Origin of the sequence: Desulfosporosinus shakirovi (genome assembly GCF_020595055.1) — a bacterium.
In the GTDB taxonomy this organism is placed as follows: domain Bacteria; phylum Bacillota; class Desulfitobacteriia; order Desulfitobacteriales; family Desulfitobacteriaceae; genus Desulfosporosinus; species Desulfosporosinus shakirovi.
Window position 1 is genome coordinate 1 of record NZ_JAJDOO010000012.1, and the last position, 57,671, is coordinate 57,671.

55 protein-coding genes (1 of these 55 running past the window's edge) are annotated in these 57,671 nt (G+C 41.0%); 15 read left to right on the plus strand and 40 right to left on the minus strand.

The features are described 5' to 3' along the window. On the plus strand, window positions 1-204 hold a 204-nt coding region (locus LJE72_RS12085; protein ID WP_248286342.1), incomplete at its 5' end, for an ATP-binding protein. 689 nt (window positions 205-893) lie between these two features. Continuing rightward, complete coding sequence (locus LJE72_RS12090) at window positions 894-1,391, plus strand: hypothetical protein (protein ID WP_229247822.1); 498 nt, start codon at window positions 894-896, stop codon at window positions 1,389-1,391. 329 nt (window positions 1,392-1,720) lie between these two features. On the opposite strand, the gene LJE72_RS12095 is transcribed toward LJE72_RS12090, so the two are convergent. Both LJE72_RS12095 and sigI read right to left on the minus strand, forming a co-directional pair. Then, window positions 1,721-2,854: an anti-sigma-I factor RsgI family protein gene (locus tag LJE72_RS12095; RefSeq protein ID WP_229247823.1), complete on the minus strand. Its 1,134-nt coding sequence runs from the start codon at window positions 2,852-2,854 to the stop codon at window positions 1,721-1,723. Between the two features lie 2 nt (window positions 2,855-2,856). Further along, window positions 2,857-3,585 carry an RNA polymerase sigma-I factor gene (gene sigI, locus LJE72_RS12100; protein ID WP_229247824.1) on the minus strand — a complete coding sequence of 243 codons (729 nt, stop codon included), beginning with the start codon at window positions 3,583-3,585 and terminating at the stop codon, window positions 2,857-2,859. Window positions 3,586-3,857: 272 nt separating this feature from the next. Here sigI and LJE72_RS12105 point away from each other — a divergent pair, with 272 nt between their 5' ends. The 7 genes from LJE72_RS12105 to LJE72_RS12135 all read left to right on the plus strand — a co-directional run bounded on the left by LJE72_RS12105 (window position 3,858) and on the right by LJE72_RS12135 (window position 8,277). Further along, a complete protein-coding gene (locus LJE72_RS12105; RefSeq protein ID WP_229247825.1) occupies window positions 3,858-4,202 on the plus strand; it encodes a YckD family protein in 345 nt (114 codons plus the stop codon). A gap of 168 nt (window positions 4,203-4,370) precedes the next feature. Next, on the plus strand, window positions 4,371-5,369 hold the full coding sequence (locus LJE72_RS12110) for a hypothetical protein (protein WP_229247826.1): 999 nt from the start codon (window positions 4,371-4,373) through the stop codon (window positions 5,367-5,369). Window positions 5,370-5,383: 14 nt separating this feature from the next. After that, window positions 5,384-5,779, plus strand: coding sequence for a cytochrome c maturation protein CcmE (locus LJE72_RS12115; protein WP_229247827.1), 396 nt, complete (start codon window positions 5,384-5,386; stop codon window positions 5,777-5,779). A gap of 23 nt (window positions 5,780-5,802) precedes the next feature. Further along, window positions 5,803-6,849, plus strand: a complete 1,047-nt coding sequence (locus LJE72_RS12120) for a heme lyase CcmF/NrfE family subunit (RefSeq protein ID WP_229247828.1) — start codon at window positions 5,803-5,805, stop codon at window positions 6,847-6,849. Then, on the plus strand, window positions 6,846-7,508 hold the full coding sequence (locus LJE72_RS12125; RefSeq protein WP_229247829.1) for a cytochrome c-type biogenesis CcmF C-terminal domain-containing protein: 663 nt from the start codon (window positions 6,846-6,848) through the stop codon (window positions 7,506-7,508). The genes LJE72_RS12120 and LJE72_RS12125 overlap by 4 nt, the downstream gene beginning before the upstream one ends. Beyond that, window positions 7,505-7,684, plus strand: a complete 180-nt coding sequence (locus tag LJE72_RS12130) for a hypothetical protein (RefSeq protein ID WP_229247830.1) — start codon at window positions 7,505-7,507, stop codon at window positions 7,682-7,684. The genes LJE72_RS12125 and LJE72_RS12130 overlap by 4 nt, the downstream gene beginning before the upstream one ends. Window positions 7,685-8,115: 431 nt before the next feature. Next, a complete protein-coding gene (locus tag LJE72_RS12135; protein ID WP_229247831.1) occupies window positions 8,116-8,277 on the plus strand; it encodes an ATP-binding cassette domain-containing protein in 162 nt (53 codons plus the stop codon). Window positions 8,278-9,639: 1,362 nt separating this feature from the next. On the opposite strand, the gene LJE72_RS12140 is transcribed toward LJE72_RS12135, so the two are convergent. The 3 genes from LJE72_RS12140 to LJE72_RS12150 form a co-directional block, all read right to left on the minus strand. After that, entirely contained in the window at window positions 9,640-9,888 is a 249-nt protein-coding gene (locus tag LJE72_RS12140; protein ID WP_229247832.1) for a hypothetical protein, read from the minus strand. Window positions 9,889-9,936: 48 nt separating this feature from the next. Next, on the minus strand, window positions 9,937-10,959 hold the full coding sequence (locus tag LJE72_RS12145; RefSeq protein ID WP_229247833.1) for a D-alanyl-D-alanine carboxypeptidase family protein: 1,023 nt from the start codon (window positions 10,957-10,959) through the stop codon (window positions 9,937-9,939). A gap of 153 nt (window positions 10,960-11,112) precedes the next feature. Next, window positions 11,113-11,913 (minus strand): M23 family metallopeptidase, encoded by an 801-nt coding sequence (locus LJE72_RS12150; protein ID WP_229247834.1) that lies wholly within the window; start codon window positions 11,911-11,913, stop codon window positions 11,113-11,115. A 108-nt stretch (window positions 11,914-12,021) separates the two neighbouring features. Between LJE72_RS12150 and lexA the strand changes: the two genes are divergently transcribed. Both lexA and LJE72_RS12160 read left to right on the plus strand, forming a co-directional pair. Beyond that, entirely contained in the window at window positions 12,022-12,636 is a 615-nt protein-coding gene (lexA, locus tag LJE72_RS12155) for a transcriptional repressor LexA (protein WP_229247835.1), read from the plus strand. A 107-nt stretch (window positions 12,637-12,743) separates the two neighbouring features. Then, the gene (locus LJE72_RS12160; RefSeq protein ID WP_229247836.1) at window positions 12,744-12,890 is read left to right on the plus strand and encodes a DUF2281 domain-containing protein; all 147 of its coding nucleotides are present in this window, start codon (window positions 12,744-12,746) and stop codon (window positions 12,888-12,890) included. A gap of 150 nt (window positions 12,891-13,040) precedes the next feature. Here LJE72_RS12160 and LJE72_RS12165 read toward each other — a convergent pair whose 3' ends face one another. From LJE72_RS12165 to LJE72_RS12250, 19 genes are all read right to left on the minus strand, one after another. Then, on the minus strand, window positions 13,041-14,144 hold the full coding sequence (locus LJE72_RS12165; protein WP_229247837.1) for a D-alanine--D-alanine ligase family protein: 1,104 nt from the start codon (window positions 14,142-14,144) through the stop codon (window positions 13,041-13,043). A 144-nt stretch (window positions 14,145-14,288) separates the two neighbouring features. Next, window positions 14,289-14,834, minus strand: coding sequence for a signal peptidase I (gene lepB, locus LJE72_RS12170; protein WP_229247838.1), 546 nt, complete (start codon window positions 14,832-14,834; stop codon window positions 14,289-14,291). A gap of 62 nt (window positions 14,835-14,896) precedes the next feature. Then, window positions 14,897-16,162: a methionine gamma-lyase family protein gene (locus tag LJE72_RS12175; protein WP_229247839.1), complete on the minus strand. Its 1,266-nt coding sequence runs from the start codon at window positions 16,160-16,162 to the stop codon at window positions 14,897-14,899. 37 nt (window positions 16,163-16,199) lie between these two features. Further along, window positions 16,200-17,822 (minus strand): GTPase HflX, encoded by a 1,623-nt coding sequence (gene hflX, locus LJE72_RS12180; RefSeq protein WP_229247969.1) that lies wholly within the window; start codon window positions 17,820-17,822, stop codon window positions 16,200-16,202. Window positions 17,823-17,961: 139 nt separating this feature from the next. Continuing rightward, on the minus strand, window positions 17,962-18,948 hold the full coding sequence (locus LJE72_RS12185) for an AAA family ATPase (protein ID WP_229247840.1): 987 nt from the start codon (window positions 18,946-18,948) through the stop codon (window positions 17,962-17,964). A 73-nt stretch (window positions 18,949-19,021) separates the two neighbouring features. Beyond that, window positions 19,022-20,845, minus strand: a complete 1,824-nt coding sequence (gene typA, locus LJE72_RS12190) for a translational GTPase TypA (protein WP_229247841.1) — start codon at window positions 20,843-20,845, stop codon at window positions 19,022-19,024. 166 nt (window positions 20,846-21,011) lie between these two features. Then, complete coding sequence (hfq, locus tag LJE72_RS12195) at window positions 21,012-21,272, minus strand: RNA chaperone Hfq (protein WP_229247842.1); 261 nt, start codon at window positions 21,270-21,272, stop codon at window positions 21,012-21,014. Between the two features lie 37 nt (window positions 21,273-21,309). After that, window positions 21,310-22,251 carry a tRNA (adenosine(37)-N6)-dimethylallyltransferase MiaA gene (gene miaA / locus LJE72_RS12200; protein ID WP_229247843.1) on the minus strand — a complete coding sequence of 314 codons (942 nt, stop codon included), beginning with the start codon at window positions 22,249-22,251 and terminating at the stop codon, window positions 21,310-21,312. 13 nt (window positions 22,252-22,264) lie between these two features. Beyond that, window positions 22,265-23,065, minus strand: a complete 801-nt coding sequence (locus tag LJE72_RS12205) for a class I SAM-dependent methyltransferase (RefSeq protein ID WP_229247844.1) — start codon at window positions 23,063-23,065, stop codon at window positions 22,265-22,267. 184 nt (window positions 23,066-23,249) lie between these two features. Continuing rightward, window positions 23,250-25,223, minus strand: a complete 1,974-nt coding sequence (gene mutL, locus LJE72_RS12210; RefSeq protein ID WP_229247845.1) for a DNA mismatch repair endonuclease MutL — start codon at window positions 25,221-25,223, stop codon at window positions 23,250-23,252. Continuing rightward, window positions 25,220-26,554, minus strand: coding sequence for a histone deacetylase family protein (locus LJE72_RS12215; protein ID WP_229247846.1), 1,335 nt, complete (start codon window positions 26,552-26,554; stop codon window positions 25,220-25,222). Before LJE72_RS12215 ends, mutL begins: the two co-directional genes overlap by 4 nt. Then, window positions 26,551-28,212: a hydantoinase/oxoprolinase family protein gene (locus LJE72_RS12220; RefSeq protein WP_229247847.1), complete on the minus strand. Its 1,662-nt coding sequence runs from the start codon at window positions 28,210-28,212 to the stop codon at window positions 26,551-26,553. Before LJE72_RS12220 ends, LJE72_RS12215 begins: the two co-directional genes overlap by 4 nt. A 168-nt stretch (window positions 28,213-28,380) precedes the next feature. Next, entirely contained in the window at window positions 28,381-30,933 is a 2,553-nt protein-coding gene (mutS, locus tag LJE72_RS12225; protein ID WP_229247848.1) for a DNA mismatch repair protein MutS, read from the minus strand. Window positions 30,934-31,114: 181 nt separating this feature from the next. Continuing rightward, window positions 31,115-31,546 carry a YlbF family regulator gene (locus LJE72_RS12230; RefSeq protein ID WP_229247849.1) on the minus strand — a complete coding sequence of 144 codons (432 nt, stop codon included), beginning with the start codon at window positions 31,544-31,546 and terminating at the stop codon, window positions 31,115-31,117. Window positions 31,547-31,634: 88 nt separating this feature from the next. Further along, window positions 31,635-32,966: a tRNA (N6-isopentenyl adenosine(37)-C2)-methylthiotransferase MiaB gene (miaB, locus tag LJE72_RS12235; RefSeq protein ID WP_396390950.1), complete on the minus strand. Its 1,332-nt coding sequence runs from the start codon at window positions 32,964-32,966 to the stop codon at window positions 31,635-31,637. A gap of 146 nt (window positions 32,967-33,112) precedes the next feature. Next, entirely contained in the window at window positions 33,113-34,372 is a 1,260-nt protein-coding gene (locus tag LJE72_RS12240; protein ID WP_229247850.1) for a D-alanyl-D-alanine carboxypeptidase family protein, read from the minus strand. 140 nt (window positions 34,373-34,512) lie between these two features. Next, window positions 34,513-35,364 carry a DegV family protein gene (locus LJE72_RS12245; protein WP_229247851.1) on the minus strand — a complete coding sequence of 284 codons (852 nt, stop codon included), beginning with the start codon at window positions 35,362-35,364 and terminating at the stop codon, window positions 34,513-34,515. A 168-nt stretch (window positions 35,365-35,532) separates the two neighbouring features. Next, the gene (locus LJE72_RS26265; protein WP_282437901.1) at window positions 35,533-35,655 is read right to left on the minus strand and encodes a hypothetical protein; all 123 of its coding nucleotides are present in this window, start codon (window positions 35,653-35,655) and stop codon (window positions 35,533-35,535) included. 96 nt (window positions 35,656-35,751) lie between these two features. Further along, a complete protein-coding gene (locus LJE72_RS12250) occupies window positions 35,752-36,192 on the minus strand; it encodes an acyl-CoA thioesterase (RefSeq protein ID WP_229247852.1) in 441 nt (146 codons plus the stop codon). Window positions 36,193-36,339: 147 nt separating this feature from the next. Between LJE72_RS12250 and LJE72_RS12255 the strand changes: the two genes are divergently transcribed. After that, a complete protein-coding gene (locus LJE72_RS12255; RefSeq protein WP_229247853.1) occupies window positions 36,340-36,534 on the plus strand; it encodes a DUF896 domain-containing protein in 195 nt (64 codons plus the stop codon). A 170-nt stretch (window positions 36,535-36,704) separates the two neighbouring features. Continuing rightward, complete coding sequence (locus tag LJE72_RS12260) at window positions 36,705-36,992, plus strand: hypothetical protein (protein ID WP_229247854.1); 288 nt, start codon at window positions 36,705-36,707, stop codon at window positions 36,990-36,992. A gap of 103 nt (window positions 36,993-37,095) precedes the next feature. Here the strand turns inward: LJE72_RS12260 and pyk are convergent, their stop codons facing one another. The 7 genes from pyk to LJE72_RS12295 all read right to left on the minus strand — a co-directional run bounded on the left by pyk (window position 37,096) and on the right by LJE72_RS12295 (window position 45,351). Continuing rightward, complete coding sequence (gene pyk / locus LJE72_RS12265; protein ID WP_229247855.1) at window positions 37,096-38,829, minus strand: pyruvate kinase; 1,734 nt, start codon at window positions 38,827-38,829, stop codon at window positions 37,096-37,098. Between the two features lie 19 nt (window positions 38,830-38,848). After that, window positions 38,849-39,859 carry a type I glyceraldehyde-3-phosphate dehydrogenase gene (gene gap / locus LJE72_RS12270; protein WP_229247856.1) on the minus strand — a complete coding sequence of 337 codons (1,011 nt, stop codon included), beginning with the start codon at window positions 39,857-39,859 and terminating at the stop codon, window positions 38,849-38,851. 273 nt (window positions 39,860-40,132) lie between these two features. Beyond that, window positions 40,133-41,074, minus strand: a complete 942-nt coding sequence (locus tag LJE72_RS12275) for a hypothetical protein (RefSeq protein ID WP_229247857.1) — start codon at window positions 41,072-41,074, stop codon at window positions 40,133-40,135. Further along, window positions 41,041-41,271, minus strand: coding sequence for an ATPase (locus tag LJE72_RS12280; RefSeq protein WP_229247858.1), 231 nt, complete (start codon window positions 41,269-41,271; stop codon window positions 41,041-41,043). Before LJE72_RS12280 ends, LJE72_RS12275 begins: the two co-directional genes overlap by 34 nt. Before the next feature lie 196 nt (window positions 41,272-41,467). Then, entirely contained in the window at window positions 41,468-43,510 is a 2,043-nt protein-coding gene (locus tag LJE72_RS12285) for a heterodisulfide reductase-related iron-sulfur binding cluster (RefSeq protein ID WP_229247859.1), read from the minus strand. A 63-nt stretch (window positions 43,511-43,573) separates the two neighbouring features. Beyond that, entirely contained in the window at window positions 43,574-44,563 is a 990-nt protein-coding gene (locus LJE72_RS12290; RefSeq protein WP_073028973.1) for an electron transfer flavoprotein subunit alpha/FixB family protein, read from the minus strand. Between the two features lie 14 nt (window positions 44,564-44,577). Further along, the gene (locus LJE72_RS12295; RefSeq protein WP_073028975.1) at window positions 44,578-45,351 is read right to left on the minus strand and encodes an electron transfer flavoprotein subunit beta/FixA family protein; all 774 of its coding nucleotides are present in this window, start codon (window positions 45,349-45,351) and stop codon (window positions 44,578-44,580) included. A 1,213-nt stretch (window positions 45,352-46,564) separates the two neighbouring features. Between LJE72_RS12295 and LJE72_RS12300 the strand changes: the two genes are divergently transcribed. Further along, entirely contained in the window at window positions 46,565-47,281 is a 717-nt protein-coding gene (locus LJE72_RS12300; RefSeq protein ID WP_229247860.1) for a Crp/Fnr family transcriptional regulator, read from the plus strand. Here LJE72_RS12300 and LJE72_RS12305 read toward each other — a convergent pair. The 9 genes from LJE72_RS12305 to LJE72_RS12345 form a co-directional block, all read right to left on the minus strand. Continuing rightward, window positions 47,273-47,872, minus strand: a complete 600-nt coding sequence (locus LJE72_RS12305) for a 4Fe-4S dicluster domain-containing protein (RefSeq protein WP_229247861.1) — start codon at window positions 47,870-47,872, stop codon at window positions 47,273-47,275. The genes LJE72_RS12300 and LJE72_RS12305 overlap by 9 nt on opposite strands. A 199-nt stretch (window positions 47,873-48,071) precedes the next feature. Further along, complete coding sequence (gene phoU, locus LJE72_RS12310; RefSeq protein ID WP_229247862.1) at window positions 48,072-48,731, minus strand: phosphate signaling complex protein PhoU; 660 nt, start codon at window positions 48,729-48,731, stop codon at window positions 48,072-48,074. Window positions 48,732-48,798: 67 nt separating this feature from the next. Continuing rightward, the gene (gene pstB / locus LJE72_RS12315; protein ID WP_229247863.1) at window positions 48,799-49,551 is read right to left on the minus strand and encodes a phosphate ABC transporter ATP-binding protein PstB; all 753 of its coding nucleotides are present in this window, start codon (window positions 49,549-49,551) and stop codon (window positions 48,799-48,801) included. A 32-nt stretch (window positions 49,552-49,583) separates the two neighbouring features. Beyond that, window positions 49,584-50,429 carry a phosphate ABC transporter permease PstA gene (gene pstA / locus LJE72_RS12320; protein ID WP_229247864.1) on the minus strand — a complete coding sequence of 282 codons (846 nt, stop codon included), beginning with the start codon at window positions 50,427-50,429 and terminating at the stop codon, window positions 49,584-49,586. Then, window positions 50,426-51,307: a phosphate ABC transporter permease subunit PstC gene (gene pstC, locus LJE72_RS12325; RefSeq protein WP_229247865.1), complete on the minus strand. Its 882-nt coding sequence runs from the start codon at window positions 51,305-51,307 to the stop codon at window positions 50,426-50,428. The genes pstA and pstC overlap by 4 nt, the downstream gene beginning before the upstream one ends. A 224-nt stretch (window positions 51,308-51,531) precedes the next feature. Beyond that, the gene (locus tag LJE72_RS12330) at window positions 51,532-52,401 is read right to left on the minus strand and encodes a phosphate ABC transporter substrate-binding protein (RefSeq protein WP_229247866.1); all 870 of its coding nucleotides are present in this window, start codon (window positions 52,399-52,401) and stop codon (window positions 51,532-51,534) included. 94 nt (window positions 52,402-52,495) lie between these two features. Then, window positions 52,496-53,188: a response regulator transcription factor gene (locus LJE72_RS12335; protein ID WP_229247867.1), complete on the minus strand. Its 693-nt coding sequence runs from the start codon at window positions 53,186-53,188 to the stop codon at window positions 52,496-52,498. A 149-nt stretch (window positions 53,189-53,337) separates the two neighbouring features. After that, window positions 53,338-54,489: an MGDG synthase family glycosyltransferase gene (locus LJE72_RS12340; protein ID WP_229247868.1), complete on the minus strand. Its 1,152-nt coding sequence runs from the start codon at window positions 54,487-54,489 to the stop codon at window positions 53,338-53,340. A gap of 87 nt (window positions 54,490-54,576) precedes the next feature. Further along, the gene (locus tag LJE72_RS12345) at window positions 54,577-55,272 is read right to left on the minus strand and encodes a zinc dependent phospholipase C family protein (protein WP_229247972.1); all 696 of its coding nucleotides are present in this window, start codon (window positions 55,270-55,272) and stop codon (window positions 54,577-54,579) included. Between the two features lie 334 nt (window positions 55,273-55,606). Between LJE72_RS12345 and LJE72_RS12350 the strand changes: the two genes are divergently transcribed. Beyond that, a protein-coding gene (locus LJE72_RS12350) for a GGDEF domain-containing protein (protein ID WP_229247869.1) crosses the window boundary here: on the plus strand, window positions 55,607-57,671 show its 5' portion. The gene runs 95 nt beyond the window's last position; the window shows 2,065 of its 2,160 coding nt (coding positions 1-2,065); the start codon lies at window positions 55,607-55,609; its stop codon lies off the right edge, out of view.

Consider the following 57,671-nt stretch of genomic DNA (forward strand, 5'->3'; position numbering starts at 1 on the left):
TATCTGGTACATTATCTTTTTAATTATTTTTGTCTTTACATCCGAGCCACTATATCCAGATCGAGGCGTGGAACCGGAACGGGCTTAGGACTTTCTATTGTTAAGAAAATTGTTGAAATGCATGGCGGAAAAGTATCGGCGGAAAGCGAACCCGGCCATGGAGCCGTTTTCACTTTGTATTTGCCATTAACTGAAGAAGCTTAGTGATTATCAAAGCAGACTGTTAACAAAAATGATAGACGTGGGCAAAAATAACAACTCTATTATCAGAGTATCTGTAAAAAGATGCTCTTTTTTTGTTAGAGTTTATGTCACGATAATGTTAAAAACCTGTACCGTGAAAAAGCTTGTCATGCTTACCGGAGACAACAAACTGGTGGTAGAATCTATTGGGCTGAATCAATCGGGTGGACACCAATATTTCACAATCTATTCGTCAAATATGCCTCAATGAAATTACCTAAAGCGGCCTTAGTACTTATAGGAAGTCTTGCGTTACTTACTGTAGGGGCACCTATCGCCTCTGCAGCACCTGCCTATGGTTATGGTTATAGCCACCACTAACAACCCAGTTGTGTCATAAGTCATTAAAAACACGGGGAAGACGAATGAGTGTCCTCGTGTTTTTGTTACTTGTCAGAGGTATTAGTTAATTTGAGTATTTAGCAACATTTAAATTCAAGTATTTTTTAGTGATCAAGTTTTTATAATAAAACGTGAAAATAAGTATCTTCCCATAGAGAAAAGTGAAAATTATTTTTAACTACCCCTAAAAAATAGTCTGTCTCCACGAATAACTAGATGAAAACGGGGGGGGCGACAAATATAAGAGTATGGCGGTTAACTTAAACATTGCCATAATCAAAGGATTCAAAACGAAAGGATGATATATCATGAGAAGAAACATTAAAAACACATTCTTGGTAAGTGCCTTATCACTTGGTTTAATTGTCGGTGCCGTCGGTGTGGCCGGAGCTGCCACCTCCATGGACTATCAGAAGAATATTGCCGAATGGATTAAAAACGATCCAAATCCAGTGGTCATGAACTCGGACCACAGTGCTGCCCCAGTTAATCCCCCAGCTGTCAATCCGATTAATACTCCGGTTGCCACTCCAGCAGCTGTTACGGTTACAAAACCGGTTTCAGCTTCGATTGTAACTCCGGCAAGTCCCCCTGTAACCGTCCCAGCTAAAACCGTTACCTCTGCGCCAGTCACCACAGGGCAGCCTAATCAATATCATTACAGTGATGGACATTCTAATATGAATCCCCAACAACACCAACAATTGCATTATAGTAGTATGAACGGGAATACTCATAATACTAACCACAACCAGAACCATAATAGTATGTCTGGGAATCATATGTCAGGAATCGGTCATGAATGATAAATCTACTTAATTAAGTGGACTGAAACAATGCCAGAAAAGGCGTTGAATTGTATATATTCTTTGCATAAAGGGATCCTGATTTTCAATCGGGGTCCTTCTTTCACAGGACTCGCTGTTTATCAATCCCAATTAGATGGAGAAGGATAAAACGCTGGAAGATATAAAACACAACGAGAAGGCAAGCATATCACTTGTCATCTCGTTGTGTTTTATAATTATTAAGGTCTTATTGGTTGTAAATTGGCATTTGAGCGCACTAAAAAGAAACGAGAAGACCAAGCATTTTGCTCGTCATCTCGTCTTCTGGTATTTTTTTATCACGAGTGTCACCTATCCCCCTCTGTGTGCTCACCCGAACCCTGCGGCATTTTCTCTGTGGAATGTTCTAGTTTTGGATCATGTTCTTGATCTTGATCTGTTTCCCCATTATAGGGAGGGTTTGTAGGCTGAAGTGGTAGGGGACTTTCCACTGTTCTATGGTCCGGGGATATATGGTCGGAACTAGGTTCAGTTGAATCATGGGATGTTTCTTGTGCGGTCGGCTTGCTCTGATTCGTGGAATGTTCAGTATAATTATGGTTCTCAGTAACCTTTGGTTGCATATTTGATGGTTGCTTGTGTTTTGGTATCTTTGGAACATTTGGCTCTTGCTGGGTATCTGCGGGGTTATCTTTCCGGTTTTGTGCTCTTATCTCCAAACTTTCTTCAGGGAAAAGGCTGGATACACTGACATTTGCATCCGCGAGAGCCTTTCGTACATTAGTGCGGAGGGAATCGGCTTGAACAGCTATACCTTTCTCTTCACATCGATCATAAATTAAATAACTGTTAACCGTCATTCCCTGTTGCTGGGCTTCCTGCTGGATATTTTGGGTTGTTTGACCGACAACCACACTTCCGGACAAGTTCCTGCGAGTCATTTCATCACGGATTGTGCTTCGCAGTATTTCAGTATCAATCAAATTGTTTCCCCACCTATTGACCGGTACCACGTTAGCTAAAACTAGGTTTTGGTTCTCATTTAATTGTCCCTTGTTCTTGGCATTTTCTATAATTAGATTAACAGTCTGATACACGTTTAACCCTTCAATAGATATCCCTTCCAATATACTCGATCCACCGTTAACGTCGCGGACCTTGATAACCTTACCTTGGTTATTAACAAGCAACTCGATCCCTTTGTTGATATCCAGAGCAACGGAGGCTACTGCCATATTCGGAATGAATAGGAGGTAGAATGCCGTGATGCTCAATACAAGTAATAAAACAGCTGCTGCACTCGAATATTTAAGCCAGGAATTATGGAATGATGGCATCCGGTGAGGTTTTAAAGTCACTTCAATTGTTTGGCCTATTCTGGGCTGCTCCTTAGGAGTAGAGATTTCTAAGAAGTCGCCTTTCTCTGTAAAGATGACTGTAAGCTTTGGTGAGGTTCGCATTACAATGCCTTTGGTTTTCATTTCTAAACCGCCTCTCCTGGTTCTGCTGGAATCTGCATAAAAGTTTTGAGCGGATAAAATGACGGCTCAGATAAGATGAGAGCCAGAGCAATAAGATATTTTCGCCCCTTTTCCAGGGCTTTACGTTTTACGCCGGTCAATACCTCCAGTTCTTTAATGGGTAATAGCCTATGAGTCTTAAGATATTCCATAAGACCAGGGTTATTGCTTAAAGCCAAGGCCGCTCGCAGAAGATTTTGCTTGCTGTCTCTTTGTTTAGGGGAGACTTTTAGTAAATCATCTAAGGTTACATTATAGTAACTTAGCACGAGGATAAAGCCTTCAATGACTTCCGCAAAGGCGTCTTGGTTCTCGGTTTCTTGATATTGCTCTTGGGACGCATCAAGATCGAAGCGGCTCAGTTCTTCATCCTCTAAGTTCATAGGTGAGAGGGAACGATGTTGATGTTTGCCTTCTTTGCGAAAAAAGTCCACTAATCTTCGCCGGATTACCATTTGAACAAAGCTTAAGAAAGAGGCTCCCCCATGAGGGTCGAAGGTGTCAATCGCTTCATTGAAGGCCAGAAGAGCAATACTAAGCTCATCATCATTATCCCAGGTTAAATACCTGTTGCAGATTTTGGAACTGACCTGAGCTATAAATGTTTTATGAGATCTTATGAGTTCCTCTCGTACGAGAGTGTCGCCGTTCTTGGCTGATAATAGGGTCTCTTGCGAAACCTGATCTTGCATTTTCATCACTCCGCTGATAGTTTATTCGAAAGTAGGCAGAAGTTTTAAGGGGTAGAAAAAAACATTCTACTCCATTATGGGGGTAGAATGTTACAGGATTGTCACATTAATGTTTCTTTTATGTTGCATAAGCTACTGTAGAGCGGGCACAAAATTTTCCTAAAGAATTAGATGAGAAACTGAAATGTTACAAAAATGTTAATCTAATGTGATCTTTCTGTAAAGAAACTTGTTTATGCTATGGCCTAGATAATAACAAGGAGGTACATAACGTGAAAAAAAGGTTATTAGTTATTCTTACTTTGGTATTTGCTCTCGCTTTAGCTGCTGCTCCTGTCTACGCTGCTATCACGGATCAACAAAAAGCTGATATTGATGCCCTCAATAAACAAATTTCAGAGATTCGAAAACAGATTGTGGACAAATACGCTGAGGCAGGCGAGATCACCAAGGCTCAAGCAGATGCTACAAAGGCTAATATCGACGCTGGTGAACAATATCGTCAGCAGTTTAGCCAACAACAGGGTCAGATTCCAACTCCTGGGAATGATCCAGGTTATGGTTATGGATGTGGGTCCAGCTGGGGTGGTGGCGGTTACTATGGAGGAATGTGGTAAGACTCCGCTTTAGATAGATCCATATGCAGAAAGCTTAGCACGGGTAACCAGTATAGGGTACTCGTGTTTTTGTTCATTCTCAGTGCTTTGGGGAAGGGGGGAGACACACTTCTGACACCTGAGTAAGATAGGTTTATTTAGTAGATTAAAATCGTGGGGGTATGAAAAATGAGGCAATCTAAAGCGAAAAAATGGTTTTTTTCGCTTATCATAGTTCTTAGCTTAATAATAGGTACAAAAACTACCTGTGCTGAAACACCTAAACTCGAAATCATAAATATGGATATTAATGTAATGCCAGAGTACGATACACCGGATATTTTATTAATTTATTCCGTCGACTTGAAAAATTCATCAGACCAGCCCTACTCAGGTGAGTTTGTCTGGAATCTTCCCAAGAACTCAAAAAGATATACTGTAGCAGATAAGACTAAGGGAGATAATCACGTTGAACCTACGGTAAAACACAATGAAAAAAATGATCAAATTGTCTGGAAGTTTCCGGAGCCATTACAGCCCGGTGAGACAAAATCTGTTCAAATAGAGTATTATTACAACAATTTAGAGGGCAACCTGGATAAAACCTTCGTTTATGACTATATTTCCGAATATCCTGTCACCCAGGCCCAAGTAAGCGTATTTCAGCCTAAAAAAGCCTCAAACATGGTTGTTACTCCTGATTTCGGCCAAGCACAAACTGGTTACGAGGGCTTCAGCGTTTACAAGAAAGAATTAAAGAACTTAAAACTTGGGGAGAGTGTACAAATAAAGGTCAGTTACACTAAGTCTGATCCCAACCCCTCGGTTGCCCCTCTGAGCGAGCAGAAAGCCCAAAGTGATCTGTCCACTCAGTCACCACAGAGCAAGAGCACTAGCGCCACGGTTGTATTGGTCTTCTTAACCGCATTTGTCGGAGTTTTAGGGCTAATTATCTATAAAGCAATGAGCAGAAAGCCTATTTCTACGTATCGAAACAGTACCCATCATGAAGAATTTATAATAGATGAGGAATTTAGGGAACTACAAAGTTCACACAATAAACAACCGAGCCGTAAAAAACTTAAGGCTGAAAAAAGGAAACTAAGAGATGCCTTATTATGTGGAAGGATTAGCGAGGAAACCTATCACCAATTATTAGCTGAACTTAATGAAGAGGAAGATTCTTAGGAGGAGGGGTGATAATGCCCAAAAAGATAAAGCTTATCCTTGCCCTATCTGTACTACTAGGGGCTTTTGGTTACTTGATGGTCAGCAGTTTTAATACTTCCAAGACCTATTACATGACCATTAATGAAGTAACGGCTAGCGCAGATAAAGGAACATTAGGGAAAAATCTTAAAGTAAGTGGTAAATTAGTTGGCGAAAGTGTTAAGTGGGAGCCATCTAAGGTGGAATTAAGGTTTGATATGATCTCAGAAGATCAAAAAAAAAACTATGTTTTATATAAAGGCGTTAAGCCCGATAATTTTAACGATGGAATTGATGTGATAGTGGATGGGAAATACACCGTTGAACAAGTTTTTCTCGCCGATAAAGTCTTGACAAAATGTCCTTCAAAATATGAAGAACAACAATAAATAGAATATGGGAGGACATTATTGTGGCCTATTTAGGTACTATTGGGTTGTCAGCCTTTGGGATGGGAATTTATTCCGTAGCTGCTTTCTTTATGTTTAATAGTAATAGAAGACTAAAATATCTCCTAAGCGCTAAAAACGCCGTTTATGGAACAGCACTTTTTACGACGATAAGCGTCCTTGCTATGCTCTACGCTTTAATAACCGGTGATTTTTCCATTGAATATGTAACCCAATATACAAGTCAGGATCTGCCGACGATCTATAAATTAACGGCTTTGTGGGCGGGAAATGACGGTTCACTATTATTCTGGGCTTGGATACTTGTTCTATTAGCAGCCCTTGTTACAGTTTCGAAAGAAAATGAAGAGTATATCCCCTATGCCAGCCCTATCATGATGGTGGTCAGTGTATTCTTCTTATTTATGCTGAATTTTGTTTCCCAACCTTTTGTACAGCTACTAAATCCGCCATTGGATGGAATGGGTATGAACCCAATGCTTCAGAACCCGGGGATGGTAATTCATCCGGTTACCTTATATCTCGGGTATGTTGGTTTCGCTGTCCCCTTTGCTTTCGCCATGGCAGCTCTCATTATGAAAAATCCGGGAGACCAGTGGATTAAGCTGACTAGAAAATGGACACTTATCTCATGGCTATTTTTAACACTGGGTAATTTATTTGGGGCCCAGTGGGCTTATGTAGAATTGGGCTGGGGTGGTTACTGGGCCTGGGATCCCGTAGAGAATGCATCGTTAATGCCTTGGCTTACCGGTTCTGCTTTCCTTCATTCGGTCATGGTCCAGGGACGAAAAAATATGCTCAAGATCTGGAACATGGTCTTAATTATCGTTACTTTCGGCTTAACGCTTTTTGGAACGTTCTTAATCCGAAGTGGGGTTGTCGCTTCAGTTCATGCCTTCGGGAATTCTAGCTTAGGTACTTACTTCCTGATCTTTACCTCATTAATAATTTTAGCAGCCTTATATCTGGTAGCTGACAGAATCCACCTGCTTCGACAAGAAATCAGTTTGAATCCTATATATCTAAGGAAAGTAGTTTTTTATTGAACAATTTGTTACTCGTGGGTTCCGCCTTTAGTATCTTTTGGGGAACTGTTTTCCCGATTGTATCAGAAGCCGTTGTAGGCCAAAAAATTGCCGTGGGAATCCCTTTCGTTAATCAGGTCAACGCACCCATAGGTTTAGCCTTTACGTTGCTCATGGGAATTTGCCCTTTGATCGCATGGCGGAAAGCCAATTTTGAAAATATCGCTAAAAATTTCCTGTGGCCATGGATTATTGCAATTGTAGGCATGTCGGTGATGGTTTTAATAGGTGGAATTACCAAACCTTATGTGTTAATTGCCTACACTATCTGCGTTTTTGTGATTTCTTCAACCCTCCAGGATATTCTTAAAGGAGTTCGGGTAAGAAAAAAGTTGACTGGAGCGAACCTCATCGTATCTTTAATCAGGCTCTTAAGCAAAAACCGACGGCGCTATGGGTGCTATGTAATTCATATGGGAATTGTGATGATGATTGTAGGGGTCACAGGCTCAAATGTATTTAACAGCGAAGCTGTCAAAACCTTTAAGCCAGGAGAAACTGCTGTGGTTGGGAGCTATACTATCTCTTATAAGGGACTTGAGCGAACCTCAAGGGATAATATGGAGGTTGTTTATGCCGATTTGAGCGTGATCCACAATAATAACGATATGATAAGTTGACTGTCGATGATTATCAGGAATTGAAAGCTTTATATAAAGAAAAAGCTGTACAACTGCTCAAGGCTAATGACATAGTTTCTGGAATAACCGAAAAGGATCTGCTTAGAAAATTAGAAGAAGAAATCGAAGCTGACTTAAAAACTCTAAAGGGACCAGACGCCAATGAAAAGGGTTAAAATGCTTATGGTTTTAGGTAGTCTTACAGTTTTCTTCCTTTATCCTGCTCTTGGAGTTCAGGCAACCCTCACTCTTAGTCAGGATACCAGGATAAAGCACTGTTTCATTCTCCGAGCCATATGGCAAAGTGGAATAAAAGCACGTTAAAGGGTCTTGATCCTCACGTCTTGGTAGCTTTTATGGGCTTAATGCTCGTCATGATTCCAGGCACCTTTCTATACCGAGGCCGTAAAAACCAATTCAAGACTCAAGCGGTAGAATCTCAAACGGATGTGGTTAATTCAGAGATCAAAAAACAAATAATCTTAGCCAAAACTCCAACTTGAAGAACACTTTGCCCAAGGGAAAATTACTCAAGAAGAATATTTTAACACTTTAGCTGGTTATAAGGCTCTTCTTAAGAAAATGGAAGAAGAGAGGGGACGGACCGTTGATAGAAGGGATTAATTTATCTAAAACCTATGGTAATAAAAATATATTAAGGGACATTTCTTTAACGATTCCTAAGGGCGAGTTCACAGCTGTTTTAGGACCTAATGGAGCCGGTAAATCGACGCTCCTGAAAATCCTTGCTTTAAATTTCCAAACCTGATTCAGGAGAGGTTAAAATCGGGAAACAATCGTTTAACCTTAAAGGTGAATTAAAACGTAAAATTGGTATCCTTTCACATAGCTCTTTTTTGTATCCAGAGCTTACAGCCTATGAAAATCTTCGGTTTTACGGATGTCTATATTCTATAGTGAGGCAGTGTGAGTGAACAATGATTGTTTGTGGAACTAGACATTTAACCGCTAATTAAACATTGGGAAGGGGATAGATAGTAATATCGAGAAGGAATAATGAAAATCCAACACCAGCAGAATAATTTGATGTTTATAAACGTAAAGTTACAGCACATACAACTCTTCACTAAATAGGCATTTAACGCATAGTTGGAACAAAAATAGAAGGGCTCTTGGTAAACGATGCTTAAATATGTCTAATCATAATCGTTTAATCGCTCTATAATTAATTCGAATTTTTAAAGAATTCGTCTAGTTAAGTGAAATCTATCCTTTGCAAAACTACAGTCCAATTGCCATGGGTTTCATGGGTTCTATGAATCATACTGGGCTCGTATCGTTAGAGCCTTACAGAGGCTCCTAGAGGCTGGATTTTATAGTTGGCTATGAGTGAATCAACGATAACCGAATAACTTGATTTTTGTTGGTTCAGTAAAAACTTTCTTCAGAAAAACACTTTCTAAATCGCTAAGCGTTAAATACTAACTAGGCACAAGTTCCAGATACACCAAACTCAACAATAATGCTCAGCAATAAGAATGAGCAATAAGAATGAAGAGAACCAGTACACTTCAACAAAGTATAGCCCAATTGCTTGAGATTGACGAAATCAAGCAATTGGGCTATATAACTGCTACTCCCCTACGGTATTAAATACTCTACTTTACATAATATCTATTATCGGACCCAATTGCAAAGTTGTATATGGTTCGCAAAGTTACTGAAGGTTACTAACTTACAACTACAGAACGCTATTTGAAGCAGGAATATATAGATACAATGGTTAATGGTTTAATATCCTGAAGAAGAATAAATGAGTTCAAAGAGCTCATAATGCCCTGTCGATTGCAAAAAAAGCTTTGCGATTGCCATTCATATCCCAATTCTATAGAATAACTCCTGCTAAATCGTTAGGTTTTAAAAATAAGGGCACACAATATCTCATTCTAAATAATCTGGGACTATATAATTTCTTAAACATAACAATAACTGATAATTGGTAAAATACAAACTATTTAAGGTTTTTTTGTAAGGATGGTTAGAAAACTGCCATTCAATATATGAGGATCAACACTAAGGAGGTTCTAAGATAAGTTGCCTATTTACTATATTCATCTCATGAAATTAGCATTATTTTTTTCGTACTTGTAGTATATGTTCGGCAGTATGCTTACAAAGGAAGTGAACTTGATTTCACCTTGTATTTACTATGCTTATTATGGCGCTTAGCAGTTTCTGGAGCTTCGGTGTTTAATAAAACATCATTTATCTCTATCTCTGCGTAATCCCCCTCAGGAACATTAATACACTGGCAACAATTATCACATTGCTTCCTTGGATCAAGATCACAAAGATCACACTCCCCGCATTCGGTGCAGACACGATCTTCCAATAAACAGGGCTCTCCTAGGCTATTCAATTTCCAAACCTCCAATTAATCCATTATTAATTAATGACAGTAATGAGACTAAAATATTCCCGGACTCAAGATAAGCGATCTTGGGTCATCTGCCAGACCTTGCAGGGCAGCTTTTGAGCGCTGTTCCGCCCAAGCTTCATCAAGTAATTTAATAGTATCTCTATAACGCTCCTTGCTCCCTAACAGGACAAGCAACAAATCCCCGTCGGGTCTTGAGACATAAGAAACAAGACATTGTCCGGCTGCAGTCGTTGTCCCTGTTTTCAGACCTTGATCTCCCGGATATATCTCGAGAAGGAGATTAGTATTCTGCACATAAGACTCACGAGATACCCCTTGTGCGTCTTTCCATTGAACGTGAGCACTTGTTTGTTTAACGTATTCTTTGAGTGTATCATTATCAACAAATTCTCTTGAGATTTTACTAAGGTCATTGGCGCTAGTATATTGGTTGAGATCCGGCAATCCATGCGGGTTGGTAAAGTGTGTGTTTTGACATCCCAGACTAGATGCATATTCGTTCATTAGCTGAGCAAAAGCTGGAATTGAACCACCTGCTTTAACTGCTAAAGCTGCTGCCGCATCATTTGAACTGTTGACATATAAGGCAGTTAAAAGATCATGAACTGATATTTCATCACCCGGCCTCAGCCCAAGTCGTGAACCTTCAACATTCACTTCTGTACCAACTTTCACCATATCCGTCCCTTTTAAGTTCTTTACTGCGACAAGACCCGTAATAAGTTTTAAGGTACTTGCCGGGGCGCGTTGTACATCAGCATTATGGGATTTTAAAATCTTATTGGTATGTGGATCTATAAGAACGTAGCTTTCATCATCTGTTGATAGTTCAGCTGATGATGAACCAGCCTTAATTAAATCAGAAGGTTGGGTCTCATCAATGATTGATGTCATTAGAGAACTAGCGAGGGAATTGGTACCAGCAGAACTAAAATAACGAAATCCAGTAATCGACATCACAATGAATGTGATCAGCAAGGTCATTTTTATCACTTTTCTGGACTTTCTTTTAGACTTTGATTTTGAAATATGATACTCCGGATGTTTCAAAAAATTAACCCCTCTTTGAAAAAATATGTCACTTTAATAACTAAATTCCAATGTTCGCTATGCTTTTAAAACCTTTATACAAACAACGCTATTATAACTAATTTAAAGGATCGAGGCAAGTTTCACACTGAGTATCTTTGTGAAATGAGACAATTAAGACTTCTCCCCTCTCTCCCACATATGCCACACTGCCAAAAAAGGATAGGGATTAGTCCATTCTCCATTCGGCAGTTCTATACCGAAATGAAGGTGGTCAGGTGTTGTCAAAGCATCTCCGGTATGTCCCATCCCTCCTATGAACTCCCCCGCCTCGATTCGTTCCCCCTTCACGAGTTTCGCAGAAATATACTGCAGGTGCGCGTAATAATAATAATTTCCATCATCTCCGCGTACACCGACACGTTCACCGCCTAGCCGATTCCACCCTAATTGTTCGATTTCCCCGCCACAACTACTGATGATAGACGTCCCTTCTTTGCCAAAGAGATCAGTTCCTTCATGCCTGCGTACCCCACCCTCTCGATCTGCCCCATAACTGTCTTCATACCAAGTGGTTCCTGCGACGGGAAAAGTATATTTATTAGGATGATAATATGAGTATTCCCTTAGAATCTCACGATGTCTGCCAATTGCTTTTATCGTATCGGCGGGGAGCATACCCCAATTCAGGTCTGACATAGTGATATTATCCTGAAGTTGGTCAATAAGCTTTTGAGCCTCATTTTTAGGGATTGTCGAATGGATTGCTAAAAGATCCTCATAAGCCATATGCGGGGATTTCTGATTTTCTTGTACGCATTGTTTCACTAGCGAAGGAGAAATGGTATTTAAATATGGGTATACGTCTGGCGGAATGTTGGGGGGACGATGAAGTACCTGCCAAATGATTATTGCTAAAACAACTAAAAGACTTATCTGTGCCAATCCACGTACAAGTTTCAAAGGAATCCTCATAGATTTATACCTGCTCTCTTTAAAAATTTTCAAACACAACGAACATTTGTTTGTACTTTGTTAGAAAGAATGGTACAATATTCCTGAAAAGATGGGGGTGTTTTTGTTATGTACCCGGATTTATCTCAACGACAAACGAATATTTTGGAATTTATTAAACAGGAAATACGTAAAAAGGGATATCCGCCTGCCGTTAGGGAAATCGGCGAAGCTGTTGGGTTGTTATCCAGTTCTACTGTGCATGGCCACCTTCAGACCTTGGAGGACAAAGGCTACATCCGACGCGATCCCACCAAACCAAGAGCCATCGAAATTTTAGACAGCTCCAGTGAAGCTCTAGAAATGAAGAAAGTTGTCCAGGTCCCAATTGTCGGCCGTGTAACTGCCGGCCAGCCTATTCTGGCCGTTGAAAACATCGAAGGAACCTTTCCCCTTTCTGCTGATTTTGTGCGCCATGACAACATTTTCATGCTTCGCGTGCAGGGAGAAAGTATGATAGGAGCAGGAATATTAGATGGAGATTACATTATCGTTCGTCAACAAAGTGATGCACGAAATGGCGAAATTGTTGTCGCCCTCATTGGTGATGAGGCGACGGTAAAACGGTTTTTTAAAGAAAGAACGCTTATTCGACTTCAGCCTGAAAATCCATCAATGGAACCCATCTACTCTCAGGACGTTTCAATCTTAGGAAAGGTCGTCGGGGTTTTCCGTACTCTCTAATGATGTGAAGTCTCTTATTACAAAGATATGCACTATGAGAATGAGTTAACATTGATACTGTTAACTTACGAAAAATAAACTACGCATACATTAGAGGAGGTCTTTTCATGGCTATTAGTAATGAGGATTTATATAAGCTGATTAGTAAACTTCCCGAAGAAGCAAAGCAATCAGCCTATGATTTCTTAGAGTTCTTAACCGCAGGTTATACTCGGCCCGATTGGGACGAAATTGGAAATCGACAATCTTGGTGATGTCCGCAGAGGGCGAGAAGTATCTTCCAGAAAGTAAATAACGCTTACGTTAAACTTCCTAACTAATATAAAAAGACCGGCTTTCAAATGAAAACCGGTCTTTTTGCTTGCATATCTTAAACAATATTCTTGGGAGTATATGAAGGGCAATCAGGTTCGTGAAATTTTGCAGTTTTGTCTGTCCTGAAAACGCTCCAACCCTAAGGCGATCAAACGATCAATCAATTCAGAATAAGGAATTCCTGTTGCTTCCCAAAGCTTAGGGTACATTGATATTTCCGTAAATCCAGGTAAGGTATTTATCTCATTAAGAAATATTTCCTTTTCAGGAGTCACAAAAAAGTCAACTCGACCTAAGCCATTTGCTTCGACAGCACGGAAAGCTTCAATAGCCATACTCTGCAAGCTTTTAATGACTATATCATCCAGATTCGCCGGTATCAAAAGACTCGACCCAATATTAGAATACTTGGCTTCATAAGTATAGAACTCATGTGCAGGCAAGACTTCACCAGGAAGAGATGCTATTGGTGCGTCATTTCCTAAAACTGAGACTTCAATTTCCTGCCCAATGATCGTCTCTTCTACAACAATCTTTCGATCAAAGATGGCTGCTGTTTTTAAGGCATCCATCAACTCTTCGCGGTGATGAGCTTTCGAGATACCCACACTGGACCCTAGATTGGCAGGTTTCACAAAGCAGGGATAGCCTATCTTCTCTTCAATCTTATTAAGACATAGTTCAGGTCTGTCAAGGAATTCTGATCTAAGGAGAGTAATATAGCGCGCCAAGGGCAGGTTTTTTTCCAGAAAGACTGCTTTCATCCGATCTTTGTCCATACCAAGGGAGGACCCTAATACTCCAGATCCTACATAAGGGACATTGGCCATCTCAAGTAATCCCTGGAGAGTTCCATCCTCGCCGTAGGGTCCATGAAGAACCGGAAAAACAAGATCGAATTTTCCCTGGTTTGGAAGGGGTCTGCCATCAATGGCCATAAAATGCGGTTTGGTAGGATCAATGACTAAAGTCACCTGGATCCCCTCCGTAATCGCAGGAAACCCATTCTTAATAATTTCTTCCGGTAGAACTCCCCAAAACCATTGACCCTGTTTATTGATGCCAATTGTTTCTACACTGTAACGGTTTCTGTCTATCGCTTTGTAAATTGACTGAGCTGAGTTCAAGGAAACCTCATGTTCACCTGAGCGACCGCCAAACAGAAGAACCACACTTTGTTTGTGATCATCCACAATGCCTCACCCTCTCTAATTAAGTAGTTAATAGTTAATTAAGTATGTGCCCACCAACTAGTATAGACCCCAATATTAAACAGGGAAAGTCGGTTTTAGAAGCAACTATAAAAGTATATGCTTGAAAAAGAAAAAAGCTCCCGCCTAACGGGCAAGAGCTCCTATTTCATCTAAAGGCCAATAACGAAAAAGAGTTCTTCCTGTAATATTTTCTACAGGCAGGAATCCCCATTCTCTTGAATCAGCACTGTTGTTACGATTATCCCCCATTACAAAGACAGAATCGTTGGGAACAACGATCGGACCAAAATCGTTGTTGGGTTTTTCTAACAGATAAGGTTCGTCAAGACGTTGATCATTTAAGTAAGTGGTCTTATTGCGAATTTCAACTTTATCCCCTGCTAAGCCTACAACTCTTTTAATATAGTCATCCGTGGCATGAGCACTCGGTGGTGGATGAAAAACTATAATATCTCCATGATTAATATGATCAAATCGTTTGAAGAAAAACTTGTCAACAATGACCCGGTCTTCCAACTGTATTGTTGGGAGCATTGAACCTGTCGGGATTTTTCGTGCTTCGATCACATAGGTGCGTAATACCCAGGAAAGCGCGAAAGCAATGAGTACTATTTCTACCAGTTCTATCAAAAAACGAAAGGAACTTTTCGGCTTCTCCGAACTTTCCATAGTGCACCTCTTTCTACTCTACATCTTAACATAGATTTTCCGATGTTTAAATGGAAGATTTATTAGCTCAGAAGTCCTTGTTGCCACAAATTCAGGGCTGCTAAGATATTGCCCATCTGTATATAAGTACAGGATATTCCCCCTTGTTGATAGACAACAAAGGGTTCTCGCAGAGGTCCGTCTGCGGAGAATTCACTGGTTGAACCCTGAATAAAGGTTCCTCCAGCCATAATGATTTCATCTTCATATCCAGGCATTCCTGAAGGAATAGGCAAAACATGAGAATCAATCGGCGACCCTTTCTGTAAGCCCTGACAAAAAGCGATCATCTTTTCCCGAGATCCAAGTTTGACGGCTTGAATAAGGTCCGTTCTCACGGTCTCTGGTTGAGGATGCACTTCAAATCCTAAAGCCCGCCAAAATGCCGCAGAAAAAACCGCACCTTTTATAGATTCAGAAACGGTTAAGGGGCTGAAGAACAATCCTTGATAAAATAAGCGTTGCCATTCCAAGGTTGCACCCATGTGCCCTCCCACTCCCGGAGCCGTCAAGCGCTGAGCGCTTAGTTCAACCAAATCTGAGCGTCCAGCCACGTATCCCCCAGTAGGGGCCACGCTCCCGCCCAGATTTTTAATCAGTGATCCTGCCATTAAATCTACCCCAATATCACCGGGTTCTTGAGTCTCTACTAATTCTCCATAGCAGTTATCTACAAAAATGATCAGCTGGGGAAAGTGTTTTCTGACAAAGTCTACGAGTTCTTTCAACTGAGATATCATCAGAGCATCTCTCCAAGCATATCCGCGTGAACGCTGAACCAACAGCATTCGTGTCTTTGTTGTTATCTTCTCGCTAATTAGGGCATATTGTAATTTGCCATGGGAATCCAAGGGAACAGTATCATGAAATACCCCGAAATCCCTGAGGCTCCCTTGCCCTTCTCCTCTAAGCCCAATTACTTCTTCTAATGTATCATAAGGAGTTCCGCTAACCGAAAGAACATGATCCCCAGGTCGCAGTACACCAAATAAGGCAGAGGCAATGGCATGTGTTCCTGAAACGAACTGGCCTCGGACAAGTGCTGCTTCCGCACCTAGAATACGCGCAACTACACGATCAAGCACTTCTCGTCCCGAATCACCCAAGCCGTACCCCGTCGTTCCTTGTAAATGATAAGCAGCCACTCGTTCCTCTTGAAAAGCGTTTAAAACTTTTTCGTGGTTCTTTTCAGCTATTTCTTGTAATGCAGGTAATTGATCAAAGAGTGCTTTTTCTGCCTCATCTACCGCATTGCTAATAATCTTTGGCCATTTAGGATTCGAATACAAACAATTTCCTCCTAGCAAAGGCAACCTCAAATCTGCCTTAGCTCAATAATGAGCTAAGGACTTTCCATACCGGCTTTAGAGAATCCCTGCGTATAAGGGATATCTTGATTGGATAAGGAAGATATTCAGCTAACTGATCCAGATCATCTTCAACCGTAACTTGGTCAACCTTATTTAACAAAGTAATCATAGGCTTATCCGCGCATTCCAGCTGAATTAGCACCTCTCGAACAGTTTCAGCGTGCTGAACCGCTTGCGGATGGCTTGCATCGACAACATGAATCAAAACATCGGCTTGTTTAACTTCTTCTAATGTCGCAATAAAGGCTCGCAGTAGTTGTGTCGGTAATTTCCGAATAAACCCAACCGTATCGCTCAAGAGAATTTCTAAACAAGAGTCTATTTTAATACTGCGGACAATCGGGTCTAATGTAGCAAATAGTTTGTTCTCTCCAACCGGTAAGTCTGACCGACTGCCCGCTTGTTCCATGGCCATTTTCATGAACGTGGTTTTTCCGGTATTAGTGTACCCTACTAAAGCAACAATGGGCATACCGCTTTTCGTTCTTTGGCGACGTTGAACATCTCGGTGCTGCAAGACTAGTTTTAATTCTTTATCCAACTGGTTTATGCGATCTCGCATTCTTCTGCGATCTAACTCTAATTTAGTTTCACCAGGGCCCCGCGATCCTACTCCCGCACCTAAACGCGAGAGAGCTTGTCCCTGTCCGGTCAAAAATGGCAAGAGGTGTTTAAGTTGAGCCAATTCGACTTGAAGTTTACCCTCTCGAGATTGAGCTCTCTGAGCAAAGATGTCTAAAATCAATCCGGTTCGGTCTAACACTTTTAGCCCAGTCTCCATCTCCAAGGTTCGCGATTGTGTTGGAGACAGTTCATCATCACAGATCAAAACATTGGCTTCAGTTTCCTGTAAACGATGAATTAGTTCTTCAAGTTTTCCGCTTCCAAAGTAACTGCGTGACTGACCGTAACGCCGCAGTTGGACCATTTGGCCCACTACATCCACTCCCGCAGTACGGGCTAGTTCTCGCAGTTCTTTTAAATCTTCATTGGTTTCTTGTTCACAGTCTTCCAGAGCAATTAAGAAAGCGAGTTCTTTAACTTTTTGTGACCTTTCTATCTTAGTACTGCTTCCTGATCCAATCTTTGAAAGGTCAGCAAGAGCATCATTATAGTCAAACTTATGCCAGTTTTGGGGACTTAGGTTAACAATATAAGGGTCCTTCTCCTCTGTCCGGAAGGCGATTTGAATTCCAGTAAACTTCCCCTCAAGAACTCCGACAGATGCCATGCTTTCAAGTCTAAGAGATTCCAAGGCACTATGATCTAGAGGACTCAGCTTAAAGTTCCCATTAGGATGTGTATGGATGCACCGCAGATGTTTTCCAATTGACCTGCCTTTAATAGGTGGGAGGGTTACTGTGGCATGACGACCTACAGCCGCGGCCAACAGGATACCGGCACGTGAGAGATAGATGACTATTTCTCGATTCCAAAGTTGAGTTAGGCGTATGAGCTCTTTAAGAATTTCCGGATGGATTAGTTCAGAACGTTCAGTCTTAATGTCCGCAAGTTTCTTAAGTTCTTGTAACTGACTTGCCCGAATACCGGATAAGTCTCCCGAAATATCCATATCCATATTCACAGACTACCTCGTATTCTTAGTGTAAAGTGCTATCAATAAGCACTCAATTGGTCGCGCAGTTTCTTAGAAAACTTAACTATCGCCAAGAATGGTGGATTTCCTGACTAAAAAAATCCTATAACGTTAGTAGATCTCAAAGATTTTCCAAGTTAATATCGACGGGCAAGATCTGGATGAGTTCTTCTCGGCTGGAACTTGGTTTTTGAAACAAGCGAACAGCCTGTTTTCGCACCGTTTTTTCTACGAGATTTCGTACAAGCCGAGCATTTCCGGCATAGCGGTGAGAACTTAACAAGATTTGAAGATGGAAACGGAGGGTGTCTTCAGCATCTGTTGTCAACTCATATTGCCGAGTTTTAAACATCAGTTTTCCGATAGCCAACAATTCATCGATAGTATAGTCCGGAAAATCAATATGTATGGGAAAGCGTGACCTCAGACCCGGATTAGTTTGCAAAAACCAGTCCATTTCTTGACTATAGCCAGCTAAGATTAATATAAAACTATCTTTGTTGTCTTCCATTTCTTTCACCAATACATCGATAGATTCTTTTCCAAAGTCTTTTTCTCCGCCTCGGGCTAAGGAATATGCCTCATCTACAAATAGGATTCCGCCTAAAGCCTTTTTAAGTTGCTCCCGAGTTTTTTGAGCGGTATGGCCAATATATTCACCGACCAGATCTGCGCGTTCACACTCGATTATATGTCCTTTTTGCAGAACTCCCATTTCTTTAAACAATCGCCCGACTAAACGTGCCACTGTCGTCTTGCCCGTTCCGGGATTCCCTTTGAAAATCATATGGAGTACAAGGGGTTCAGCGATGAGTTTTTCATGAGTTCTTCGTTTTTGAATTTCTACAAAGGCTTGTAAATCTCTTATGAGACGTTTTACAATGATTAATCCAATGTAAGACTCTAACTCATTCAAAATTTCAGCGACTTTGTCTTTGTTGTCCTTATCCCGGTCTTTTTCAATGGAAGCAGGATTACTTTTACGCACTCGTCCAATCCCCGCCATATCTGCTACAGGTGTATGTATTTGTTCCGTCTTGGGGGGCAAGGGAGTGTGAATAACCGGCGGTATTTGGTTGTCCGGACCAAACATTATTCTAATTGTCATAAGTACAGGCACCTCCCATCCTTACTACTATACGCAAGTAAAGATGAAAGGTGTCAGGTTAAACCTATTGTTATTATTTCCCTGTTAAACTCTTTGCATAACGTACACGAGCCGTGTGATCTAAAAATTTCTTACGAAGTCGGACGCTTTTAGGGGTGATTTCAACCAACTCATCGTCGTTAATAAACTCTAAAGATTGCTCCAAGGATAATTCTCTGGGTTTATCAAGTCGCAAAGCTTCGTCGGCTGAACTGGTACGCATATTTGTGAGTTGCTTTTTCTTGCAAACATTTACTTCAATATCTTGTTCACGTTTATTTTCCCCAACAATCATGCCTGCATATACATGCAGACCCGGGTCCACAAATAATGCGCCTCGTTCTTGAGCTGAATAAAGGCCGTAAGCGTTTGTTTCGCCCTCTTCAAAGGCAATCAGCGCTCCGCGATTTCGTCCTGGAATATCCCCCTTATAGGGTTCATAACCCAGGAACATATGACTCATCATTCCTTCTCCGCGTGTTTGAGATAAAAACTCTCCCCGGAAGCCGATCAGGCCTCGAGCCGGAATCTTAAACTCGACACGCATTTGGGTTTCCGAGAGGTTCGTCATATTCGCCATTTCAGCCTTACGCTTCCCCAGGAGTTCCATAATAGCGCCTAAAGAACTTTCATGGAGGTCACAAATTAAAAATTCCATAGGTTCGCATTTGACGCCGTCAATCATCTTATAAATAACTTCAGGTTTTGACACTTGGAGTTCGTACCCTTCGCGACGCATGTTTTCAATCAAGATTGAGAGGTGAAGTTCTCCCCTGCCGGAAACCTGAAAACTATCGGCAGAGTCAGTCTCTTCAACTCGTAAGCTGACGTTAGTCTCTACCTCTTTCCAGAGTCGCTCACGTATCTTTCGTGAGGTTACAAAAGTTCCTTCTCGTCCGGCAAAGGGGCTATTATTAACCATGAAATTCATAGACAAAGTTGGTTCGTCCACTTCAATGGTCGGTAATGCTTCCGGGCTCAATGCACAAGCAACAGTTTCCCCAATATTGGCACTGGTCAAGCCGGTAAGCGCTACGATTTCTCCGGCCGAAGCCTCAGGAACAACTTCACGCTTTAAGCCGTCATAAATCATAACTTTACCTATTTTGGTACGTTCAAAACTTTCATCTCTTTTGATTAAGGTTACATTTTCGTTTTGGTGAATTATCCCGCGAACGATACGGCCAACAACAATTTTCCCTACATAATCGTCATAGTCCAGGGTGGTAACCAGCATTTGGAAGGGTGCTTCAAGATCAACAACCGGTGCAGGAATGTTTTCTAAGATGACATTAAACAGAGGGACTAAAGAGTCTGCCAAAGCATCATGTTCAAGTCCGGCTATTCCTGTCCGGGCGGAAGCATAGACGACCGGAAAATCTAACTGCTCATCATCTGCCCCCAGCTCAATAAAGAGATCTAATACTTCGTCGACCACTTCGGCAGGGCGAGCATCAGGGCGGTCTATTTTATTAATAACAACAATCGGAACAAGCTTAAGTTCTAAAGCCTTTCGTAAAACGAAGCGTGTTTGAGGCATTGGTCCTTCAAAGGAATCAACAATGAGGAGTACCCCATTCACCATCTGTAATACCCGTTCGACCTCTCCACCGAAGTCCGCATGTCCCGGCGTGTCAATAATATTGATCTTTGTTCCTTGCCATTGTACCGCAGTGTTTTTGGATAAAATAGTAATTCCACGTTCACGCTCTAAATCATTGGAATCCATAACGCGCTCAATTACTTGTTGATTTGCTCGGAAGGTTCCACTTTGTCTTAACATAGCATCAACAAGCGTGGTTTTCCCATGATCTACGTGAGCGATAATTGCAATGTTTCTTAAATTTTGAGTTTCCATAGTTGGGCTGAATTCCTTTCTTTCACTAAATAAAAATATATCACTTTAAGATATCACAGTTGAGTACTGAATTCAAGCATGAAGAACTAAGTTCGGCAAAAAACCGAACTTAGTTCTTCATGCTTTCGGAATTATCCGTATTTAATAAGTATTATCTATTGATTCATTAAATTCCTTTAGCCGAACTTGATTCTCCGGCACTTGCTGCAGCTAAGTTAATTGGACGAATAGGCATTACGGTTGAAATAGCATGTTTATAAACCATTTGTTGTCTGCCTTCAAACTCGATAACAACGGTAAAGTTATCGAACCCTTTGATAAGTCCCTTAAGTTGAAACCCGTTAACCAAATAAATGGTAACAGGAAGGTTTTCCTTGCGTATTTGATTTAAAAAGGTATCTTGTAAATTGATGGGCGATTTGTTCATTTATTTTCCTCCATCACCTTATTTTTCTACTTCTTATCTATTTTACACGAGATTGACAAGCTCTGCAAGCCTGAACCACGGACTCCAGTATTACATTAAGATCAACTTCAAGATCATACCAACTGATTCTGGGATCTCGACGAAACCAAGTCAGCTGTCGTTTAGCAAAATGACGTGTGTCTCTCTGCAGTAAACGGAGCATTTCCCGTTGTGTCACAAGTCCTTTTAGGAACCAAATCGCGTGTCGATAACCAATACTTTGCAAAGGTTTTAAGGTTAGTGAATAACCCTCCCTCATGAGACTGAGAGTTTCATTGATTAAACCTTGGGACAACATTTCGACGCACCGTTGGTTGATACGTTCGTAGATGAGATTGCGCGGTGCAGTTAATCCAATATATACAATAGATGAATCAAGGGTTTGATATTGATCATCCTTAAATTGACGTTGACTTGATATAGTTTTACCGGTTAATTCAAAGATTTCAAGTGCTCGAGTAACTCGCAAGACATCGTTAGGGTGAAGTTGCTCAGCTGTTTCAGGATCGCGTTTCTTTAGCTCTTCATGCAATAATAAGTTTCCGTGCAGTTCTGCAAACTCATTCCATTTGAGGCGAATTTCTTCACAGCCCTGTTGCGAAAAGTCATAGGGGTCCAGCAAGGAACGTATATAAAGCCCAGTTCCACCAACTACTATCGGAACATGTCCACGGCTCCTAATCTCGTCAATTAAAGAAGTGGCCATAACTTTAAACTGTGCCGCAGTAAAGGACTCTGTAGGATCAAGAAAATCAATAAGGTGATGTGGAACGAGTTCAAGTTCTGCCCTGGATGGTTTAGCTGATCCAATGTCAAGTTTTTGATAAACTTGGACAGAATCCCCAGAAATAATTTCTCCACCGATCTTCTGGGCAAGTGCTAAACCAAGTGCTGACTTACCTATACCCGTCGGGCCAATGATTATTACAAGTGGATACACCTAACCATCTCCATCAAATTATAATTACACCATAATCAACTGGGCTGTATTTTCCACCAAGGAGTATTTCGAATCCGAGACGTTGGAATTCCGAACTGTTTTTTCGTTCTTTTAAAACAACTCTGCGTCGCGCAATGCGGCATGCTTCTAAAATCGACTTGTTTTCCAGCGGACTATGGTTTGACCAGCTGTGTAAGGGTTGAATTGAGTCAGAATTTTTACAGGTATTGCGAAACATTGGATCAAAATAGACGACATCGACAGAGTTATCTGGAATGCAACTTAAATAATCCCTGTGTTCCCCCCAGCATACTTTGATTCTTTGAGACGCTTGTGTTAAAGCGTACCATGTGTCTTGTTTATCCTTAGATGTAGAGCCAGGGATGATCTTAGCGAAATGGTTCAGTCCATCTTGTACTATGGCGGCTAAAATCGGAGACTTTTCTATCGCTTGAACCCTCCCACTTTTTCCGACAGCCCATGCCCCAATGAGTGTATCTGTTCCTAAACCCAGGGTAGCATCAATTAATGAGTCTCCGTCTTTTAACTGAGTTGCATCAAGATAACGATCATATCCACCACGCAGAAGATTCATCAGTCTAATGACAGCCATACTTGGATGAAAGGCTATTCGCGACTGCCCATTAAGCAAGAAAACTCCTCGTCTGGTAATCCTAAGCTCTGGCTGGTCCCCATTTTCGCTCCGTGCTAAGGTCCAGTTACCCCCGGGTTGCTGAAGAAACCATTCCAGTCTTTCTTGAAGTTCGGAGTCAAGATGAGTTGTCCTTATAAGGATGGGGCTTTCACTAAACATAGAGCCTCCAGTTTTTTGCGTATTTAGTAGTATACCCTTAACAACAGACAGGCAAACTCCAGATGTCTATCAATTACTAATCGCTGAAAGGCAACGAATGCTACGCTTCAGATGGATAAAAACCTCCCACGTGTTACAGTGAAAGAGAAAATACGAGTTAAAGCCTCCTGCTAAACCGAGTTTTTTAGGTACGATAAAAACGCTTTTCTAGTTCCGAACGTGTCATTGTAACCATTGTAGGCCGTCCGTGTGGACAGGTATAGGGATTTTCTGTGCGGCTGAGGCTGGCCATCAGTTGTTCCATTTCAGGCAAGCTAAGGGAGTCTTTCGCTTTAATCGATTCCTTACAGGCTAACATATAAATCCATTCTTCTAATATTTTATCAAACGTCGGCGGTGAATTTTTTAGCAACACCTCTTCAATGAATTGTCTCAGCAAATCATCGGCTTGAAATGAACCTGTTTGAACGGGTACGCCACGCAGTAAATAAGTTCGAGAGCCAAATTGCTCTATAATAAATCCCATTTCATTTAAAATCCATAAGTTTTCTATAAGGACCTGCTCTTCTTGAAGAGTAAACTCCATGGGAAGGGGTATTAAAAGGGCCTGGCTGGATTGTTCAGCTTGTCTGAACTCTCTCAGCAGTCGTTCATAGTTTACCCGTTCATGAGCCGCATGTTGATCGATCATTATAAGCACCTTACCATCTGTAGCCAAGATATAGGTGTTAAACAGTTGTGTCAATGGCCACATATGACTAAGAGATTCTGTAGATTCTGCATCAATCTGAGCGGTGGAACTTTCTTGAATGTCTAAATAATCCTTTACTGTCTCCTGATGGCGTTGATATAAATTTTTTTGATCATCCTTGGGTATTTCAAGGTTGGCCGACGCTTTAAAATCAGACACAACAGTTTCTGGAGACTTGTGAAGTATCTCGGTTTGATTAGTAAATTTGATTTGTGATTGTTCATACTCATGAGGTTTATGGGTCTGTTTAGAATGCATACCTGGTAAGCTTGGCGCTTCTGACTCACGAATGTCGATCTTTTGATAAGAGCTTGGTGACAGGGTTAAGGATTTAGAATTTTGAACCTCAGCTAAAGTTAAGGGAACCTGGGATTTAGGGGAGATTGAGGATTTAGTTTGAATTGAGGGGAAAGGTTTACTATTGATCAACCCCCGATAAACCGTTTCACGTATGAATTGGATTAAGGCTCGCTCCTCCTTAAACCGCACATCCATTTTTGTAGGATGAACATTCACATCATAATCAGAAGGAGAAACAGTTAAATGCAATACCACAACAGGATGAAGCTTTACGGGTATAAGGGTATGATACCCTTCAGCCAGAGCACGACTTAGAATTGGTGAGCGAACTATCCGTCCATTGATCATAAAAAATTGCGCTTGTTTGGAAGAACGAACCAAGTTTGGGGGGCTGATAAAACCTGCCAGATGCCATTTTTCTTGTTGTTCGTTAATGGGAATGAGTTGGCGAGCAATATCATATCCCAGAACCGTACCTATGGCTTCCCGTAAATCTCCACGTCCTGTGGTTTGTAATACGACCTGTTGAGGGTGGGTCAAGGAAAAGGAAATATCCGGATGCGCCAGGGCAATTCGTCCGATGGTATCACTAATTAAGCCAAATTCAGTTGGAGTGGATTTTAGAAATTTTAAGCGAGCAGGTGTGTTATAAAAAAGGTCGCGTACGGTCACAGAAGTTCCTACAGGACATCCGATTTCTTTAAGTTCTGCTTTTTCTCCTCCGTGAAGGGTGAGACTCAATCCGGCAGCCTCATTGACTGGTCGTGAGGAAATTTCCAAGTGGGAAACGGAAGCAATACTCGGGAGTGCTTCCCCTCTAAAGCCGAGAGTTTGCAAATGATTTAAGTCTTCGATCTGAGAAATTTTACTTGTCGCATGACGTATCACCGCCAAAGGCAAGTCTGTAATTCCGATTCCGCTGCCATCATCCCGCACCCTAATTAAAGGTACTCCGTTTCCTTCAATAGTAATATCAATGTGTTTTGCACCTGAATCTATGGAATTTTCAACTAACTCCTTAACCACAGAGGCTGGACGTTCAACGACTTCACCGGCAGAGATTTGGTTTGCAGAATGAGCATCAAGAATATGAATAACCGGTGTCAAAACTCCATCAGTCCTTCTTTCCTATTCCAAAGGTATTGTTTATCATGCAATTGATTTTGCAAGATTCCAATTGCAAAACCTTCATTTGGTTTTTGAAGATGATCCCATAGGTCGTAACCTGCTTGCTCGCAAATTGGGCAGGCTTCGAAAGGAATTCGCACCAATATTGATTTTTCTGTATATCGTCTGCTTTCAATATAGACGGTTCCGGCGCAATTACTGCACTCTCGTACGTAATCATGTCGAGTTTCTTGGAATCCTTCCGTATCATAATAAACTGAATGGGGAATGAATATCCAATTTCCCTTCGGAAAATAAGGCTTGTTTTGAATTGTGAAACTTTGCTTGACTGTTTGCTGCTGCTTTTGAAGATCTTGAATATAAGGTTTCAAGGCCGCTAAAGTTAACGTGTTACGTTTCAGTTTCTGAGGTTCACGAACATGATGGTAGTCTTCACCGGCAAGGGCAAGTAAGATGGCTAAGTTGACATATGGAAGTGCCCCTTCAATGGAATATCCCCCTTCAAGAACTGCCAAATCTGGTTGAAGGAGTTCAGTAATTCGTCCGTATCCCCTGGCAGTTAGATTCATTGAAGCCAGCGGATCGGTAAAATGGTTGTCTTGACCAGCTGAATTAATAATGATTTCCGGAGCAAACGCCTGCAAGCGCGGCAACACCCAGTTTTCCACTATGTAATGGTAGCCATCGTCACCGGTACCGGGCGGAAGTGGTATATTCAAAGTTTGATCCCAGGCATTTGGACCGCCTTTTTCATTGACGAACCCGCTTCCCGGAAAGAGTGTGCGCCCATCTTGGTGAAGGGAAATAAAGAGAACATTAGGGTCATGGTAAAAGATATCTTGAGTTCCATCTCCATGATGAACATCCGTATCCACAATAGCAATTCTCTTTTTACCGAAATGAGCTCTCAGATAGTTAACCAGAATAGCTTCATTATTTAACGAACAAAAGCCGCGATTTCCCCAAACCGTTGCTCCTGAATGATGACCTGGGGGGCGAGCCATAACGAAACCGTTGTGGATGTCACCCTTCACTTGCGCTTCCCCCAGCAGAAGTGAACTTCCGGCGGAAATAAGATGCGGGTCTAAGCTTTTAGTGTGAGCTCCGGGATTAGGAAATAACCCTTGTGTTCTAAGCACATCTTTCATAGTGGCGACACGGGGAGAAAACTGCTTAATCTGTGGCAGATCAAGAATTCCTTCTTCAAATAATTGTTCTTGGGTATAAAGGAGACGCTCCTCACGTTCCGGATGAGAGTCACCTAATGACCAATCAAAGGCAGGGAAAAATAAAATTCCAGTTCTTTTCATTCCTTTACCCTCCCGATCACACCCGGCCGTAAATGGACGGCCCCGCGGATAATTTGACCTACTGTTTGATAATTTTGGACAATGGGAAAGAAATCGAAGGGTTCTTTCTCCATATCTTGAATTTCAATTCCATAGTGTGTAGCTTGTTGTTGAACAAGAGTTTCCAGAAAACCCTCCACTTCGCGGTGAGGCCTAAGCGATCCTGTCCATTTCCCTTGTTCCCCGGTCTCTTCAACTCGATATTGTTTCATATAAGTGTCAAGATGAAGTGTACAGTCAAAGGCAGGTCTGGCCAGAGCCGCTCCAAGGGCATTAGAGACTTCCGAGAAAGCTCCCAGTTGAACCGTTGTTTTTAATCGTTTCCCCAAAGCTGTTGTGACTCCCCTGGCGCCCCCGCCACTGACTATGGTATTAAACTCCTTGTTTTCATGAGGATGAAGGACCTCCCAAACTTTGTAGGCCGGCTCCTCTTTCCACTCTCGCTTAAGTGAATCGACCGCTTCCGCAATTCGGTCAACTACCCTGTCGATAATCTCAGCAGCCAGATCATACAGAAGCTGTGGAGTTCTCTTTACAGGTGGCAATAGGGAGGCCAGTCCTTCTTCTGCCAACTGTTCATCTCCATAGTCAATAAGTTTAAGATAACGCATGGCATCAGTCGGAGTTGGTCGGTCACCCCCCAGACAGTAGGCCGCACCAAGTCGATATTCTTCTATGATAAAGCCCTGATCTTTAGTACGAATAACAGAGTCACCGCCCACTGGAATAGAGCGGACTGCAAGTGAACGTACAAGGGTTGAAAAATCCCCTATTTGAGCTCCTTTTGAACTAATTAAGGGGGCGCCGGAAAGAGTAAGACCAATATCTGTCGTAGTACCTCCAATATCGACAATAATCGATGAAGCATCCGGACTGGTTTGGGTCAGCGCAGAAAGAACACTAGCCGCCGGTCCGGAATAAATGGAATCAATCGGCCGTATCTTAGCAAGAGGCAAACTTCCGCCATCTGCTTTTAAGATGTAAATTGGAGCTTGGATGTTCCGAGCGCTTACAGCAGTTTGCAGTTGTTGAGCGAATTGTCGATATAAATCAGAAACACCCAAATTAAGGTAAGTTGTTAGACTGCGACGATAAAAATTAGCCTGTCCCCATTCATGTCCCAGGGCCAAGGTTAATGAGGGATTGTGCTCTTTCAGATAAGCAGCCAGTTGTTCCTCATGAAGTCGGTTTCGGTGGGAGAACTTTCCTACAATAGCCGCGTGAGATATATTATCTCTTAGCAAATGGAATTTCTCCCATTCTTTCTGATCGGGGGCTTCAGTTTCTCTGCCCCTAAAATCCATTTCTCCACTGAGTTCTGTGTAGCTTACTGGCCAAGGAAGAGCATCGATTTTCATCCCATTTCCCGAGAACAAAAGCAATTTAACCGGGGGAATTCGGTTTTGCAGAATCGCATTCGTTACCAGTGTAGTACTTACCGTAATTTGGTTAATCTCCTGTTCATCTGAGATCTTTAAGGTATCAAAAGCATTCATAAGGGTTTCTACTAAGTTATCAGACTGGGTGGGCACTTTAGCTGTGCATTGGATTCCACCATTGCGAAAATACACGGCATCAGTATAAGTACCTCCCACATCAATACCTACTCGATTAAACATAAGTTACCCCCTTAATCGATATTCGTGGTTCGATCTATAAGCACGAAAACCAATTTCGAACTACGACTGAAACTGAACTTGAAATATGGACTCGGTCCACTAACATGAAATCTCAACTCAGATTTCCTGTTTAGGCATTCAAACTTCGAACCACGAACTACGAGTATCCTACATGGTTTCAGCCGATTGAATTCGCTCACGTAAGTCAAAGAGATATTGAAGGGCTTGGCGTGCAGTCATATCTTCCATGGGAAGCTTCTCAATTTCTTGCAAGAGTGGATGTGTTTTGGGAACATCAAAAAGGGTAAATTGAGTGATAACCTTGGCCGGGGCTTCCTCAGTATGCACAGGTTCGGAAGCTTCTAATTCTAAAAGCAAGGATTTGGCACGCTGGATTAGTTCTTGCGGAAGACCAGCCAGACGAGCTACTTGAATACCATAACTGCGGTCTGCACGGCCAGGCAATATTTTGTGCAAAAATATGATGTCTTCCCCACGTTCCTTCACACCCACATGCAGGTTAAAAAGACCTGAAAAATCATCTTGAAGTTGAGTTAATTCATGATAATGAGTTGCAAAAAGGGTTTTAGGGTTAAACTCGGGATGTTGCACCAGGTGTTCTGTCACCGCCCATGCGATACTGAGCCCATCATAGGTAGCAGTCCCTCGTCCGATTTCATCTAAAATGATCAAGCTCTTTCGACTGGCATATTTCAGAATGTGGGCAACTTCTTGCATCTCAACCATAAAGGTGCTTTGACCGGCTGTCAAATCATCGGATGCCCCAACCCGTGTGAAAATACGGTCAACCAGTGTAATGCTGGCCTTTTTTGCTGGTACAAAAGAGCCAATATGAGCCATTAGAACAATTAAGGCGACCTGACGCATGTAGGTGGATTTTCCAGCCATATTGGGACCTGTGATGAGAGCTAAATGCTGACTTCCTGACAAATGGGTATCGTTAGGAACAAAGGCACTCTGTTCAATCATTTCTTCGACAACCGGGTGTCGGCCTTCAGTAATAAGTATCTGTCCATCAGATTTGATTTGAGGACGAACATAATGATTGCGAACTGCCACTTCTGCCAAACTAACGAAAACATCAATTTCCGCGAGTACTTGAGCAACTTGAATGATTTCTTTAGTATTGGCTCTGACCTCTTCACGAAGAGCTAATAGAAGTTCATATTCAAGATCCTTCAGCTTTTCCTCTGCACCTATGATTTTCAGCTCATATTCTTTGAGTTTGGGCGTAATGAACCTTTCGGCATTGGACAGAGTTTGCTTGCGTTGATAGTCACTGGGAACAAGATGAGCATTTGCATGTGTAATTTCAATATAATAGCCAAATATTTTATTATACCCTATCTTCAATGAACGAATTCCCGTACGTTCTCGTTCAGCATTTTCTAACTTGGCTACCCATTCTTTACCCCCCGTCGCAATCTTACGTAATTCGTCGACTTCTTTAGAATACCCAGTTTTAATAATATTCCCTTCTCGCAGAGAGAGTGGCGGATTAGGATTAATGGCATTCTGTAATTTAGTAACGAATAGATCGAGTCCTTTAAGATAAGGGACCTTGATTTTCAGAGTTTCAAAAGAACTTGACGTAAGAATCATGCAAATATCGGGAAGCAAAGCTAAAGTCTGGGTCAACGACAATAAGTCCTTTGCATTAGCAGTTCCATAGGACACTTTTCCCATTAAACGTTCGAGATCATACACTTCGGAAAGGAGTTTTTGTAAATCATTGCGATAAAAAGAATCTGCTATTAATTCTTCAACCGATTTAAGTCGTTCTTCTATTTCAACTTGCTTAAGCAAGGGCTTGTCTATCCAATGCTTTAAGAGTCTTCCACCGAAGGCTGTTTTGGTTAGGTCCAGAACGGAAATTAGTGTTCCTTTCTTACTGCCCCCTCGGAGGGATTCTGTGAGTTCCAAGTTGCGACGCGTCCATTGATCAAGAAACATCCAACGCTCGGAACGATATGTTTTGATTTCAACAATATGTGTAGGATCAACCCCTGGCATGGTCTCCAGTAAGTAGCTCCATAAACCGGCGGCAGCTTTGGCAGCTATTGAGAACTCCCGAAACAATGACTCTTGTCCTTGAAAATGATCGCGCATAGCATGACCGCCAAAAGTCTTTTGTTCGCGCACTGTACAATAATAGCCTACCCAGAGTTTAGGCTTTTTCAGCAGTTCAGGTGGCATCAGGAGTTCGGCAGGGTTAATCCTGGAAACTTCAGTCAAAAGAACATCCAGGTCAGCAGTTTGAAAAATAGCGAACTCACCTGTGGATAAATCCAGAAAAGCTAATCCCCATTGTTCATGGTAATATACACTGGCTAAATAATGATTTGAACATTCCGAGACAGACTCTGTCAGAGTGCCCGGGGAGATGATACGAATAATATCACGTTTAACAATTCCTTTAGAATCTTTAGCGTCTTCTACTTGTTCGCAAATTGCAACTTTATTGCCGGCCTTAACTAGTTTTGATAAATAATTATCTAAAGCATGATAAGGGACCCCACACATGGGGATACGCTTCCCTTCTCCTGCATCTCTTCCGGTTAAGGCAATTTGTAAAATCGGTGCTGCCACTTCAGCGTCTTCCCCGAACATTTCATAAAAATCACCTAATCGAAAAAACAGAATTGCATCCGGCGCTTTTGCTTTAATCATTTGGTATTGTTGCATCATTGGGGTAGTCATATTTGTCTTCTCCCCTTTTGGATTCATTCTAAGATCAAAAGCCAATCTCTTGAGCATAAATTAAAGAAAACTTAGCTAGCCACAAAACCACAGGCGAAGACCATGGATTGGCCTGTATCAAAAAAGGGAAGAGCTTAGCATTAGCCCTTCCCTTTCCAAAGTATCAGAGGTTTAGCAGGGATTAGTTCCCGCAACCACAGCCTCCGCTTCCGCTTCCACAACCGCCTGGATTACACCCGCCAGAATCACAGCTGTCATCACCACAGGAACAACCGTCTGATGTCCCAGCAATAGCACCAGCGAGAATAGCATTAACACTATCTAACATTTCCGTGAATTTGTCTTGCGCTTTCATATAAGCAGCAATGGAAACGTTTGCTTCTACTTTAGCTTCAATTTCATCCACTGCGTTTTTATCAGCTTCAGAAGGCTCTTCACCACTTTGTTGTACTTCCATGAACCGTTCTTGAGCTTTCTGTAATTCTGCAATTAATTGTTGGGCTGAAGGGTCAGCAGCCATTGCATCTTCCATAGTGTGTAATTCAGAAAGCTCGGAACTTCGAGCAATGGCATCCGCCAAGAGTCGGGCATTTTCAATAATTTCATTTGTCATAGTGTATTAACACCTCCGAATATTACATTCTACATAGAATAGCATGATTCCTGCTTATAAAGTACATGCTTAAACAAATTATACCCTTCTAGTCCTCAATATCCCCCACCAGGGTCCAAGTTCCGGCTTCAGTGATCTGAATATTTAACAAAGAACCGATAGATTCCGAAGGTCCATTAAAAACAACAAGTTCATTTCCGCGAGTTCGCCCGACTAAGCGCTCTGGATTCGTTCTGCTGGGGCCTTCAACAAGAATCTCATAGGTTTTACCGATCATCTGTTCACGCCATCCCAGGCTTTTGACGTTCTGAACACTCATTAGTCTCTGTAAACGTCGCTTCTTAACATCAAGAGAAATTTGATCCTCCATTTCGGCTGCAAGGGTGCCCGAACGTTTTGAATACATAAAGGTGAAGGCATGACTATAATGAATCATGTTCATTATTTCTAAGGTTTGCTCAAAATCCAGTTCGGATTCGCCTGGAAAACCAACAATTATATCTGTGGTCAAGCTTGCCTTTGGTACAATTTCATGAATCTTATTAACTCGACTTAGGTAGTATTCCCTAGTATATTTTCGATTCATGCGCTCTAAAATGAAATTACTGCCAGACTGTATGGGAAGATGAAAGTGTTCGCAAAGTTTATTCCCACCAGCGACAGTTTCAATCAGTTTATCCGATAAATCCTTAGGATGTGAAGTGATAAACCGGATTCTTAAAAGGTTTGGTATTAGATCAACATCATGAAGTAAATCCGCAAAGTCATAGACAGGAGAAAATTCCTTGCCATAGGAATTGACATTCTGACCAAGTAACGTTACTTCTCGGCATCCACTGGAGACAAGGTCTGTGATCTCTTGAATAATCTCCTCAGGTTTACGGCTTCTTTCCCTGCCACGAACGTGGGGAACAATGCAATATGAACAAAAATTATTGCACCCATACATGATATTAACATTTGCTTGCAACTTGCCTTTCTCTGCTTGAGGGGTGGATTCCAAAGGCATTTTTGGTTCTTGCCATACTTCTGCAACTTTTTCCCCTTGCTCAGCTTGATGCAGGAGAGCTGAGAAATCGTGTAAATTATGGGTTCCCGCCCAAATATCAATATGGGGAGCTCGTTTCTGCAGTCGCTCTAAGGCCCCGGGTTGCTGAACCATACAACCGCTTATAGCTATCTTTAAATTTGGATTTTTTTCCTTTAGCTTTTTTAGCTCCCCTATTTTTCCGAGTATTTTATTTTCTGCACTTTCTCTAACACAACAGGTATTTATAATCACTAAATCTGCATTGAGAAGATCATCAGAACTCGTATACCCTTCTTGTCTAGTGATCTGGGTCAATGTTTCAGCATCTCGTTCAGACATCTGACAGCCGTAGGCCAGTGTAACAACTGTCTTTTCTTTTTCCTTTTCCAAAGAATTTTTCAACTCCAAATCAACCTTTAATTCCTATCATATCATTATAATAGTTTATTAATACAAGAACAATTATTTATTAATTATGAAAGCAAAAGTATTATGCACGTTCTCTAAAGATTTTATAATTTATATGACGTGCAGAGTTATAGTTTGTTATGATTTTCTCTTCTTGAGCGCCTTACATGCCTGCGCCAATAGAGAGTTTTTTTTCTTTTATTATTTAAGGAAACAATTAAGAAAAACACGCCGGCCAGAAGTATTGTTCCAATAATCCAAGTGGAAAAAGCGGAAACTGAGGTTTTCTTATCAGGGTCTGGTTGAACCGATCTTGAGGCTACCAGAGGAAAGGTATCTAAGTGAGTTTCCCCATCGAGAATTTCCACTTGCGCAACTGCTTGGCCCTCTTCAACAGAGGGTAATTGGCTGACAGATAAGGGTGATACCTTCAGATTAAGCATCTCCTGCTGTTCGTTTAGTTTTTGGGTCATGTAGATCGGTCGATCAATTATTAGATCTACAGGCTGATCATTAACTGTAATTGAAGAAATAGCAGTTCCAGCAAGTTTAAAAGTCTTTGTCTCAAACTGAGTAAAGCCATATTCAAACATCTTTTGCATATCAGTGTAGATCTCACTTCCCGGTGACTTTAAAATCACACCAATAAGATATCGTCCGTCTTTTGTCGCAGAGGCAACAAGACAATTCTTAGCTGCTTCAGTATAACCTAGCTTGATTCCATCAATGGCAGCGTCTCGCCATAAGAGTTTATTTTGGTTTACCATTAAGACTGGAACATCCGGCTTTGATCTTGAGATAGGTTGTGTTTTCGTGCGAACAAACTCTGCAAAGATAGGATTTTGATAAGCGGTACGGGCAATAAGTGCGAGATCATGAGGGGTTGTAAGATGTCCGGTTTCAGTTAAACCCGTTGGATTAACAAAATGAGTCTGAGATGCTCCTATTTCAGTGGCACGTTGATTCATCATTTCGACAAAGTGAGGCAAGTCGTTACCGATATGCTCTGCAAGAGCAACCGCTGCATCATTGGCTGAATTTAACAAGGTCGCGTAAAGAAGGTCTTTAAAGGCCAGTGTTTCCTCAGGCTCAAGGTATATTTGTGTACCGTAAACCAGCTTATTGTTTAATATTGTATCGCTGACAGTGACAATATCGTCAAAATTTCCGTTTTCAATTGCTAAAAGTCCGGTCATGATTTTAGTGGTGCTGGCCGGAGCATACTGCTCATCTGGATTTTTCATAAAAATTGCTTGTCCAGATAATACATCAATCAAGTAGGCCCCTTCTCCGCGTACATCCGGCGGCAGAGGATTTTCGGCATAAGCAATGGGCGTAATACTTAACATAATAGAAAACGAAAGAATTAAAGTGCTTATAAATTTCAACGATGTCTGCCTCCTATAAAAAAAATATAGAGCTTGATAGCATACCTAATAGCCAAACTTATAGAAGACTTGGCTAAAACCAAATCTTCTATTAATGAAAATTATCGCGTCAAAAGGAACACTCCCATAAAGTAATTATATTATTTCCGACAAGAATAGAAAAGAGCCAGCGTTCCGGGTCCGGTATGGCTGCCAACAACACAGCCGATTTCACTAATCCAGATGTCCTTAACTTTAATGCGCTGGTGAATTTCAGTAACTAAAATCTGAGCTTCATCAAAACAAGCTGAATGTGATATTCCTATCAGTTGCTCTTCAGAATTAACAATTTCTTGTTCCATTACATCAACTAATTTGCGTATAGCCGCCCGTCGAGTACGAACTTTCGCAAAGGGCTCAATCTTTCCTTCTGGGGTAATATGCAAAACAGGTTTAACATCAAGTAATCCGCCTATATATCCTGCCGGTTTACTAACCCTTCCCCCTTTAACCAGGTATTCAAGAGTATCTAAGGTAAATACGTAGCGCATTTGTTTACGATATTCGAGAATAGTCTTTTCGGCCTCTTCCCATGACGCCCCAGATTTCAAGATGTTCAGAGTAAAAAGAGCCAACAGCCCATAGCCAAATGAAGCTCCTAAGCTATCAATTACGTGTATTCGTTCAGGATCTGAGGTCATCTCACGCATCATTCGAGCAGTCGTAACTGTTGAACTCAAACCTGAAGAAAGATGAATTGCTACCACATCGTGACCTTCGGACAAGATCTTTTCGTATGCTTCCAATAAAGTATTAGGATTTGGCTGAGATGTCTTAGGCAATTCCTTAAAGGTTTCAAATTTAGCGTAAAAGTCTTTTGTTTGTAGATCTACTCCTTCTAAGAAGGTCTTACCATCAATATTTACGGGCATAGGAACCGTAATAATGCCTGCATCATTTGCTTTGTTTAAAGGGATATCAGCCGCACTATCAACAAGTACTTTGAAGGACATGCTACACCTCCTACAAAACGATACATTAGTTTAACATAATGGTATTCTAGATGAACAAGGATTATCCTGCTATTGTCAAACAAAAAAATAATGCCCATCTTTTCGATGAGCAAAGTTTCATGATTATCAAAATTCTAAACACCTGTTAAGAACGAAATTCACCTTTGTTCAAGATGCTAACTGTTGAATGATTGCATGTTGTCCAAGGATTGCCATTAGTTTTGAAAGTTCGTGTTTCTTAACTACCCGATAATTTACGTCTTCTCCTTCAATCCACGTAACAAGAAACATACAATCCCTCCTCTTCTCATCTTGTATTATGTATACATAATACCATGAGTTAAGCAGAAACACAATCATCTATCTTAGTAGCATTATAAAATTTTCTTATCTTGGAGTAGGGAGGATAGAGGCTTGTTGTTTTTTAAATAGGGGTTGTAAACTTTGCCATATTTCGTATTTACGGACATCTGCCAGATGACCTTCTTTGTTAAGAAAAACATGAACGGTTTTGCCTTCTGTTAATAGCCTTTCATCACAATATATGAGATAAGAAAAGGTTATACTTCGGGAAGTCATAGTCTCAATTTTCGTAACTACAGTAAGCTTATCATCATAATGAGCGGGTTTACGATAACGGCAATTTGCCTCTACCACAGCCAAAGCCAGACCTTGTTTCTCAAACTCTGTATAAGGGAGGTTTAACTCTCTGAATAATTCTGATCTTCCGACCTCAAACCAAATTAGATAATTAGAATGATAGACAACTCCCATTTGATCTGTTTCAGCATAACGAACACGCAAATTAGTTTTTGAAGATATTCCCATTTAATGGCCTTCTTTCAAATAGTCTTAGAATAAATAAGTCAATAGATTTAGCTGCGATAGTAATGAATTTGTAGATATTCTGACCGCTATGTTATAATGTGCAAAAAAACTTCTGTGGCCAGCGATCAATTAAAGGAGGATCTATCCTTGAGTACTTCACCCTTGCAAATATTTATCGAACGTATTAATGAGCTGTCTCGAAAACAACGGTCTGTTGGTTTAGAAGAGTGGGAACGGGCCGAACAAGAAGCATTACGCCAAGAGTATTTATCCTTTATTCGGGAACAAGTTAAAGATACCCTAAGCAAAGTTCAAGTTGAAGAGGACACCCCTATTCAGTAATACCCACGGAGCAAGTATCGCCTTGCTCTTATTTTATGTAATTCGACAATAACGTATTTGATATCTTTGAGTAAATATTAATCCTCAGGATCTTCAGAATGTATTTGTTTTAACCAATAGGCAAATAATAAGCAGGATAGATAATCTATTTTTAAGGAGGAGGATCATCTTTGCCAGAACGAATTATTAAGTATGGAGGAGTAAAATTTCGAAATCTTGTTCCCCCTGTGAAAATAAACCGTTTTGTTAATCGTTTACCCCGTAATAAAAAAGAATCACTCTTTGAGATTGCCAGTGAGTTACAGCATGCGGGACTGATTAGAGTATTTAATGACAGGTCACACACTACAATTGATAAAGATACTATTGATAATCAAATGACGAATACAGGCAATTTTGATCACGATATCCCAGGGCTTAAACGGAAAGAAAAGGATTCATTAACCCAGCCTAAGTAGAGCTATGAAATTAATGACTGAATAAACGCGAATAGTCCATTGACTATTCGCGTTTATTCTTATTTTATCACTAATTTGACACAAAACAAACTATACACTGTAGTTATAGGATGCTCACTGAACCCTCATACATCATGCCTGTTAAGGCATCGACTGTCAAAGTCTGCCCGTTTTCAACCTTGGAAAAGGCATCTGCAGCACCGACAATCGTCGGAATCCCATACTGTAATCCCATGATAGCAGCGTGTGAAGTCAAACCACCCTCTTCAACGACTAATGCTCCCGCACGCGAAATTAAGGGTATAAAACGTGCATCTGTTGACAAAGCAATTAAAACTTCCCCATCGTTGAAAACTTCTTTGTCCGGGAATTGAACTTTGCATGCTAATCCTGAGTAGGATCTGCGTCCAATTCCAATCCCCTTAGACAAGATATTGCCCATTACTTGCACTTTTATCATATTTGTAGAGCCTACCTTGCCAATAGGGACACCGGCGGTAATAACAACGACATCGCCAGCGTGAATATAGTTTTGATTCAATGATGTATTGACTGTGACTGACAACATTTCGTCTGTTCCAGAGCTTTCGGGAACTAGAATGGGTTGGACTCCCCATTGCAAAGCTAACTTTCTTGCGGTACTGGCAAATGGAGTTGCAGCAATAATCATGGCAATTGGTCTATACTTTGAAATCATACATGCAGTCAACCCTGAATGAGTAGGAGTCAGAATGGCAGTCGCCTGCAGGTCTTTTGCTATGGTGTAGCTGGCAAAACTGATCGCTTCGGCAACGTTAAGCTGAGTATAACGAGAGGACACATTATTTTGACAGGTCTTTTCGGTGCGCTTTGCCAGCTTATCCATCATTTGTACTGCTTCAATCGGATATAGGCCTGCAGCAGTTTCACCCGATAACATAATAGCATCTGTTCCATCCAAAATTGCATTAGCAACATCACTTGCTTCTGCTCTTGTCGGCCTCGGTTGGCGTATCATGGAGTCTAACATTTGAGTCGCGACTATAACAGGTTTACCAAGCAAATTACATTTACGAATCATTTCCTTCTGTCTAATAGGAACTTCTTCCACCGGAATTTCAACTCCAAGATCTCCACGGGCAACCATGAGCCCATCAGCTACCTCAAGAATGTCATCTAAGTTATTGATTCCTTCCTGACTCTCGATCTTAGCAATAATATGGACATCTGCTCCCATTTCTTCAACAACCCTGCGGACATCCAGAATGTTTAGTGCTTTACGTGTAAAAGAAGCCGCAATAAAGTCAATCCCTTGGGAGATGCCAAAACGAATATCTTCAATATCTCTTTCTGTGACCGCAGGCAGGTCTATGAGTGCATTTGGTGTATTAACTCCTTTTTGAGATTTAAGAATTCCGCCATTTCTAATGATAGTTCGAATAATTCCCTTGTCCACGGAGGTAACTTCTAAGTCAAGCTGGCCATCATCTATCAGAATATGGTTGCCGGGCTTAATTTTCCGCCATAGATCAATATAGGTGATTCCAACCCTCTGCTGATTTCCAAGGCTAAGATCTGTGTCTAAAATAAACTCTGACCCATTAATCAAAGTAATTCCTTCTTCAGGAACCTTTCCGGTACGCACTTCCGGCCCTTTAGTATCCAGCAATATCCCCAAATGTTTTCCGAATTTAGCCGCTTCCTTCCGCAAGGTTACAATTCTGCGGCTGTGTTCTTCGTGGGTTCCATGGGAAAAATTCAGTCGAGCAACATCCATCCCAGCTGCTAGAAGTGCTTGAACCTTTTCTTCAGACTCGCTTGCCGGACCAATGGTGCAGACAATTTTAGTCCTTCTCATACAACAACCTCCTTCTAGCTTACAACCCCTTTGTTACAATAAGCTTCACAAAATCTAAAATCCGATTTGAATAGCCCCATTCATTATCATACCAAGCTAAAACTTTAGCCATTCGATCTCCCATCATCATGGTTGATAATCCATCTACAATAGAGCTGGCCGGGTTACCATTGAAATCGTGAGAAACTAAAGGTAATTCGGTATATTCGAGGTAGCCTTTCATCTTCCCATTAGCAGCTTGCCTCAAGGCAGCGTTTATTTCATCTCTGGTTGTTGGTTTACTTAAATTAACGACAAAATCAACTAAAGAAACATTCGGAGTTGGCACTCGAACAGCGAGTCCATTTAATTTACCTTCTAATTCAGGTATGACAAGGGTAACAGCTTTGGCTGCGCCTGTGGTAGTTGGGATCATCGATTGATAGGCAGCTCTGGATCTGCGCCAGTCTTTGTGCTCTAAATCTAAAATTCGTTGGTCATTAGTAACCGAATGAGTAGTCGTCATCATCCCTTGTTCAATCCCAAAGGTATCCAAAAGAACCTTAGCTACAGGAGCAAGGCAATTAGTTGTACAAGAAGCATTAGAAACCACATGATGTTCTAGCGGATTATACAGATTTTCGTTGACCCCCATTACGATGGTAATATCTTCGTTTTTTGCCGGTGCAGAGATGACGACTTTTTTAGCCCCAGCAGTAAGATGCTGTGCAGCATCATCACGTTTTGTAAATCGTCCCGTTGATTCAATGACAATATCAACTCCAAGATTACTCCAAGGCAAGTCTAAAGGATTTTTTTCGGCGAAGATGTCAATTCGTTTACCATCAATAAGCATTGTGCGACCGTCTATATCTACTGAATTGGGCAGCACACCATGCACTGAATCATACTTGAATAAATGGGCTAATAAATCCGGACTTCCTAAATCGTTGATGGCCACTACTTCAAATGGAAGAGTTTGATTGAGAGATGCTCGAAGTGTAAGTCTGCCAATACGCCCAAACCCATTTATTGCTACTTTAATACTCATATGTATAACCTCCTCATAATAATCAAAGATATAGTGTGTTCATGGTAAAAATAGTATCTCCATTTAACTCTATTCTGTAGACACTAATAAATCCCTGCTCCCCATTGTATTCCTTCACAAAATTTTCCACATTAGCTTTCATAATCAGAGTTTTTATAAGAGATTCATCAATACTGATAGGTACTTTACCATATATACTTCCCTAAAAAGAAAAAAACTTGCAAAGCCAAGGAACTGCAAGTTTAAATTAATAACTTTAACTTTACAGATGTGCTATAATTTAGATTTAGATTGGGTTTTTACAACTGCAATTGCTTCATCTTCAACGTAAAATAGGATTTTTTCAAGTACTGACATCAGTTTATTCTCCACCCCCGAGAAGTTCATAGCCGGCACATAGTAGGTTTCCAGTAAGTCATGAGTGGCCTTCGCTTTCTCAGAATTTTTAAGGGCTCTTGTTATATGTTGGTTAACTCGAGTCTGACAATCCCGTATTTCATCACTACAGTTTTTAATAAGTTCAGTATTATTGAGGCTCTGTTCGAAATTCAAGGGTATAATTTTGCCCTTAAAATTAGGAGCGTAAGCGTAGGGCTCACAATCAATGACCAAAGCAGTTTTTAGATCCGGAAGAATAATAAGGTCCAGTTGATCGGGATCAAGAGTATTATGGTAATATTCGATACTCAACCCATAGATTGCGGCTCGTGCCGCGATTCTGGAGAGGAAAGTTGACTTACCTGTTCCGGGTTGCCCTTTTAATATGTAGAGCGTCTCAGTTTTATTTAGCAATGTATCTATGAACTGGGTTTGTCCTTGTGGAGTATGACCCCAAGCAAATAGATGTCGTTCTGTACCATGGTTACTTGACGTAGCTTTAATAATTTCCTTTTGCATCTTTAAGGTCAGTTGATTGATCTGACTCCAATCCTGGTATGTTGATATATAGTGCTTCCATTCAGCTAAGACAATTTTTGCTTCCTTTAAAGCGAAATACGCTCTTTGAAAATAGCATGTGACTTTCAAATTACAGTCTATGATTTTTTGTCTTGATTTCTTAATCATATCTTCGTTCCAGTATTCACCGAGATTAATTATTTCATCTACAGCACCTGGATTCTTCGGATCCACAATATGGGGCGCTGTTCCGTCCATTAAACCAATCTTAAGTTCAGGAATGACTATCCCATCAATAGATCCGTTGTCTGACGACAACAATGGTACTCAATATCATACCCTCGGTCTAACATGGATTGACCAATCTTTTTCATAAATGATGATTTACCTACGCCGGGTCCCCCTTTGAGGACAAAGATATGGTTAGCGTTTTGTTCAATCATATAATGGTAGAATGAATAGAAACCTTGTGATGTTACTGCTCCAGGAAATACCTTCTTAATATGTGCATTCAATATATAGTATACTCCCCCTTTATTGCAGCCGCATACCATTTCTATTCAGATGGGCAAGTTCTCGTTCCGGATTTTAAAAATATCTAATCTCTTGAAAAGGTCTGATACAGAAAGACCGACTGATGATTGACATCAGCCGGTCTTTCTTATAGGACAATCCTACTCTTAAAATAAACACTCGAATCTAATGAGTAATTTATAATGCTTTTTCTAAGATTTCAGCTACATCTAATGCCTTTAATTCTTCCCCAACTTCACGAGCAGCTATGCCGTCAGCGAACATGGTGAGACAGAATGGGCACGCAGTTCCGACATAGTCTGGTTTTACAGCAATGGCCTCATCGGTGCGCATTTCATTGATCCGCTGTCCTTCATGCTCTTCCAGCCACATTCGGCCTCCACCGGCACCGCAACAGAAACTTTTCTCGCCGGTGTGTGCCATTTCCTTGATATCCAGACCAACTGCTTTAAGCAATTCACGAGGTTGTTCGTAAATCTCATTGTAGCGGCCCAGGTAACATGAATCGTGATAGGTGACAGTCTTTTTGTCCGCGTTAGACAGCTTGAGTTTTCCGGACTTAACTAGATCTAATAGGAATACGGTATGGTGAATAACTTCAAAGTTACCGCCTAATTGTGGATATTCGTTCTTTAAGAAGTTATAGCAGTGAGGGCATTGAGTAATGATTTTCTTAACTCCGTAATTGTTCATAACTTCAATGTTCTCAGTGGCTAAAGAATAGAATAAATACTCGTTTCCTAATTTACGAGCTGAGTCACCACAGCATTTCTCTTCATTTCCCAGGATGGCAAAATGAACACCAGCAGTTTGGAGTAATTTGACAAGAGCAGCGGAAACTTTTTGATTGCGTGCATCAAATGCGCCTGAACATCCGGGCCAATATAAATACTCTGCCGTAGGATCTTCTTCAAATGTTTTAACCCCAAGACCTGTAATAAAATCAGCACGTGTTGTCCAGCCAATACCCCATGGATTTCCGTTGTTCTCCATATTTTTGAAGGCTAATTGTGCTTCAGCAGGGAATCTTGTCTCCATAAGGACGAGATTCCGACGCATATCAATCGTTTTATCAACATGTTCTACGAACACAGGACATTGTTGCTCGCAAGAACGACATGTGGTACAAGCCCAAAGGTCATCTTCAGGTATCACTTCACCAATAAGTGCCCGACCAGTCCATTCTTCCGTCTCTTCAGACTCGCTTGCTGCGGCAGCTTCCTGGCCGACAGTTTGAGCTAAGACTTTATTTTGAGCTTGAACAGCAGCACCCGTTTCTTCCATAAGAACTCGCATATCTTGGATAATGCGTTTCGGGTTAAGGTGTTTACCGCTCAAGTATGCGGGACAGTTATCTTGGCAACGTCCGCAGCGTAAACAAACATCTGTATTAAACAATGCCTTCCAGGAAAACTCCCGCAATTGGCTTTTGCCAAAGGTTTCCAGGCTTTCATCTTCAAAGTCAATCGGCTCAGGAATACCAATCGGGCCACGGTTGCGGAAGAACTGATTGAGTGGACCCAATAGTACATGGAAAAGCTTAGAGTATGGGAAATAAGCAATGAATGCCATCGCTAAGGCGAGATGTAACCACCAGAGGAAAACGTGTAAGGACAAAAGTTGAGCTTCATTAAGCATAGCTTTTAACGGGATAGACATCCATTGTCCGACAAAAGCATACCCAGCCCAAGGATCCGGTACGACAGCGATGCGTGCCCCTTGGATGACAAAGCCTGTTAATAAAATGGTGAATAATAAGACAAGTGTTATTGCATCGTCAGGTTTATTATCTAAACGATCCGGCCTTTGGATATACCGTCGGTATGCTGCAACAACGATTCCTATCAGAGCTGCAAGTCCAAACAAGTTTGCTGTTACTTTAATGAACAGATAAAGCCAACCGTGGAAAATGTTTATGGCGAAATCTGCTTGAAGAGTAATAATGGCTGTTGCAAAAGCTAAAAACAAAAATCCATAGAAAATTCCAGCATGCATCAGACCCGGGTAACCATCTTTAAGAATTCGTTTGTGGGCAAAGGTGTAAACTATTACGTCTTTGATACCTGGCCAAACGTCTTTCCATCGATTATCAGGTTGTCCTAATTTCCAAAGCTTAACTCGTTTATATACTCCATAAACGAAGATAGCAAGTGCAATGACAAAGAATAAATAAAGCCAATGATGTCCTTCAACGTTCCAATACACTTGACGTGTAGCCATTTTTTCCTCTCCTTACCCTATTTAAGGAAGCGCCTTGAGAGGCGCTTCGCTAAATGTTATTCCTTATTCATTAACCAATTTTTTAAATTCTTCAGTTAGTAAGGGAACGACTTCAAATAGGTCGCCAACAATACCGTAATCCGCAACATTAAAGATGTTAGCTTCAGGGTCTTTGTTAATGGCTACAATGAACTTTGAGGATCCCATACCAGCTAAATGCTGGATTGCTCCAGAAATTCCGCAAGCGATATAAAGAGTCGGGGCAACAGTTTTACCTGTTTGTCCAACTTGGAATTTGTGTTCTTTCCAACCAGAGTCTACTGCAGCGCGTGAAGCTCCGACAGCAGCACCGACTACATCAGCCAAATCTTCTAGAATATTATAATTCTCAGGACCCTTCATTCCACGTCCACCAGAGACAATGATGTTTGCCTCGGTAAGCTCTGGACGCTTAGAAGCAGCAATTGCAACTTCCTTAAGAATAGCCACTAAGTCAGCAGCATCAATCTCTGCTGCTTCTTTAACTACCTCAGCTTGACGAGCAGCATCCGGAGCTGCTACCGGGAAGGTATTAGGACGAATCGTAGCCATAATCGGACGAACATTTGAGGTGAGATGAGCAAATGCTTTACCGGCATAAATGGGGCGTTTGAAGGTTAAGAAGCTATTGGAATCTGCTTCCATGCCTGTGCAGTCTGAAGCCAAGCCAACTCCAAGACGTTGGGCTAAACGTGGAGCCAAATCTTTACCGACGGCAGTATTTCCAATTAAAACAGCCTGAGGCTCTTCTTTTCGGATGAGCTTATTGAGTACGGAAGTATAAGCTCCAGTGGTATATTCAGCCAACTTTGCATCATCAATCAGTATTACTTTGTCTGCTCCGCTAGCGGCAACAGTCGCAGCAAGTTCGTCAATACCTTGTCCGAGCACAACTGCTACTACCGGCTCCCCTGTTGCATCAGCAATTTTACGAGCTTGGCTGAGAAGTTCTAATGAAACTTTACGAATTTGCAAGTTGCGTTGTTCGACAATAATCATAATCCCTTTAGCCATGTTAATTCCTCCCTTTACAGAACCTTAGCTTCTTCACGCAAGAGTTTTGCTAATTCATTTGCAGCTTGTGCCGCATCACCGGCAAGTTTTCGTCCACCTTGGCGAGGAGTAGGTAAACTGTATTCATTAATAATCATCTTTGGTGACAAATCTCCAGCGCTTAATCCAAGATCAGCAAGGGTTAAAGTTTGTAACGGTTTCTTTTTAGCCTTCATAATGCCTGCAACAGATGGATAGCGAGGTTCGTTCAACCCTTTTTGGGCAGTTATTACAGCTGGGAAACTAACTTCAATCGTTTCAGTTCCGCCATCAATTTCACGAGTTGCAGTTGCTTGTGTTCCAGCAACTTCGAGCTTAAGAACGCTACTGACCGAAGGAATACTTAATGCCTCTGCTAAACGAACTGCAATTTGGCTTGCACCATCGTCAATAGCAATACGTCCAACTAAAATGACATCATATGGAACTTGAGCAATCGCTTTAGCCAAGATCTGAGCTCGACCATACTCATCAGTATTGTCTACTTCAGGATCGTTGACCAATATACCTTTATCTATTCCCATCGCCAATGCAGTGCGGATGGCTTCTTGGGCACGAGGACCTCCCATACTTACGACGGTCACTTCGCCACCAAACTTTTCCTTAAGCCTAATTCCTTCTTCAATGGCAAACTCATCGTAAGGGTTGATAATTAGATTAACCCCATTGGCATCGATTTTACCGTTACCATCTAATACGATTTTAGCCTCAGTATCAAATGTTTGTTTGATGAAAACGACAATATTCACACTGTTTCCCCCTTACTGCAACAAAATTAATACTTTCAGAACATGACTCTTGATAACAACTGCATTAAAACTCACTGATACCTGTGATAGACGAGGTGACGAGCCTCACTCAAGATAACATCGTCTCTGACTGGTAAAGTCCTCCTCCATTAGACACCAACAATGAAATTTTTCATAACACCCCCCATAAATGCGTGAGAAGGAATTTATTTTCCAACACAAGTATTGTAGACTCTGACTAGACACAGGCTAAGCAGAGTTACCAGCAAAATCCCTGGATATAACTCACGAATATGATTTGTTTCACATATGCAATTAATAGATTAACAAAAATACAACCATGACTTGAAGTTTTTATAGTAACAAAATGCACAATCTATAATGCTGCTACCTTCTTCTCACAAAATAAGACTAGCATTGTGTGCTCAATAAGTCAATATGACGATAATTAAGAAATCTTATAGCGAAATTATGCATAAAATGAATTTTTCAATAAACGCACTCTAAGTCCTTAATATATACGACATTTTAACAAGTTTTGTCAGGATTGTTAAAAACAAATATATTTCTCTTTTCAGATTATTCGACCAATACACGCTAAATCCTTCTTGGTCGACAACTATATTTTAATATAGATACATTATCAAATGTTATTGAAGAGGTTAATGTTTTATCGTTATAAGGGCTGTAATAAAACTTGAAAAGTTTTCGAGCTGGTGGTGCGTTATCCCCCAAAAAGAGGATTCTACATCTTGACGTGGTGAATAGATCCTCTAATATATAGGGAAATATCGAATAAAGAGGGGATGTAACAAACCGGAAAACAAGTCAAGTTACATCCCCTCCTCTTTTAAGGTTTTAAGTGGTTTTATGGGGCAACGTTTTTTGAATATTACGTTCTTTATGTGTGTCGAACTCCTGATAATGAGGATCTCTAACTGTGACTGATGCTTTTGCACGTGATACTTTTTTATGAGCTCCCATTACAATTCACCCTTTCCTCTTATTAAGACAAACTTGAAACTAGTTTTCCCGAATCACACAATGCTATTCTAATCAGAATCTGTAAATAATTAAGACGGTTGAAATTCTTTTATTACAGACTTCAAGGAAGCCTTTCAAAAACTTTCTGCTGTCATGCTATAATAGTAAAAGTAAATTCTAAACTATTAATTATGTGTAAGGAACTCTCAATTATGGCCGGAGGGATAAAATGATCAACGAACAACAACTGGGAGACTTATTAGCAAACAAACTTTTTTCAGGTAAAATGACACCTGACTTTATTCATTTTTGTCTTACACATGGACGAATTCGTCGTTATGCTTCCAAACAATATCTTTATTTCTCAGGAGATGAAGGAAACACTGTCTATTTCCTCATTTCAGGCCGAATTCGGCTCTACCTAATGGGTGAGTACACTGAGAAAATAATTCGTGTCCTTAATCCCCCAGTTTTTTTCCCAGAGATAATACTTGACGGAAAACCCTATCCCCATGCTGCACTTTGCATAGAGGAGACAGAAGTATTAGCTATAGACCGGCTAACATTTATGCGATTTATGGAAAACAATCCATCCTTACTCTGGATTTTTTACTGTGAACTTGCTCTGGATTTGCGTCGTTCCTACAGACAAATTAGAAATCTGTCCCTGGGAGATGCGCGTTTACGCTTAGGTGCCAAGCTTTTTGCTCTGGCTCATGTGCATGGTCAGCAAGTTAAGAATGGTGTAACAATTACTATTCCTCTTTCTGCAACAGAACTTGCGGGGATGTGCAGCCTTGCTCGAGAATCTGTCAGCCGTATTCTAGCAGAATTGAAAGAAGCCACAATTATTGAGATTAAGAAAAAGGTTATAACGGTTTTGGATATGGAAAATTTACGAATATGGATTCACGAGCGAGCAGCCCGCTCTCGCTCTCTAGACTAAATTCGCTCTATTTTCAAGAAAATGAGTTAACCTCTCTTGAGTCAGTCCATTACAGATATAATTTTTGATTATATCAATGACCCAGGCAATTACTTCCTCATCAGTTGCGACTTGTCCGGCGAAGGTTGCAAATCGTGGGTGTCGTCCTACTCTCCCGCCAATACGCAAATTCCAACCACTCTCGCCTTTAGTTAATGTCCCTGAAGGGCAAAGGCTTTGACAATTCCCACAGGAAAGGCAACGATTATTATCTATGACAATTCCATTTTGTCCTAAGGTTATAGCACCTTCTATGCAAGAATGAACACACGCGTTACATTCTGTACAGGGTGCCTCAGTAATTCGAGGAGTTACATATCCAGAAATTCCGAAGTCTTTTATATCAGGTTGAGAACAACCATTGGGACAGCCTGCAATGCAAATTTTTGGAATGTGGTGATGAAGTACTTGACCAAATTTCCCTTCAAGTGTTTCGTGAATGTTTAACTTAACTAGGTTGATTTTCAAAGCTTCGAAAAGCGCATTCCAATTGCGAGCTAATTTCGGACAATTCGGACGACAGTGTTCCAGCTGAAATCCAGAATGTTTCATTTTTATTCCTCCAGAAATAATGTAAGGCCTTTCTGAAGTAGTTTAGCAAATACACAAACATTTTGATGTGGTTTTAATCACATAGTAATTTATTGTAATATAAAAAAGATATCACTGTGGTAACCCGAAGATTTACCATAGTGGTATCTTTCTTATATTCTGACGTCATATATTAAATCATTTTCAGTTAGTGTTAACTTTATTCGTTTAAATCCATTCTCTTTCCATTACAAATATAGACGATCTCTTCAGCGATATTTGTACAATAATCTCCAAGTCGCTCTAAAAAACGACTGGCAAAGAGAAGGTAATTAGCTTGTGTCACCTTGTTAGGGTCTTCCATCATAATAGTCCTAAGTTCTCCAAAAACTCCGGAGTAGATTTTGTCAATTTCATCATCCATTAACGCCATTTCTGCTGCGGCACCACAATCTTCGTCGACATACGCTCTCAGTCCAATGTTAATCATCTTTTGCACTAAAGCACTCATGCGAGGAATGTCAACCAAGGGCTTTATCAATTCATCCTGACCTATTCTAATAGTTAACTTTGCGAGATCAACAGACAGATCTCCCATTCGTTCAAGGTAAATAGAAATTTTAAACCCCGCCACAAGCTTGCGTAAATCACGAGCAAAGGGTTGCTGTGTAGCTATAAGAAGAATACATGTTTCTTCTATTATTGCTTGCAAATCATTAAGGTCCAAATCCTTCACTACAATTGAGTTCGCTAATTCTAGATTTTGATTAATCAAGGAACTAACCGCAAGCGCTATTTGTTGGTTAACCAAGTTGCCCATGTCTAAAATATTGGCGCGCAATTCCTCTAATTCAAGATCAAATTTTTGACGAGTCGGCATTTAATAATTCCCCCTCTCTATTAAGTTTTTTATATTATACAGCTACTTCTAATTTAAATGGAACCCCTTACCCAAACCGTCCGGAAATATAATCTTCCGTTTTTTTCTTAGCTGGCCGGGTAAAAAGGACACTCGTTACATCTTCTTCAATTAAATCACCGCTTAAGAAAAATGCCGTTCGGTCTGAAACACGAGAGGCTTGATGCATATTATGTGTAACAATGATAATTGTATATTTGTCTTTCAACTCAGAAATAAGCTCTTCAATCTTCATGGTAGAGATGGGATCAAGGGCCGATGTCGGTTCATCCATTAACAGAATTTCAGGACCCACCGCCAATAGTCGTGCAATACAAAGCCGTTGTTGCTGACCGCCAGACAGACCCAGTGCAGATTCATGCAAGCGATCTTTAACTTCATTCCATAAGGCTGCATCCTTTAAACTCGTCTCAACTATTTCACTCAATTTTTTCTTGTCAGATTCTCCATGAATACGCGGACCATAAGCAACATTTTCAAAAACTGACTTAGGAAAGGGATTAGGATTTTGAAAGACCATTCCTACCTTTTTTCTTAGTAAGACAACATCTGTGCCGGCAACATAAATATCCTGCCCATCAATCTTTACTTGACCCATAATCTTCACACTGGGGATTAAATCTTGCATCCGATTGAGCGTGCGCAAAAACGTGGATTTGCCACAGCCGGAGGGACCTATTAGAGCTGTCACACTTCTTTCCTTCATTGCTATGCCTATGTTATTTAAGGCCTGCTGATCGCCGTAAAAAAGGTCGAGTTTATTGACCACGATCTTATCCATATCAACTTCTCCTTATATCCATGTATAGAATGCTACATCTTATTTTTTCCCAGCTGGCGGCGTTGCAACCAACGACTGGGCAGTGTCAAGCAAATATTAAAAACTATGACCATAATAATTAACAGTGCGGCTGTCCCATCAGCAATTTGGTCAGCATTCGTTCCTGGTAATGGATTTGACTTAACGGCAAATAAGTGCACAGCTAATGTCTCACCCGCTGCAAGAGGATTAACATCAAATGGTATTCGAGAGACATTCATACCCGCTGTGAAGATCAATATTGCGGTTTCACCTAACGCCCTGCCGGCGACTAGGGTTATTCCTGTAATAAGTCCGGGCAGAGCCGTCGGCAGAATTACCTTTCGTAAAGTCTGCCACATTGTAGCCCCTAATGCTAAACTGGCTTCTCGGTAACTCCTAGGTACCGCGCGTAAAGATTCTTCAGTGACGCGCACTAAGATAGGTAAATTTAGTAAGGCAAGAGTTGCAGACCCTCCTAAGATGGTGAATCCTAAACCAAACATGTTTACAAATACGATCATGCCGAAAAGGCCAAAGACTATCGATGGAACACTTGCTAAACTCTCTGTACTCAAACGAATCAGGTCTGTAAATTTGTTTTTCGGAGCATATTCAGCCATGTATATTCCGGCACCTAACCCGACAGGCAGCGAGAGAACTAAGGAAAGAAACAATATATAGAATGAATTAAAGAGCTGACCTCTCACCCCATCTGGGCCATTAAAGAACTCACTCGTCAGATGAGGCACACCTCGTCCTAAAATGAGAGTTAAAAAAGCAATCAGTATAGCTACAATAGCTAAAGCTCCTATCCAGAGCATAATAGTGGCAAAACGATCGGCTTGATGAGCTTTCAACGAGCTGCCCCCTTTCGTGAGGCTGTTCTGACAAGAATAATCATAATAAGGGCAATGATCAGCAGAATAAATGCCATCATAAACAGGCCGTTATTCCACGTTGAACCGAAGGGGGTATTGCCCATTTCCATAACGATATTACTAGTTAACGTTGAGGTAGGACTGCCTAAAGAATCAGGGAATCGCGGTGAATTTCCAATAACCATCTGAACTGCCATGGTCTCTCCGATGGCCCGAGCCATCGCTAAAATAATCGCTGTTAATATTCCCGGGGATGCTGCTGGCACAAGAACTCTGCGTATAGTTTGCCAACGTGTTGCCCCTAAGGCTAACGAAGCTTCTTTATAAGTTCTTGGTAAGGAGCGTAAAGCATCTTCCGAAAGACTTATCACCGTCGGCAGAATCATGATAGCTAATACAATCCCAGCAGCCAACATGCCGTAGCCGGTTGGGGAGTTGGTGAGTTTTCCGGTCAAACCTACGATGACGGTAATACCAACGTATCCATACACCACAGAGGGAATCCCGGCAAAGAGATCTGTGGCGGGACGCATGAAGGCGCGCACCCAAGGCGGAGCAATTTCAGCTAAAAATACAGCTCCGGCCAACCCCAATGGACCTCCAATGAGTATTGCAATTAATGTCGTTCCAATCGATCCTGCAATAAATGTCAGTGCTCCAAACTTTCCAGAGTCTGGACTCCATTTGCTGCTAGTGAAGAATTCAATGATGCTGACCTCACGAAATGTTGATAGGCCCTGCATCCCTACAAACCAAATAATGCATAAGATGATTAATGACACCAAAACTGCACTGCTAATAAATAAATAACGTGATAAACGGTCATTATAATATACCCAGGACTTACGTTGAGGCAACCTGTTACACCTCCAATTTTTCATTTCTAGGAATTTAAACCTCGCTAATATTTGATCATATGTAATCAATTTAATAGCTTATAATAAGTTTAACTTATGCGTGTAAATTGTAAATTAAGAGAATGTAAAGTTCAGGTTAACAATTTTAAGATGAGCATAGCGAATTGGGAGCAAGAGATATCTTGCTCCCAATTCATAGCCATGTTATTTCATCGAGTTGTATTTTATTTTTTCATTTTACTAACGGGGATAAATCCAGTCTTCTCAACATTCTTATCTTGGAATTCAGCACTCATAATATAGTCTAAGAAAGCTTTTACAGTTCCGGTAGGCTCTCCTTTTGTGTACATATGTTCATAGGAGTAAATAGGATACTGTCCACTAATTACTGCTTCTGGGCTGTACGCAACTCCATCAAACTTTAACGCCTTGACAGTGTCTTTCAAATAAGCTGCATCAATATAGCCAATAGCCCCAGTAGTTTGGGCGACACCAGTGAGCAAATTGCCTGTTGAATCTTGAGCGGCGGCAGCGTCAGTCATCTTTTGACCGTCCATTACGATCTTCTCAACATTTAAGCGGGTTCCAGAAGATGCAGCCCGACCAATAATGGATATTTTGAGGTCTTGACCACCAACATCTTTCCAGTTGGTTATTTTTCCAGTAAATATATCCGCTGCTTGAGCTTTAGTTAAGTTATCAACTTTGACATCTTTATTAACAATTAGTAAGAAAGGAGCTACGCATACTTGATGATCAACTAATCCTGCACTTTTTAGTTCTTCTGGGCTGACGACGTCAGAGTTACCAATCTCAATAGAGCCGCTGGCAACATTATTTAGGCCAGTCATAGAACCACCACCGCTCAGGTTAACTTGCACACCGGAGTTTTTAGCCATGAACTCATCGGCAGCTAATTTGACAAGGGGTTGTAAGGCAGTTGACCCTGCTGCAGAAATAGTTTTCTTGTCAATGGATGTAGAGCTTGGAGCAGGGGTTGTAGTTGGGACCGCAGTTTGACCACATCCTACCAGAGCCAGTAAAGCGATCAAAGTGGTACTTACAAGAGCAACTCTCGATTTAGATTTAAACAATTTAGTTTCCTCCTTAATTTTTATTAAGTACAGATTGATTATAATAGACGATTGTAAAGTATTAATGAAATCAATGTAAAGTTTGAGTTAAATTTCAGTTCTTGGGTCGATGTGTAAACGTATACCCGACTCCACGTACAGAATCGAGAACTGGTCCTAAGGGCTTCAATTTATTTCGCAAATGACTAATATGAACATCAAGTGCTCTGGTGCCTGTGCCGGAAAGATTGCCCCAGACCTTTTGGATCAGATATTCTCGACTGAATACTTGGTAAGGATTTGTTACGAAGAGAACTAGCAATTCAAATTCCTTTACTGTTAAGTTTAGAGGTTGTTCTGCTAAGAAAACACTGTAGCTTTCTTTGGTTATCTTCAACTCTCCCCATTTCAGCGGACTGTCATTGGTATTAGTTATTCGATGAACTTCTCTGAGTCTAGCCTTTATTCTCGCGGACAATTCTCTAGGATTAAAAGGCTTAGATAAATAGTCATCGGCACCTAGCTCAAGCCCGATTATTTTGTCTGTCACATCGTCACTAGCGCTTAGAATTATTATCGGAATAGTATTGGTATCCTTCTGTGAGCGCAATTTTTTAGTTACATCAAATCCATTAAGCAGTGGCAACGTTAAATCAATGATAATAAGATCGGGTTTATCCTTCCTGGCAAGTTCTAACCCTTGTTCCCCATCTGATGCTTTAATAACCAAAAAACCTTCTTTTTCCAAACTAGTCCGCAGGACTTCTTGTATCTGCAGTTCATCCTCAATGACTAGAATACTTGGCATAATAAAACTCCCCTCAATAAGGCCCCCCCTTTACTTTTATGAATCACGTTTTTTTAGCACCTTCATTTTAATTTACCAATGTAAAGTCTTAATGAACGGAACGTAAATTTACTGTTAAATATTAGTATCGTTATATAAACAAAGGATTTTCAACAAATTATTAGGTCCTTTTTAGCTTCTAATAACATCTCAAAGATAGCCTCTGCAGTTCTTTCGGCAGACTGGCTTTTTAATGATGAAGCAGCTTTTTCTCGCATTTCAGCAATTTCCTTAGGATTTGTTAAATAACGTTTTAAAAGGCGATATAGATCTTGTTCAGTATTTGCTACGTTTCCAGCACCTAAACGAAGAAGAAAATCAGCATTCGCTTCCTCCTGACCAGGAATAGCTTTATAGATTACAAGCGGCAAGTGTTTGGTTAGAGCCTCGGAAACTGTTAACCCTCCGGCTTTTGTAATGATCAAAGTCGAAATTGACATGAGTTCCTCTATATTATAAACATACCTTAGCCGTATCATAGGATTAGGGGACTGTTCAATTACCTCTCCTACTGAATTATAAAGCTTGTCATTTTTCCCACAAACAATAATCGACTGAACAGGAACGAAAGAATTTGCTAGTCTATGGCAAATTCTTTTTGTTCTTTTAAGACTCTCATACGCTCCTCCCATGACTAAAAAAATGGGAACATTAGGATTTAGTCCCAACCCAGAAATAATGTGACCTCGATCTATTTCCGATTCAAATTTCGGGCTGACCGGGATCCCCGTCACAAGAATAGATCTCTCTCTGATTCCCCAGGATACTAAACTTTCCTTTACCTCCTCACAAGCCACCATATAACGATCAACACCTGGATGGACCCAGTGACTGTGAACAGTATAATCGGTGATCACGGTGATTACCGGAACCTGAAGGATTTGTTCCAGTCTCAATTGGGCCAGAATCGAAGACACAGTTGGATAGGTACATACAATCAGATCTGGAGCAAAGGCCTGAATGCAGCTAAGAAAATCCTTTCGTCCTAATTGCTTAAGTAATCGTTGAATCATCGAATCAGGATGAAACTTAGCAGTTTTATCATAAAATTTTCCCCAGAGTTTAGGGGTATGTTTTATCATCTCCATGTAAACGTTTTTAGCCATGGTGTTAAACCGCTTACTGAGAAAATCGCCAAAATCCAAATGCATTATCTTTGCTGAAGGTGCTTTGATCTGTATACCTTCAATCACAGCTTCGGCTGCTCGAAAATGTCCGTTTCCAAATCCTGCAGAAAATACGAGAACCCTTAACTGCCTCAACTCTATTCCTCCCTCTTAACAGCCTTTTTACTGCAATAATTATTAGGAAGTCACAAAAAGCTCGACTAAATCAAATTGGCTGGAATGTTAAGTGTTAATTTTTTGACTGACAAAATCCAAAAAACCTGCAGAAGTGGCAATTGTCAAAGGAATTAAAGTTTCCGACGCTTTTATATAGCTCTCTTCAGAGCATCCTTCCTTCATTGATACCAGAGAGTATAAAGGTCCGGAAGCATGAGCATTATGATCAATCCATTGCGCGGGATGTGAAAATGGCAGATACGCACCCTTTATAGCAGGAAACTTATCCCAGTTTTGGGTGGCCCATGTTTCAAATTCTCTATGGCCGTCGAACAAAACCCCTAACGAATGATGAGGTACACACATGTCTTGTATTAGGTGTAACGCTGCTCCCAAGAAAAACATGCCTTTATCAAGGTTCTTGGAAAAAAGGCTAAATGCCTTGTTGAAATAGTATTGGCACTCAGCGGTTGCGCCCGGCCAGCCGATGATTCCCTGCTTGTCAGGATGGCTGTAAAAATGATTAACGTTCTTCCAACCGCTATCAGCCCAGTATAAGCCTTTGGTGAGCGCCAAGTGATAAGCATCGAATAATGTGGCTGCATCCACTTTCCCATCCTGCTTCAATACACTATAGGCCTGTTTTAGACAATGAGCATGGGTTACACCTGGAGTGTCAAGAAAACATTGCAAGGGTCCCGCCGAAGCAAGAAGTATCTTCGTCATCTTACTGAGTGTTTGACCAATAATCCTTTCATACATAATCAAGTCAACACCTCTCCTTTGTTCTATAGATAATTCTAAGGCATAACTGTAAAGAATGTATTATTCCCATGTTAAAAAAACATTCAGTTTTGTTAATTTCAAGTTATTTTAAATTATTTGTTTGTAGAATTACTCATTATATAAATACAAAGTAGGTTAAGCTCCTGCAAATAGAATAAAGTTAACTAATCGCGACTACTGAGAGTAAATTTAACAATAAATTAATATTCAATTCATCAAAACTTTACACTAAGACATTATTATTTAGTAAGGATATTTTATGAAAAGACTTGAGTCAGAGGCTATGTTTGATCTAAAAAGGAGTTTTCAGATGTTTAAGTCGCTAGATATAAGCCAACGGAAATTATACCGCCTACTAAGAGATGACAAGACAGTCTGGGTTTTATATCTTGACATTGTTAAATTTCAGGAGGTGGAATTTCGGTACGGCTACAAAATTTGCAGACAAATCTTGGAGGAAATTGAGAATGAAATAAGTCATACGATTAAGCAGCAACGGAATCTCTACCTGTTTTCTCATTTTGAAAGCAGGGGTGGGGACGACTTTGTTGTTTATTTCGTACCAGGAAAAAACATCCATTGGAACATAACGGAAGTCATCGAAAAATGGGTTATTCCTCTGGAAGAAAGGTTTAATCACAGAATAAGGAAACTGGTGAGCGAGAAAATCAGTCTTCGTTCGGGAATTGCCCAGTGTATCAACGAAACTGGCCGAAGCCCTGATTATTTACTGTATGCCGCTGTGAAAGAGGCTTTCCTTCTAAATAAATCCGAACCTGATCCCAATTTTTTTGCTCGCCGCCAAGAGATTACCTATTTAATCGAAGAACCCGAAAAATACCTGAAAGCCGCTTTTCAGCCAATCATTGAAGCTCGAAGCGGAGAAGTGTTTGGTTTTGAAGCATTGGCTCGTATCCCAAGCTCTACTTGTTTTAACAATATTGCTGATCTCTTCCCATTTGCCGAAAAGATTGGGCAGCTCTATCCAATCGAAACACTTTGCCGGCGTCAAGCCATTACTTCCTACCCTTCAATATCCCAAAACAAAGAGAGGCTTTTCCTTAACATTAACCCCCTTGTCCTAATTGACCCTGAGTTTGCCTCTGGTCATACTAGAAAGCTCCTCAGTGAACAAGGGTTAACTCCTTCAGATGTTGTACTGGAAATTACCGAACGAAGTGCTATCGAGGACTTCCCCACATTCCGGGATGCCTTAGATCATTATCGTAAGCAGGGGTACTTAATCGCTTTAGATGACGTTGGAGCCGGCTACTCTTCCCTGCAGTCCGTTGCGGAATTGCATCCTGATTTTCTTAAAGTTGATCGATCTTTAATAAAAGGGGTTAATGCTGACCCTATCAAATGGGCCTTACTAGAAACGTTTGTAACTTTTTCTAAGCGTATAGGATGCCGAATCATTGCCGAAGGGGTAGAAACTGCTGAAGAAATGCGCACGGTGGTCCAATTAGGGGTAGATTACATACAGGGATTCTTTATTGCCAGACCCTCCTTTGACCGAAAGTGCATTAATCCGGCAGTTAAAGAGATCTTGGATGTCAAACATCGGCTCAAGTCTGCAGAACAAAACTCGATTCTTTCTATGGTAGAACCCTTGCCCCTCTTCAATGCTCACACTTTGGTTAATGCTGTAGAAGCTTATTTCCGTGACCATCCTCACCAATGGTTAGTGGGCATAACTGAAGACTCCCGTTTAGTCGGTGTAATGCAACGAGACAGGCTATTTTCTGCCCTAGGTACTCGTTATGGTGTCACTCTTTATTCTGAACGCACTATTCCAATTCTTATGGATACAAATCCACTTATAGTTGAAGACACCACTCCTTTGGAAGTGGTGTCTAGTTTAGCTATGCAACGTTCTGGTTCTCAGCTTTATGATGGTATTATTATCGCAAATCAACGCAAGCCGATAGGGTTGGTCTCAGTGGCAAATTTAATTAAAACCATGGCTGAGAGACAGATCCAAATTGCCCGAGGTGCTAACCCACTAACCGGGTTGCCCGGCAACCTCCTCATTGACCAAGAAATTCGACAGCATTTAGAACGCAGATCGACCTTTGGCCTAATATATGTAGATCTTAACAAATTCAAATATTATAACGACTTATTTGGTTTCCAACAAGGAGATGTAGCTATTAAGATGTTAAGCGAGGTTTTACTGAATGCATCCAACAATACTGCTCAGGAAACTTTTGTCGGACACATTGGCGGCGATGATTTTATAATCATCACCTCATCTTTAGAACTGGAAAAATTAGCAGTTAATATACTCTTCCAATTCGAACAATCATGCAAGCAGTTAACCGGAACAGAAAGCCTTAGCGTTGCTCTGGCAGGCCTCATCATAAACAACGCTG

What these genes read in the sequence shown, in the direction of transcription:
- lepB (WP_229247838.1), bottom strand. Translation starts at nt 14,834, where the DNA reads ATGGAAAGTTCGGAGAAGCCGAAAAGTTCCTTTCGTTTTTTGATAGAA.
- LJE72_RS12290 (WP_073028973.1), bottom strand. Translation starts at nt 44,563, where the DNA reads ATGGCTAAAGGGATTATGATTATTGTCGAACAACGCAACTTGCAAATT.
- LJE72_RS12160 (WP_229247836.1), top strand. Translation starts at nt 12,744, where the DNA reads ATGGCTATTAGTAATGAGGATTTATATAAGCTGATTAGTAAACTTCCC.
- LJE72_RS26265 (WP_282437901.1), bottom strand. Translation starts at nt 35,655, where the DNA reads ATGTTTCTTGTTACGTGGATTGAAGGAGAAGACGTAAATTATCGGGTA.
- pyk (WP_229247855.1), bottom strand. Translation starts at nt 38,829, where the DNA reads ATGAGAAGGACTAAAATTGTCTGCACCATTGGTCCGGCAAGCGAGTCT.
- pstB (WP_229247863.1), bottom strand. Translation starts at nt 49,551, where the DNA reads ATGGATAAGATCGTGGTCAATAAACTCGACCTTTTTTACGGCGATCAG.
- LJE72_RS12090 (WP_229247822.1), top strand. Translation starts at nt 894, where the DNA reads ATGAGAAGAAACATTAAAAACACATTCTTGGTAAGTGCCTTATCACTT.
- gap (WP_229247856.1), bottom strand. Translation starts at nt 39,859, where the DNA reads ATGAGTATTAAAGTAGCAATAAATGGGTTTGGGCGTATTGGCAGACTT.
- mutS (WP_229247848.1), bottom strand. Translation starts at nt 30,933, where the DNA reads ATGACTACCCCAATGATGCAACAATACCAAATGATTAAAGCAAAAGCG.
- LJE72_RS12230 (WP_229247849.1), bottom strand. Translation starts at nt 31,546, where the DNA reads ATGACAAATGAAATTATTGAAAATGCCCGACTCTTGGCGGATGCCATT.
- LJE72_RS12250 (WP_229247852.1), bottom strand. Translation starts at nt 36,192, where the DNA reads ATGGGAATATCTTCAAAAACTAATTTGCGTGTTCGTTATGCTGAAACA.
- LJE72_RS12345 (WP_229247972.1), bottom strand. Translation starts at nt 55,272, where the DNA reads ATGTATGAAAGGATTATTGGTCAAACACTCAGTAAGATGACGAAGATA.
- LJE72_RS12305 (WP_229247861.1), bottom strand. Translation starts at nt 47,872, where the DNA reads ATGAAACATTCTGGATTTCAGCTGGAACACTGTCGTCCGAATTGTCCG.
- hflX (WP_229247969.1), bottom strand. Translation starts at nt 17,822, where the DNA reads ATGGATATGGATATTTCGGGAGACTTATCCGGTATTCGGGCAAGTCAG.
- LJE72_RS12220 (WP_229247847.1), bottom strand. Translation starts at nt 28,212, where the DNA reads ATGTTTAATCGAGTAGGTATTGATGTGGGAGGTACTTATACTGATGCC.
- LJE72_RS12115 (WP_229247827.1), top strand. Translation starts at nt 5,384, where the DNA reads ATGCCCAAAAAGATAAAGCTTATCCTTGCCCTATCTGTACTACTAGGG.
- LJE72_RS12205 (WP_229247844.1), bottom strand. Translation starts at nt 23,065, where the DNA reads ATGTTTAGTGAAAGCCCCATCCTTATAAGGACAACTCATCTTGACTCC.
- lexA (WP_229247835.1), top strand. Translation starts at nt 12,022, where the DNA reads ATGTACCCGGATTTATCTCAACGACAAACGAATATTTTGGAATTTATT.
- LJE72_RS12150 (WP_229247834.1), bottom strand. Translation starts at nt 11,913, where the DNA reads ATGAGGATTCCTTTGAAACTTGTACGTGGATTGGCACAGATAAGTCTT.
- LJE72_RS12185 (WP_229247840.1), bottom strand. Translation starts at nt 18,948, where the DNA reads ATGACAATTAGAATAATGTTTGGTCCGGACAACCAAATACCGCCGGTT.
- LJE72_RS12110 (WP_229247826.1), top strand. Translation starts at nt 4,371, where the DNA reads ATGAGGCAATCTAAAGCGAAAAAATGGTTTTTTTCGCTTATCATAGTT.
- LJE72_RS12095 (WP_229247823.1), bottom strand. Translation starts at nt 2,854, where the DNA reads ATGAAAACCAAAGGCATTGTAATGCGAACCTCACCAAAGCTTACAGTC.
- sigI (WP_229247824.1), bottom strand. Translation starts at nt 3,585, where the DNA reads ATGCAAGATCAGGTTTCGCAAGAGACCCTATTATCAGCCAAGAACGGC.
- LJE72_RS12245 (WP_229247851.1), bottom strand. Translation starts at nt 35,364, where the DNA reads ATGTCCTTCAAAGTACTTGTTGATAGTGCGGCTGATATCCCTTTAAAC.
- hfq (WP_229247842.1), bottom strand. Translation starts at nt 21,272, where the DNA reads ATGAACAAATCGCCCATCAATTTACAAGATACCTTTTTAAATCAAATA.
- LJE72_RS12335 (WP_229247867.1), bottom strand. Translation starts at nt 53,188, where the DNA reads ATGCCAAGTATTCTAGTCATTGAGGATGAACTGCAGATACAAGAAGTC.
- typA (WP_229247841.1), bottom strand. Translation starts at nt 20,845, where the DNA reads ATGGAAACTCAAAATTTAAGAAACATTGCAATTATCGCTCACGTAGAT.
- phoU (WP_229247862.1), bottom strand. Translation starts at nt 48,731, where the DNA reads ATGCCGACTCGTCAAAAATTTGATCTTGAATTAGAGGAATTGCGCGCC.
- LJE72_RS12215 (WP_229247846.1), bottom strand. Translation starts at nt 26,554, where the DNA reads ATGAAAAGAACTGGAATTTTATTTTTCCCTGCCTTTGATTGGTCATTA.
- LJE72_RS12285 (WP_229247859.1), bottom strand. Translation starts at nt 43,510, where the DNA reads ATGGCTACACGTCAAGTGTATTGGAACGTTGAAGGACATCATTGGCTT.
- LJE72_RS12300 (WP_229247860.1), top strand. Translation starts at nt 46,565, where the DNA reads ATGATCAACGAACAACAACTGGGAGACTTATTAGCAAACAAACTTTTT.